A 57,671-nucleotide genomic window follows, 5' to 3' on the forward strand; every position below is an offset into this window, starting at 1 on the left:
TTCAACTTCGACGACGGCAAGGCCCAGTTCGTCCCGGCGGACGTCCAGCGCCCCGGGGAGGAGACCGACGAGGCGTTCCCCCTCACCCTCACGACCGGGCGGGTGCTGTACCACTGGCACACCGGCCAGCTCACGCGGCGCGTCGAGGGGCTGATGAGCCACGTCGGCGAGAGCTTCGTGGAGGTCCACCCCGACACGGCGAGAGAACTCGGTATCGCGGACGAGGAGTACGTCCGGGTCGAATCTCGGCGTGGGGCCATCGTCGTGAAGGTGCAGGTCACGGAGCGGGTCGGCCCCGGGACGCTGTTCATTCCGATGCACTTCGCCGCCGGTGCGGTGAACAAGCTCACGCAGGAGGCCTTCGACCCGCAGGCCGGTATCCCCGAGTACAAGGTCTCCAGCGTCCGCGTCGAACCGCTCGGCCCGGACACCGACGAGGAGGTCCTGCGGGTTCCGGACGCCGGGAGAGGGGCGGGCCGGGAAGCGACCGACGACTGAACGCGCTCTCAGTCGCTCCGAAGCCGGTACCGCGCCGCCAGCGTCTCGGCGAGTCTGTGTTCGACCGGCGTGAACCCGAGGCGCCAGAGGACGACCCCGTAGACGGCGAGTCCCAGCGCGGTTCCGAGGAGTGGCCCAGCCGGCCGCGGGAGCATCATACCCGCCCCGACCGTCACGGCCACGAAGGGGACCGCCGCGACCAGCGGTTTGGCGTGGAGCCGGGTGAACGGCTGGAGCCCTTCGAGCCGGTAGAGGACGGCCACCTCCAGCCCGTTGTTGATGGTCAGCATGAGGAAGTAGCTCGCGACGAGGCCCTCCAGCCCGTAGATGCTCGTGAGTGGAATCGCCGTCACGGTCAGGAGCGCCGTGATGAACACGTTCACCACGAGCAGGGCGCGCTGGTTGTCGGTCATCGCGAGCAGGATACCGACGCTCCCGGCCGCACAGGCCCCGTACTGGGCGAGCACGAACCACGGGAGCAAGGGGGCGTACTGGACGTAGGTCGGCCCGAACAGCGCGAGCACCGAGTCGCGGTAGACGATGACCGGGACCGACAGGCCCGTCACGGCGACGAGCACGAGGCGACTCGTGACGTGGTAGAGCCGCGAGAGCGACTCGCGGTGGCCCTCCTCGTTCAGTGCGGCGGCGACCGGCGGGATGAACTGGTTGATACCCATGAGTGGCAGCCGCACCAGCGACCCGAGGAGGACGCCGATGGCGAAGACGCCGCCGGCGACGTTCGAGAGGAAGACCACGATGAGCGGGTAGAACCCCAGGCGCTGGATGGTCGTCGCGATGCCGCCGACGAACAGGGGTAGCGTGTAATCGATGTACTTCCGCCAGAGCACCTCCTCGCCGGGACTGCGGAGCCGGAACCCGAGACCGCGCTCGCGCACCAGCCAGCCCATCGCGACGACGCCCGTGAGCGCCATCGAGGCGAGGACACCGGCCGCGACGAGCGCGAGGTCGTCGAAGACGACGACGCCGACCACCGCCACGAGCAACTGGGCCAGCGGGTAGCCGATTCGCAGCGTGAGGTTCAGGGGGACGACCTCCTCCAGCCCGCGGAGGGCCTCCCCGACCGTGAAGAGGAACACCGCCGCGGGCAGCCCGATGGCGAACAGGCGAAGCAGTCCCCTGAAATCTCCCCCTCTGCCCGTCATCTCCGCGATTACGGGTGCTGCGAGGTACAGGCCGACGCCGAAGACAGATGCGACCGCGAGCAGGAGGACCCCCGCGAACGTGACGAGGGTGTCCCGTTCCGCCTCCGAGTCGGCGTTCGGCAGGAACCGGCTCAGGCCGCTCCGGAACCCGAGGGCGACGTGGAGCAGGAACCGCTGGAGCCGCCGTGCGAGCGCGAACAGCCCGTAGGCGTTCGCGGAGAACCCGTTCGTCAGGACGGCCGTGAAGGCGACCGTGAGCCCGCGTTCGAGGAGGATACTCGGAATCGAGACGGTCGCGCCGTGGGCGACGCGTTCGAGCGCGTCGGCGAGCCGGGCGTCGACGGCGTCCTCGGAATCTGACACCATCCCGTCCGGGTCCGAGCCCGCCGGTGCCTCGGCTCCTGGTGCCTCCTCGCCGTCGGCGCTGGCGGCGGGACCATCAGACGCGGGTGCCACGGGCGACTCTCACCACCTCGGGGTCAGATGCGCCGCACGTTAAACGGCGTGGATTCGCCGTCGGTCGGCGGGGACCGCGCCATCGACTGCCCCGGAGACGGCAGACCGGTGCAGTTCCCGTCAGGTCGGTCCCCAGACACCGGAGCACTCGGCGGGCCGACCATGCTGAAGTGGGCGCTCGAATCGTGCAGCCGCCGGCTATCAACGATTAGGAATCGTGGTTCTCCTTATGTGACTAGGTAACCATTGTACAACTGGTATGACTATCGACGAACTCCAGGACTTCGGCATGGTCCCGATGACGGACGACGAGATCCGGGACTTCCTGAACAGCGAGGGGATGGGGATCCTCGGGCTTCCGGCCGCCGATGCGCCCTACCTCGTCCCGATGTCGTACGGGTACGACGGCGAGACGAACCTGTATTTCACGTACCTGCTCGGGGAGGGGAGCAAGAAGCGGGAGCTGACCGAGAAGACGACCGCGGCGCGGTTCCTCGTCTACCACACCAACTCGCCGTTCAACTGGGAGAGCGTGATGCTGACGGGGGAACTCAGCCAGGTGCCAGAGGCCGAGTGGACCGCGCTGGGCGACGTGATGAAGTCGGCCTGGCGGCCCGAGATGTTCCAGCGCGCCATCACCAGCGGGGACCTCGGGCTCGACATCTACCAGTTCGAGGTCGAGGACTGGTCGGGCCTCAAACACACCGGGCTGCCCCCGGAGTTCGAGCGCTGACCCCGACTCGAATCGCCTTCGAACGACCCATCATCTGCCGCCCTCGCGACGACGGAAACGGCGAGGGCGCTTCCCAACATCTAAACGTACTCGATACTTCCTACACCCATGGAATACGATTCTCTCCTCGACAGAGCGTTTTCGGATCTCCCGGACCGACCCCAGGAAGCGGGCGAGCGCCTCAAGATTCCCGAGGCACAGGGCGAGACGGACGGCGCGTTCACACGCCTGACCAACCTCAACGCCATCGCGAACGCGGTCTCCCGCGACCCCGAGCACATGCACCGCAGCATCCAGCGCGAGCTCGGGACCAACGGCCAGTTCGACGGCCAGCAGGCCCGCTACAACGGGTCGTTCACCATCGCGGACTTCAAGGCGGCCATCGACAGCTACGTGGCCGAGTACGTCACCTGCGGCGAGTGTGGCCTCCCCGACACCCGCCTCGTCCGCGAGGACGGCATCGACATGCTGCGCTGTGAGGCGTGTGGTGCCTTCCAGCCCGTCTCGAAGAACTCCAGCAAGGGCAAGAACCAGCGCCAGCCCGAACTCGAGGAGGGACGCACCTACCAGGTCAAGATCACCGGCACGGGCCGCAAGGGCGACGGCGTCGCCGAGCGCGGCAACTACACCATCTTCGTGCCAGGCGCGAAGGAGGGCCAGACCGTGACGGTCCTCATCGAGAACATCTCCGGCAACCTCGGCTTCGCCCGGCTCGCCTGAGCTAGCGGCTTACTCTTCCAGTACTTCGTCGACGTCGACCTGTCCCACGACCCGCCAGCGAAGGTGGTCGTCTCCCTCGGGGTGTGGCTCTCGCGTGACGAAGTAGAGGTACGCGTCTTCCGAGTCCGGGTGGTTGCGCTTGACGACCTCGGTGTAGCCGGGACGCTCGGTGATGCGGAGAATCTCCTCGTCGCCCTGCGGGACGATCTCCGAGGAATCCTCGTGCAGCCGGTTCAGCAGTTCCTGGGCGTAGATGACCGACTCCCGGACCACGTGCGGGTCGTCGGCGTGCGCCTGGAGCGCGTCGACCACGTCGTCCGGCAGGTCCCTCGGCGGCTCGGGAAGCGGGGCGTCAGAGTCCATGCCGTCCTCTACGCCCTGCCGACGGATGAAACCACGCGCAGCCGGGCCCGCGGCGCTCGTGCACGCCGCCACCACAGACGGTTCGCTTATTTACCCCGTCGCCACCGAGGTACGGACACATGAGCGACGCGACACACGGCGACCGCATCACCGTCTACTCGGACTACGTCTGCCCGTTCTGCTACCTCGGGCGCGAATCACTGCGACGCTACCAGGCGACGCGCGAGGACGACCTCGAGATCGACTGGCGACCCTTCGACCTCCAGTCGCACAAGCGCAACCCCGACGGGAGCCTCGACGAGACGGTCGAGGACGGCAAGGACGACGAGTACTTCGAGCAGGCGAAACAGGGCGTGCGCCGCCTCCAGGAGAGGTACGACGTGGAGATGGAACTCGACCTCGCGACCGAGGTCGACTCGCTCGACGCGCAGGTCGCCTCGTACTACGTCAAACAGCACTACCCCTACGAGCAGTGGCTCGACTTCGACGTGGCCATCTTCGACGCGCTCTGGCAGGAGAGCCGCGACATCGGCGACGAGGCGGTCCTGGTCGACCTCGCCGAGGACGCCGGCATCCCCGGCGACGAGATCCGCTCGGCGCTGGACGACGACGGCCTTCGCGCGGAACTCCGCGACCAGTTCGACGCCGCCCAGCGCGCCGGCATCACGGGCGTCCCGACGTTCACCTACGAGGATTACGCGGCCCGCGGGGCGGTCCCGCCGGAACAGCTCGAACGGCTGGTCGAGGGTGCAGGCGGCCAGTAGCGACCCCTCACGCGGCTTACGAATATTAACAACACCCCGAGTAAATTATCCCACAGAGTTAACTCGGCGGGGTGCGACACGGTACACGATGGCAATGGACACCGTACTGCTCGCCCTCGGGCACGAGGACGAGGAACGGCTGGAATCGATAACCGATACGGTCGTCGACCTCGCCGCTCCCGGCGAATCGACGGTCGTCCTCGGGCACGTCTTCACGTGGGAGGAGTACGACGACGTGAAGGAGAAACTCGACATCTCGAAGGACGCGGAGGTCACGCCCGACGACGTGGCCGCCAAGTACAACACCGTCAGGACGGTCGCGGGCCTGCTCGCCGAGGCCGGCGTCGACTACGAGATCCGCGGGGCGGTCGGCGAGTACGGCCACGAGATCGTCGACCTGGCCGAGGAAGAGACCGCGGACCTCGTCGTCGTCGGTGGGCGCAAGCGCTCCCCGACCGGGAAGGCCGTCTTCGGCAGCACCGCACAGGAGGTCATGCTGAACGCGCCATGTCCCGTGACGTTCGTACGGTCCGACTGACCTGGCGACGTTCGACTTCCTGATACAGCTCCGGGGAGCCGTGAAGCCGACCAGCCGTGGCTACGTCGTGCGAAGCGTCGCCGGAGTCACCTCGCGGGCCGCAGACCCACCAGTCCGTTCGGGCCGGCCACGAACACCCGGCCGTCCGCGACCACCGGCGAGCAGTACGACCCCGCGTGGACCGAGGAGTCACGCCAGCGGAGCCGGTCGGGGCCGAGGAATCCCCCGGCGTCCCTGTTGAACGCGCGGAGGTCACCGGTCGCGACGACGACCGCGTCGTCGGTCACGACCGGCGCAGCCGTCCCCTCGTCGGGGACGTGCGCCTGCCAGTTCGTCTGGCCGGATTCGGCATCGAGTTCGTGGAGGTCGCCCGGCACGAGGTAGACGTGCTCGCCGGCGACCGCGGCGGCCCCCCGGGTCCCGAGGTCCCGCCGCCAGCGTATTTCACCCGAGGGCTCGACCGCGACGCTCTCCTGCCAGCCCGTCTGGACCACCACGTCGTCGGTGGCGACGGTCGCGGCGTAGGCCGTATCGACGGGGACTCGCCAGCGCTCCTTCCCGGTATCGGGGTCGAGTTTCACGACCGCGTCGCGGTCGGGCACGTAGACCCCGTCGTCCGTGACGGCCGGAGCGACCTGTGTCGCAGTCGAGTCGCCGAGGTTGTACTCGTCGTATTCGAGGGGGTCGAGTGCGCGCCGCCAGCGTTCGGTTCCATCGGGACCGAGCCGGAGACAGGTCGTCGCGCTGCGGACGAACAGGTCCCCGTCGACGACGGTGACGCCGTACGTCACATCGTCGCCGACACGGTAGCTGTCCACGACGGACCCGTCGGCGGTCGAGAGGACCGTCACCGACGCCGGGTCGGAATCCGGCTCGGCGGTCGTACTGTCGGGACTCGTCGGGACGTAGAGCCGGTCCCTGCCGGGGTCGAGCGCCGCCGCGCCTGACACCTCGGGGGCCAGGTCCCGGGTCCAGAGTTCGGTTCCCTGTGCCGTGACTGCGACGGCCCCACGGTCCGCGGCGAAGTAGACGACGCCGTCGTGGACGACCGGCGGGCCGTACGCCCAGGTGCTCGTCGCGAGGGTCTCGTGGGAGTCCGGCTTCGGGGCGCCGCCGGCGACGCGGTTCGCGTTGGCCGGGCCGTTGCCGTAGTCGTACCAGTCGCCGGCGTGGAACGGAGCGGTGTCCCCGCCGGAGTCGAGGGCGTTGCAGCCGGCGAGTGCGGTCGCTGCTCCTGTCGCGACGGTTGCGAGGAGGGCGCGGCGCGAGACGGGACGGGCCCCGGAGTCGGTTTCCTGTGACCGCGGGGCAGGTCCGGCAGACTGTAGCGAGGGTGGGTCGGTGGAGGGCATCGTCCACGGGTTCGGTCCATCCCGGTAAGTTTCTTGTCCCACGGAGGACTGGTCCTCGTTCTTACAGCAGCCTGCCGAGCGAGAGAGTGGTTCGGGAGCCGTCTGATTCGGGCCTCCAGAAGACACTTAACAGCGTCCTGACCAGTGGTTCGTATGCAACGTCGACAGGTCCTCGCCGCCGCCGGGGCCGCCCTGTCTGCCGGCTGCCTGTCCGAGGCGTTCGGTGATGGCGAGACGCCGGCCCGCGACTGCCAGGTGATGAAGTCCTCCCTCTCCGCGGAGGCCGTCTCCCCGACCGCGGACCAGCGAGAACAGCTCGTCCCGGTCGTCCTCTCGGAACAGGATGCCGGCGTCCAGTCGGTCTTCCAGGCAGTCATCGAGGGACAGGAACTGACGACCTGCCCCAAAAAGACCGTCACGGCGGAGCCCGAGAAGTGGCTCGGCGATGCCCTCCAGGTAGTAGAGGACGCCCACCAGCGACAGCAGGAGAACTACGAGGGCGACGCGCCGGACTGGGTCGACCGCACCGCCTACCTCAGGCGCGAGGACGAGTACTACGCGCTCTCGGCTCGCCTCTCTGACCTCCAACTCTCGTACCCGACCGACCTCCCGTAGCGGTATGCAACGCCGCCACCTCCTCCAGTCCGCACTCGCCCTGAGCATTTTTTCGGCAGGCTGTCTCGGCGGCTCTGACTGCCGCGGGGTGGCTCTCGCGCTGGAGTTGCACGCGGCGGAGGACGTCGACACCGACAGCGCACTCGACCTCGACTCTCGCGACCTCTCGCAGGCAGAGCGCAGCGTCCTCACCCAGGCCACCGACGAACGCGTGCGAGGCTGCACGCGAGACGACATCGACGGCCTTCAGAACGTCGTCGACCGGGTCGCCGCACACGCCGGGAAGACCGCGGAACTCCGCAGCGACATGGAGGGTCGCTTCAGCACGACGGTCGTCTTCGACAGGAGTGCCTACGTCGCCGTGGTCGTCTTCGATTCTGCAGAAGCCGCAGGTGGGCCACTCGGCGTCTGAGTCTCCGGTCCGAGGGCCGGCCGCTAGTTCGGGAACGTGAACAGCCGCGTGTCGCACTCGGTACAGGCGAGCACCTCGTCCGGGTCGGTCGCGCCGGCGCTCCCCCCGCAGCACTCCACGGTCGTCGTCACCTCGACCGCGCCGCCGCAATCCGGGCAGACGTCGAGGAAGGTCCGCAGGGGTTCGGCGGCCGCGAGCCGGGTTCCCTCGTCGAGGCCAGTCCCGTCGAGCGCCTCGACCGCCGCGACCTCCGCGATGGCGACCGGCCGGGTCAGCCAGGCGTCCGAGAGGCTCGCGGTCCCCGACTGGGAGACGACGACGTAGGGGCCGCGCGCCCCGTCCTCTACCGAGACGCTGGCTCCGGGGACGAGGTCGCGGATCCTGCCGGCCAGTTCCTCGGCGGAGGCCTCGCGGTGGGCGTCCATCCGGGCGTGCCAGCGGTCGTAGAAGTCGTCCGCGAGCACGAGGTCCTCGCCCTCGGGAACGACGACGCCCGCCTCGACGAGCCGCGTCAGGACGGTCTCCCCGTCCATCTCCTCGTCCGCGAGGGTACCGTCCTCGTCTGGGACCTGCGCCCCGCCGTCGGCGTGGAAGGGGTCGCTCCCGATGGGCAGGGCGGCGACCAGTTGCGGCGCGAACCGGGGCGTGTAGGGGACGACGTACCCCCGGGCCCAGATGGCGCCGAGGCCGACGACGCCGACCACGCCCGCGACCACCGGGTAGTCGAGGACGATAGCGGCCGCGACCACCAGCCCGACGATGCCCACGTTGACGACGGTACAGGGCCAGCACCGGCGCTCGCCCGTGTAGGCGTCGTCGCGGAACCGCTCCAGAGTACTCATCGACAGTTGCTCACGTGCCCCACGACAAAGGTCTGTCGTCCGCGACAGTGGTCGTGGCACGGGGCGACCGCGACTGGCGGCGATGTCGCCGGGGAGAGAAGGTTTTTCCCCGTGTTCCCCTTCGGGCCAGATATGGACTCCGACGAGTTGCGGGAGGTCTTGCAGGAGGCGGGACTCTCCCCGTACCAGTCGAAGGCGTACGTGGCCCTGCTGGAGCTGGGGACCGCCTCCGCCCGGGAGCTGGTGGAGGCGAGCGACGTGCCGGACCCGCGAATCTACGACGTGGTCCGGTCGCTGGAGGACCGGGGGTACGTCGAGACCTACGAACAGGACACGATGCGAGCACGGGCGCACAGCCCCGCCGACGTGCTCGACGACCTCCAGAACCGTGCCTCCCGGTTCGAGCAGGCCGCCGACGAGATCGAGGACCGCTGGGAGCAGCCCGAACTCGACCGCCACGCCGCGAGCATCGTCAAGCGCTTCGAGACGGTCGTCGACCGCGCCCGCCTGTTCATCCAGGAGGCCGAGAACCAGATCCAGCTCTCGGCCAGCATCGAACAGTACGAACAGCTCCGGGGCGTCCTCGCCGACGCGCTCGACCGCGGGGTGTACATCCAGCTCTCCATCTACACGAACCCCGACGACGACGTCGAACTCCCGGCCGAGGAGCAACTCGCCGCGACGACGACGGAGGCGAGACACCGGCCGATCCCCTCGCCCTTCGTCGCGCTCATCGACCGCCAGAAGGCCTGCTTCGGCCCGCACGAGGACGCGCTGAACGAGTACGGCGTGCTCGTCGACGACCGGATGCACGAGTACATCTTCCACTGGTACTACTCCAGTTGCCTCTGGGAGATCTGCGACGAGATCTACAGCTCGCGGAACGACGAGCCGCCCATCGAGTACGTCGACGTCCGGGAGTTCATCAGGGACGTGGAACCGATGTTGCTCGACGACCTGAGTGTCGGCGTCCGGGTCGTCGGCAAGGACGTCTCGACCGGCGAGGAGCGCGAACTCGAGGGCGAGGTCGCCGACGTCTTCTACGAGGGCGACGACTACCGGGGGACCCGGGAGATTCCCCTCGCCCAGCTCGCCGGGCGCGCCTCGGTGACCGTCGCCACCGACGAGGGCGAGTTCACGGTCGGTGGCGAGGGAGCGATGCTCGAGGACGTCGAGGCGATGCGCCTGACCATCACGTCGGCCTCCGAGTGAGACTGTCGACGGCGTAGATATCGGATACCATAGCATTTCCGGGAACGAGAACCGCGCCACGCGTGTGCACGAACGATTCGAACATCACAGCGCAGATACACCAACGTTTCAATCGGTAGACTACAACGGGTGTTGTACCCACGTTATCTATAAACCTGAAGCCCAGAAACATGGGAATATGCCTGCGAATGGTTCGCAAGGGAGTCGGAGAAGCGCGCGGAAAGTTAGTCGCCGTTCGTTCGTGAAGGTCGCTGGCGCGTCCGGTGTGGGAGTGGGACTCGCCGGCTGTATCTCCAGCAACGACGGCGGCGGTGGCGGTGGTGGCGGTGGTGGCGGTGAGGACACCGAGACCGACACCCAGATCAACACCGAGGCACCCGAGGAGGACATCACGGTCCAGTTCGCCGGTGACTCGAACTTCAAGAAGGTCGAAGGCGAGATCAACAAGATCCTGCACGACAACGGCCTCCCGAGCAACATCACGCTCGAGGTCATCGCCGGCTCGTTCACCACCGGCGACCGGAAGGCGAAGTACAAGAACATCCTCTCGGCCGGCCAGAAGAAGCCGACCATCATGATGCTGGACAACGGCTGGATGCTGCCGTTCGTCGTCCGCGGCCAGCTCCAGAACCTCAGCAAGTCCATCCCCTCGGAGATCACCGACAAGGTGATGAACGACTACTTCGAGGCCAGCGTCTCGACGGCCACGATGGACGGGGACCTGTACGGTATCCCGCTGTTCACCGACGTCCCGACCATCCACTACCGCAAGGACCTGGTCGAGCAGGCCGGCTACGACCCGGACAACAACGGCTGGGCGACCGAGCCCATGAGCTGGTCGAAGTTCTCCGAGGTCATCCGCACCACGATGGACGAGACGGGGAAGGACGGCTTCACGTGGCAGGGCAAGGCCTACGAGGGCCTCTCCTGCTGTGCCTTCAACGAGTTCATGAGCACCCAGGGCGGCGCCTACTTCGGCAGCCTCGACAACCTCTTCGGCCCGGTCGGGGACCGCCCCATCACCGTGAACGAAGAGCCCGTCATCCGCTCGCTGAAGATGATGCGGACGTTCATCCACGGCAACGACGACCCGCAGGCCCTCGACTCGATCACGGGCAACATCTCGCCGCAGGCCGTCGTCCAGATGACCGAAGAGCCGTCGCGTGAACCCTTCACGAACGGCGAGGCCATCGCCAACCGCAACTGGCCGTACTCCATCGTCATCAACGGCGCGGAGGACGCCTTCGGCAAGGACCTCGGCGTGATGCCGATCCCGTACGGCGTCGAGGAAGGCCAGGCCAAGTACGACGGCGTCGGCGGGACCTGTTCCGCCCTCGGTGGCTGGCACCTCGGCATCAACCCGAACTCGACGGACACCCAGAAGCAGGCCGCCGTCCAGATCTTCAAGGCGATCACGAAGCAGGACGCACAGCTGCGCCTGTTCGAGCTCGGTGGCTGGATCCCGCCGGTGCCGTCCGTCTTCGAGAACAAGAAGGCCCAGGAGCTGGACATCATCGGTCGCTACCTCGACACCCTGAAGGTCGGTGGCCAGAACATGGTCCCGCGCCCGGTCACCCGCGTCTGGGGGCAGGAGTCCACCCAGATCTCGAAGGAGGTCAACGCGACCATCCAGCAGAACAAGACGCCGGCCAAGGCGATGGAGAGCCTGGCCGCGTCCCTGAAGCAGATCGAGAACAGCGTCTAACGGACCTGAGAGAGAACAATGGCAGCAGAATCCGAAACACACTCAGGGCCGCTGCGTGAGAGCCAGCGATCGGGCCCGTACGCGTCCGCGATCCGCTGGATGGAGAACCTCAGCGAGGCGCAGTTCGCGTACCTCCTGCTCACGCCAGCGTTGCTGTTGCTCGCCGTGATCGCGGTGTGGCCACTACTGAGTACGTTCCGAATGTCGCTGTTCGCGGACGACCTCGCCGCCGCTGGGCAGGTCGGTAGCTTCGTGGGTGTCGAGAACTACGTCGGACTGCTCACCGGCGAGAAGAACGCGCTGATGCCGTCGCCGTTCATCCCGACCGAGTTGTCGGTCGACGCGTTCTTCAACAGCGCACTCACGGTGACGCTCATCTTCACCGTGGCTGGCGTCTTCTTCGAGACCATCATCGGCTTCGGCCAGGCACTGGTCCTCGACCAGGACTTCGCCGGTCGCCGGTGGGTTCGCGTCGCCATCATCATCCCGTGGGCGGTGCCCATCGTCGTGCAGGGGATGATCTTCTTCCTGATGTTCCAGCCGGGCATCGGGTTCCTCATCGGCGGGGAGCAGAACCCGACGATACTCCAGACGTTGGGTCCGTTCTCGTTCTCGCCGTTCGCGAACACCATCGACTCGACGCTCATCGTCATCGTCGCCGACATCTGGAAGACCTCTGCGTTCATGGCCCTGCTCATCCTCGCGGGCCTGCAGAGCATCGACCGGAACCTGTACGAGGTCGCACGCGTCGCCGGCGCCTCGCCGTGGCAGCGCTTCAAGTACATCACGGCGCCGCTCATCCTGCCGACCATCCTCGTCGCCATGCTGTTCCGCACCATCCAGGCGATGCGGGTGTACGGTATCATCGAGACGGTGTCGGGCTGTTCGACGGTGCCGTCGCTGTCGTGTCTCGTCATCTCGACGTTCAACAACAACCTCATCGCGACCTCAGCCACGGTCGCGTTCGTGACGGCGGGCATCATCGGCCTGGTCGTCACGGTCTACATCATCGGGTACGCCCGGGAGGACATGGCATGAGTACCGACGACTCCACGCAGACGAATCCGTTCGGTGGCGAAGACGGGGACGCCGAGCTGAAGCGCGGCCCGTTCCAGCGCTGGGTGGACCGCTCCATCCAGGACCCGCAGCGGGTCTACCGCTCGATGTTCTACGTGGTGACGATATTCTTCCTCACCACGACGCTGTTCCCGTTCTACTGGCTGCTGATACTGGCACTGACGCCGACCGGTCCGAGCGGGACCCTGCCCGAGATCGGCCTCCTGCCGAACGGGTTCGCCATCGACACCTTCACGCTGGTGTTCGAGACGATACCGTTCTTACGCTACATGTTCAACAGCCTGTTCCTCGCGACCGCCACCACGGTCATCGTGCTGGTGCTCGCGAGCCTCGCAGGCTACGTGTTCGGGCGGCTGGAGTTCCCCGGACGGCGAGCACTCATGCTGCTCGTGCTCGCCATCTCGTACTTCCCGCCGGCGGCGTTCTTCCTGCCGCTGTGGGACCTGTTCAACGGGAACGTCAGCCTCTCGCTGCTCGGATACACCGTCTCGAGCCCGGTGCTGTACAATACGCCCGGCTCGATGATGCTCCCGTTCAGCGCGCTGTTCATGCCCCTGTCCATCTTCATCCTGACGACGTTCTACGGCCAGATTCCGGACGGCCTCGAGGACGCCGCCAGGATCGAGGGGACCACGCGGCTCGGGGCGCTGTTCCGCGTCATCGTCCCGCTGTCGGCACCCGGTGTGGCGACGGCAGGCGTGCTGACGTTCATCGCGGTGTACAACGAGTTCTTCTTCTCGTTCCTGATGACCTCGGGCGAGGCGGAGAACTGGGCACCGGTCGTGGCTGGTATCCTCCAGCTCCGCCGGGCCGGGCAGTTCCAGACCACGTACAACGCGATGGCTGCGGCAAGTATCGTCGCTGTGCTACCCGTCACCATCCTGGTCGTGGTGGCACAGGAGAAGATCGTCAGCGGGCTCACCTCAGGAGCACTCAAGGAGTAAGAGACAATGGCACGTGTCCAACTGAACGACGTCGTCAAGCAGTACAGCGACGTGACGGCGGTCGACAACATGAACCTCGACATCAACGACGGCGAGTTCGTTACGCTCGTCGGTCCGTCGGGGTGTGGGAAGTCGACCACGATGGAGACCATCGCCGGACTCACCAAGCCGACGTCCGGTCAGGTCCTCATCGGCGATACCGACGTCACGAACTATCCACCGAAAGACCGCGGGGTCGCGATGGTCTTCCAGAACATCGCGCTGTTCCCGCACATGGACGTCTACGACAACATCAGTTTCGGGCTGCGGTTGCGTGACTTCGACAAGGAGGAGATCGACCGTCGCGTCGAACACGCGGCGTCGGTCGTCCAGCTCGAAGGCATGCTGGACCGCCAGCCCGACGAGATGTCCGGCGGCCAGCGCCAACGCGTCGCCATCGCCCGCGCCATCGTCCGGAACCCCGCAGTGTTCCTGATGGACGAGCCGCTGGCGAACCTCGACGCGAAGCTTCGCGTCCACATGCGGACGGAGCTCCAGCGCCTGCACAAGGAGCTGGACACCACCATCATCTACGTCACGCACGACCAGGCGGAGGCGATGACGATGTCCGACCGCATCGCGGTCATCAACGACGGGAAGCTCCAGCAGATCGACCCGCCGCTGGTGTGTTACAACGAGCCGGAGAACCTGTTCGTCGCCGGCTTCATCGGGTCGCCGTCGATGAACTTCATCGAGGGCGAGGTGACGAGTGGTGGCTTCACGTCCGAGTACATCAACGTCTCGTTCGACCCGGCGGACTTCGGCGTCGAACCCGGCGACCAGGTCACCCTCGGCGTCCGGCCGGAGGACGTCTACCGCGAGGAGGACGAACGCAAGGTCACCGACCCGACCAGCCCGGTCCAGACGATGACTGACGTCCTCGAACCCATGGGGAACGAGATCTTCGTCTACCTCACGTACGGGAGCGAGGCGACCTCGGGCATGCAGGAGGAAGGCGACGACCGCCTGCTGATGAGCGTCGACCCGGACACGGAGATCGACGAGGACCAGGACCAGTCGGTCGTCCTCGACCGGTCGAGACTCCACCTGTTCGACACCGCATCGGGTGAGGCCATCGTCCACGGCCTCTCGCAGGCGGTCGAGAAGGAGGCACGCACGGGTGACTGACGATGGTGAGTGACGCCGCACTCCTGTACTTCGGGGCAGGAACGCTCCTGTTCTTCTTCTGGGTCTACGGCATCGCGTCGTTCGTCCTGGACCTGAAGAACAAGATCATCCCCGGTATCAGGCAGTACATGCGGGGTCGCCGCCGCCAGCGGGAAGCCGCACAGCGCGAGCAGGAACGCGAAGAGAAAGAGAAGCAGTTGCTGTAGCTCGACCGGAGGCCTTTCGGCCCTCGGCCGTCTCCATTCCGCGACAGATAGCTTCGACGACACTGAGAGACAACTGAACCATGAACGACGACACAGACGACGACACGATACGGATAGGCATCGTGGGCCTCGGTGGCATCGCCCGGCACCACGCCGACCACCTGAAGGCCCTGACGAACGACGACGACATCGCTGCTGACCTGGTCGGTGGCATGGACATCGTGGGTGACGCCCGCGACGCCTTCGAGGCGGACTACGGCGTCCCGACCTACGAGGACGCGGCGGACCTCTACGAGACGGCCGACGCGGTCATCGTGACCACGCCGAACCGGTTCCACGAGGAGTACGTGACGAGCGCGCTCGAGGCCGGCCTCGACGTGCTGGTCGAGAAGCCACTCGCCCACACCGTCGAGAGCGCCGAGCGCGTCGCCGCGGCCGCCCGCGACGCGGACGGGTTCTGTATGGTGGGCTTCCACCACCGGTTCGCGCCGACGGTCGAGGTGCTGAAAGAACAGCAGGCTCGCGGACGCTTCGGCGACGTGTACCACGTCGAGGCGAACTACATCCGACGCCGGGGCGTCCCCGGTCGCGGGTCGTGGTTCACCGACTCCTCGGTCGCGGGCGGTGGCTCGCTCATCGACATCGGCGCACACGCCATCGACCTCGCGATGCACATGCTCGACTACCCCGAGGTCGTCGAGGTCACGGGCGAGACGCGCTCGATATTCGGTGGCCGCGACGACTACACCTACCTCCACATGTGGGGCAAGGACAGCGACGGTGACTTCGACGTCGACGACTCGGCACAGGCGTTCGTCCGGTTCGAGGACGGCCAGACGCTCGCGCTGGAGACGGCCTGGGCGTCGAACCGCCCGCCGACGCAGACCTACGTGCTGCAGGGGACCGAGGCCGGCGCGACCGTCGACCGCGAGGCGGAGACGCTGACCGTCCACGAGGCACAGGACGTCGGCGGGCCGCACTTCTCGGACAGCGAGATAACGACCCGGGAGGAGCCCGCCCACCGCAAGGAGCAACGCGCCTTCATCGAGGCGGTCGCCCGCGGTGAGCCGCCCGAGCGCAACACCGTCGAGCAGGCGCTGACGGTCCAGCGCATCATGGGCGCCATCTACGAGTCCGCAGAGCGCGGCGAGGCGGTCTCGCTGCGCGACGACCGGGACCAGGAGCCCGCACTGACACCCTCGGACTGAACCGACAGCCAACCAGCGACCACCACCACTCAACACGACACATGGACATCGGCGTACTCACCGTCCCGCTCGGACAGGAACCGCTCGAAGACGCACTCGACTACCTCGCCGGCATCGGCGTCGACGCGGTCGAGATCGGCTGTGGGGGCTACCCCGGCACCGACCACCTCGACCGCGAGGCGTTGCTCGACGACGAGGCCGCCCAGGCCGACCTCCTCGACCTCGTCGACGAGTACGGCCTGCGCATCAGCGCGCTCGCGACGCACAACAACCCCCTCCACCCGGACGCCGAGGAGGCGGACCGGGCCGACCGCGAACTCCGCGAGGCCATCACGCTCGCCGGCCAGCTCGACGTGAACACGGTGACGTGCTTCTCGGGGCTGCCCGCGGGGAGTCCGTCGGGCGAGGTCCCGAACTGGATCACCGCGCCGTGGCCGCCGGAGCACGCCGAGGCACTGGACTACCAGTGGGACCTCGCCGTCGACTACTGGTCGGACGTCGCCGACCACGCCGAATCGGAGGGCGTCGACGTGGCCATCGAGATGCACCCGAACATGCTGGTGTACCAGCCCGACACGATGCTCCGCCTGCGCGAGGCGACGGGCGAGCGCATCGGCGCGAACTTCGACCCCTCGCACCTCTACTGGCAGGGCATCGACGCGACCGAGGCCATCCGCTACCTCGGTGACGAGGACGCCATCCACCACGTCCACGCAAAGGACACGCGGGTCTACGACCACCACGCCAGACGCAAGGGCGTGCTGGACAACACCTCCTACGCCGAGGGCCAGGACCGCTCGTGGATCTTCCGCTCCATCGGCTACGGCCACGGCGAGGAGCACTGGAAGGACATCGTGTCGACCCTGCGGATGGTCGGCTACGAGGGTGCCCTCAGCATCGAGCACGAGGACGCGCTGACCAGTTCCCGCGAGGGGCTGGAGAAGGGTGTCGACGTGCTCCGGCGCGCCGTCTTCGAGACGACCCCCGGCGACGCCTACTGGGCGGAGTGAACCATGAGCGAGGAACCTCTCTCCGTCGGCTTCCTGGGGTATCGGTTCATGGGCAAGGCCCACGCCAACGCGCTGGCCCGCCTGCCCATGTTCTTCCCGGACGCCCCCGCGGTCGAACGCGACGTGCTCGTCGGCACCGACGAGGCCGCCCTCGAAGACGCGACCGACCAGCTCGGCTTCTCGCGCTACGCGACCGACTGGGCGGACGTGGTCGACGAGGTGGACGTGTTCTACAACCTCGGCCCGAACTTCCTGCACGTCGAGCCGACCATCGCGGCGCTCGACGCCGGGACCCACGTCCTCTGCGAGAAGCCCCTCGCGCCGACGATGGAGGGCGCCGAGGCGGTCGCGGCGGCCGCCCGCGAGTCCGACGCCGTCGCCGGCTGCGCGTTCAACTACCGCTTCGTGCCGGCCATCCGGTACGCCCGCAACCTCATCCAGTCGGGCGACCTCGGCGAGATACACCAGGTCCGCGGCCGGTACATGCAGGACTGGCTCGTCGACCCCGAGGCGCCGTGGTCGTGGCGTAACGACGAGGAACTCGCGGGGAGCGGCGCGCTCGGCGACCTCGGCGCGCACACGGTCGACCTCGCGACCTTCCTCGTGGGCGAGCAGACCGGCCCGATGGAGCGTGTCAGCGGCCACCTGCAGACCTTCGTCGACGAGCGCCCGGTCGAGGGCAGTGACGAGACGAAACCGGTCACCGTCGACGACGCCTACAGCGCCCAGGTCGAGTTCGAGAACGGCGCGATGGGCACCTTCGAGGCCTCGCGCTTCGCCACGGGGCACAAGAACGACCACACCATCGCGGTCCACGGCTCGAAGGGGAGCCTGAAGTTCTCGCTGGAGCGCCTGAACGAGCTCGAGGTCCATCGCGAGGGCTCGCGAGGCTACGAGACGGTGCTGGTCACGGACGAGAGCGACCCCTACGTCGACCACTGGTGGCCGCCGGGCCACGTCATCGGCTGGGAGCACACGTTCGTCCACGAGAACTACGAGTATCTCTCGGCCGTCGCCGAGGGTGGCGAGTTCCACCCCAGCGTGCAGGACGCCCTGGGCGTCCAGCGCGTCCTCGACGCCATCGAGCGCAGTGACGAAAGTGGTGAGTGGGTCGACCTCTGACACGACACATGGACAGAGCAACCAAGCTCGACCGGCTCGACGCGTTCCTCGCAGAGCGCGAGCTGGCGGAGGTCTGGTTCGCGCGCCCGAACTCGTTCGCCTGGCTGACCGGCGGCGACAACGTCGTCGACCGCGCGGGCGACATCGGCGTCGCAGCGGCGGGCTACGACGGCGACTCGGTGCGCATCGTGACGAACGACATCGAGGCCGAGCGCCTGCGCGCCGAGGAGGTGTCGGACCCGGTCCACCCGTTCGTCTGGCACGAGTCCTCGCTCGAAGCGGTCGTCGCCGAGCAGAGCAAGTTGCCCGCGGCCGCCGACTTCGACGTGCCCGGGTTCGAGGCGGTCGACGCGAGCGCGCTCCGACAGCCACTCACCGAGGCCGACGTCGAGACCTACCGCGACCTCGGTGCCGACGTGGCCGACGCGCTCCAGGCGACCTGTCGGGAGGCGGTAGCCACCGACACCGAACTCGACGTGGCCGCCGACCTGCGCCAGCGCCTCATGCGCGAGGGCATCGACTCACCGGTCGCCCTCGTCGGCAGTGGCGAACGCGCGCCCAGGTACCGCCACTACACGCCACAGGACGTGGCGCTGGGCGACTACGCGCTCGTCTCCGTGACGGCCACCCGGGACGGCCTCTGTGCGAGTTGCACCCGGACCGTCGTCTTCGACGAACCGGACTGGCTGCGAGAGCGTCACGACGCCGCGGCCACGGTCGAGGCGACCGCCCTCGCCGCGACCCGAAAGGTCGGGCGCGAGGGTGGCACCGCGGGCGACGTGTTCGCGGCCATCCAGCGCGCCTACGAGTCGGTCGGCTACCCCGGCGAGTGGCGCAACCACCACCAGGGGGGAGCGGCGGGCTTCGCCGGCCGGGAGTGGATCGCCACGCCCGACAGCGAGGACCCGGTCTTGCTCCCCCAGGCCTACGCCTGGAACCCGACGGTACAGGGCGCGAAAAGCGAAGATACGGTCCTCGTCACCGAGGACGGCCTCGAGGTGCTGACCCGTCCCGATGACTGGCCGACCGCGTCGTACGAACCCGTCGGCCACGAGGGACTCCCGACGCGTGCCATTCCGCTACGACGCTGAGTTCCGGAACGCACCCACATCCGTTCCGGACGGCAGCGCGGCCATCGCACCGGCGGCGGTGGTCGCGACTGCCGCCACAGCGTTCGCGTAGGCGAGAACCGCCGTCAGCTCCGTTTCTCCATCGGCCGTCGCGGCGACCGACCCCGCGAGGAAGGCGTCGCCAGCCCCGGTCGCGTCCACCGGGTCGACCTCGTACCCCGGATGTTCTGCGCGTTCCGCGTCCCACGGTGCCTCCGGAGCCGCGATCGCGACCGACCCCTCGGAGCCGCGGGTCATGAGGACGGTGTGTGGCCCCTCGTCGAGGGCGGCCTCGGCGAGTGCCTCCGGCGAGTCACCCGACAGGCCGAGCAGGTCGAGTTCCTCCTCGGTCGCCTTGAGCACGTCCACGTCGGCCAGCGCGTCGCCCACGACCGCGGCGAAGTCGTCGTCCGGCCAGAGTTCGGGTCGGTAGTTGGGGTCGAACCAGACCGTGCAGTCGTGGTCCTGTGCGCGGGCGAGCAGGTCCAGCGTGGCGTCCCGGGAGCGACCGGCAGCGAGCGTGACACCGCCACAGACGACCGACTCCACCGATTCGAGCGTCTCGTCCGGCACGCGGCCCGGTTCCATGCGGGTGTCGGCGGTCCCGTCACGGTAGAACGAGAAGGAGCGGTCGGCGTCGGCGTCGTGGGTGACGAACGCCAGCGTGGTCTGGGCGTCGGGGTCGCGCTCGACGAATCTCGGCGGAAGGCCCTCCTCGTCGAGGGTCGCCGTGAGGAACTCGCCGAAGGGGTCGTCGCCGACCCGGGTCCAGAACCACGGCGTGTGGCCGAGGCGGGCCAGCGCGACCGCGACGTTCGCGGGCGCACCGCCGGACCGTCTGTCGAACGACTCGACCTCGGTCAGCGGGCCGACGCGCTCGGGCAGGAAGTCCACGAGCGTCTCGCCGGCGACGAGGATGCGTGGGGCAGTCATGCGGTCGGCTTCTCGGCCGGGACAGGTAAACCCATCTCACGTGGCGATACTGGCCTTCGGGCCGGGCGGGCGGCGGTCCCATCACGACGCGGTAAGCGAGGTACCCCGCGGTGATTTCCTGTCAACTACTATTCAACTATATGCGACTCGCGCACGTACCCCTCAGTGAACGAATAGATGTCGCGAGCATCGACCGTCCAGGCCGTGCTGCTGGTGGTGCTCGTGCTCGTCTCGGCGGCCGTCAGCCCCGTCGCCGCCGCGAGTACGGGCGAGCCGGCGGCATCCCGGTCGACTGCTGGCGGGACCCTCTCGGTCCCGAACCTCGACGGCGACGCCGGCGCGAACGCGACCTGGAACCGGTCGCAGGTCCTCGACGAACTCGACCGCTGGGCGAACGAGACAGGCGTCGCCAACGAATCGTGGTGGAACGCGACCCGGCTGCTGGACTCGCTGGAGGCCCTCCACGACGCCGGTAACTGGACCCACGAGGAGTTCGAGGCGTGGGCGAACGAGACCGTCCACGAACTGACGAACAGGACCATCGAGGAGTGGCACAACGAGACGCACCACTCGAACCGGACCCTGTTCGACCCGACAGTCATCGAGGACGCGCTCGACCGCCTCGAACGGGCCATCGACGACCTGTTCGACGAAGACGACGAGGACGACCGCGCCTTCGGGTTCCCGCACGTCACGCCGTACCTGCCGGACAACTACCTCCGGCCGGACGAGGAGGCGACCCTGCGCGTGCAGGTCGTCAACGACGGGGCGAGTCCGGTCATCATCGACGGCGACGACGAGGGCGGCCTGTTCACCCCGACGGTCACCACGAACGGTCTGGACCTCGAACGACTCGTCACCAGCGCGCGCAACGTCGAGGTGCAGGTGCTCGAGACGCCCGGCGTCCCCATCGAGGTCCGGACCGGCGTGGTCCCGCTGGGCTGGCTCGACCAGGGACAGGTCGGCGAGGCGCCGGTCCGCGTCTCCGTTGACGAGGACGCCGCCCCCGGGTTCTACGAACTCGACGTGGTCGTCGCGTACGAGGCCATCGACGCGGTGGACGAGGAGGGCCGTATCATGGCCGCCCGTGAGGAGGTCGTCACCTTCGCGCTCGTGGTCGAGATCACGGAGGACGCCCGGTTCCGCGTCCTCGACCCCGGCGCGGACCTCCAGATCGGCGCCTCGGGCGTGGTGTCGTTCGTCGTCGAGAACGTCGGCTTCGACGTGGCCCGCGACGCGACCGTGGTCGTCACCAGCGAGAGTTCGGACCTGACGTTCACCGGCGCGAACCGCGACGGCCGGTTCGTCGGGACGCTCGAACCGGGCCAGACCGAGCGCGTGACCTTCCGCGTCGACGCCGGCGAGCAGGCGATTCCGGACACCTACGCGTTCCGGGGCAGCGTCACCTACACGAACCGGGACGGCGACGTGGTCGAGTCGACCGCGTTCTCGGTCCCGGTCCGGCCCGACCCCGAGCAACGCTTCGCCGTCTCCGACCTGAACAGCACGCTCCGCGTCGACTACGAGGACGGCGTCGTCCGGGGCGTCGTCACGAACCTCGGGCCGCGCAACGTCAGCGACGCCGTCGTCCGCCTCACCGTGAACTCGGAGACCATCGTTCCCACCGAGACGACCTACGCTGTCGGGTCCCTCGCGGCCAGCCAGAACGCCACGTTCGAGTTCCCGGTCGAGGTCCGCGACACCGCCGAACCCGGCCCCCGACAGGTCGACTTCACGGTCGAGTACCGCGACACCGAGGACGACCGCCGCCAGAGCGACGACCTGCCCGCGACCGTGACCGTCGGGGACCGCCGCGAGGAGTTCACCGTCGAGAGCACCGCGGCGTCGGTCACCGTCGGCCGAACCGGGAACGTCGTGGTCGTCGTCACGAACAACCGGGACGACCCGGTCCGGAACGTCAACGCGCGACTGTTCGCGACCGACCCCCTGAGCGCCGAGGACGACTCCGCGTTCGTCGAGGCCATCGCGCCCGGCGAACGCGTCGAGTTGCTGTTCTCGGTGAGCGCCAGCGGGAGCTCGCAGCTGAAGCGGTACCCAGTGACGGTCGACCTGCTGTTCGAGGAACCCGACGGCGAGACGAAGCTCTCTGACACCTTCCAGGTGGGCGTGACGGTCACCGAGCGGTCCGAGCGCGGGTTCAGCCTGCCGCCGTGGGCGCTCTACCTGCTGGCCCTGCTGCTGGTCATCGGCATGGTGGTCCTCGTCTGGCGTGGCCTGCGCAGGCGCGCCGCGGCAGACCGCAAGCGCCGCGAGGAGACGCCCGCGCTCGGAGACGGCGGGCTGCCCGAGGGTGACGACGACGGCCCCGACCTGCCACGTGGCGGTCGCACACCGGGTGGCGACGATGACTGAGCCGTCCGGGATGGCGGTGTGGCAGGAGGCCCACCGATGAGCCAGGACAACCTCGTGCGTCGGGTCGCCGGGCTGGTCGTCGACCGCCCCGCCGCGGTCGTCGTCGCGTTCCTCGTCGTGACCGCCGGGTTCGCGACCGGGCTGCCCGCGGTCTCGACCGACGCGGGGACCGAGGGCTTCACCGAGGATCTGCCCTCGACGAACGCCCTGGAGAAGGTCGAGGGGCTGTTCGAGCCGCCGTTCGACCCGCCCGAGGGCACGACCCAGTTGATACAGTCGAGCCAGAACGTGCTCGCGAAGCCGTCGCTCCTGCGGATGCTCGCGACGCTCGAACGCATCGAGAGCGACCCTGGCTTCCGGGTGAAGTCCACCTCGAGCGCGGCGAGCCTCGTCGCCCAGCAGCTCGACCCCGACGCGACCACGCCGGAGGCACAGACCGAGGCGGTCGAGGGGGCGACGCCGGCCGAGATCGCCCGGGCGGTCGACCGGGCCGGCGAGAACCCCGCGTTCCGTGCGCTCCTGAGCGACGACTACAACGAGCGTGCCGGGTCGGCTGGAGCGACCATCGCCATCGTCACACACGCGCTGCCGGCCGAGCCGCCCTCCGCGGGGAGTGGTACCGACGACCCCCTGACCCCCCTGCAGGAGCGCATGCAACACGTCGTCTCGGCAGACATCGTCGTCTTCGGGAGTGGGATACTCGCGGCCGAGACAGGGACCGTCATCGCGGACTCGCTGCTCATCATCGTCCCGGCGGCGAGCCTGCTCATCCTCACGTTCCTGCTCTACGCCTACCGCGACCCGGCCGACCTCGCGCTCGGGGTCATCTCGCTGGCGATGACGATCGTCTGGACGTTCGGGTTCCTCGGGCTGGCGGGCATCGCGTTCACCCAGTTGCTCGTCGCGGTGCCGCCTCTCCTGCTCGCGGTCGGCATCGACTTCGGTATCCACGTGGTGAACCGCTACCGCGAGGAACGTGTGAAGGGCCGCTCGCCGACCGTATCGATGGACATCGCGGGCCGGCAACTGCTGGTGGCCTTCTTCATCGTCACCGGGACGACCGTCATCGGGTTCGCGGCGAACGCGACGAGCAGCCTCAAACCCATCGCCGACTTCGGCATCACCGCCGCCATCGGCATCACCTTCACCTTTCTCGTCTTCGGGGTGTTCCTGCCGGCGGCGAAGGTGCTGGTCGACACCCAGCGCGACCGACTCGGCATCCCCGCCTTCGGCCAGCGCCCGCTCGGACAGGAGGGCTCTCGACTCGGCGCGGTGCTGCCGGTCGGCGTGGTCATCGCCCGGCGTGCGCCCGGCATCTTCCTCGTCCTCGTGTTGCTGCTGGCCGGCGTCTCGGCGAACTACGGCGCCGGCATCGACACGACGTTCTCCGAGGACGACTTCCTCCCGCGGACCGACCAGCCGGTGTACATCACGAGCCTGCCCGAACCGTTCAAGCCGGGCGTCTACACCACACCAGAGACCATCGACTTCCTCGAGGAGAACTTCGAATCCGCCGAGGACGACGTGGTCATCGTGCTGGTCGAGGGGCCACTCACCGAGGACTACGCGCTCGAGTCCATCCAGCGCGCCGGGGAGAACCCGCCGACCACGCTCGTCGTGGACCGCCGCGACGCCAGAGCCGAGAGCATCGTCACGGTCATCCGGCAGTACGCGGCCCGGGACCCCGAGTTCGCCGCCCTCGTCGCCCGGAACGACCTCGACGGGAACGGCATCCCGGACGACGGCCTCGACCAGGTGTACGACGCGCTGCTCGACTCCCCGGTCCGCGACACCGCCCTGACCTACCTCACCGACGACTACCGGAGCGCCCGCATCGTCTACCGCGTCGAGTCCGACGCCGAGCAGGACGTGGTCGCCGGCGACGCCGTCACCGTCGCGGAGCGCCACCGACTGCAGGCGACCGCCACCGGGACCATCGTCGTCTTCCAGGCCGTCTCCGGGCTCATCTTCGAGACGGCCGTCGAGAGCCTCGTCATCGCGCTCGCGCTCACCGCGGTCTTCCTCGTGTTCATCTACCGCGTCACGCTCGGCATGGGGTCGCTCGGCATCGTCAACCTCGTCCCCATCGCCGTCAGCATCGCGTTCATCGCGGGGTCGATGCGGTTCCTCGGTATCCCGTTCAACGCGCTGACCGCGACGGTCTTCTCGGTGGCGCTGGGCCTCGGCATCGACTACTCCGCCCACGTCATCCACCGCGTCGCCGAGGAACTGGCGGAGACCGGCGACGTGTTCGCCGCGCTGGAGAACACCACCCGCGGGACCGGCGGCGCGCTGACGGGCAGCATGCTCACCACGGTCTCGGGCATCGGCGTGCTCGGCCTCGCCATCACACCCATCCTCGGCCAGTTCGGCCTCGTCGTCGCCCTGAGCGTCTTCTACTCGTACCTCGCCTCCATCGTGGTCACCCCGGCCGCGGTGGTCGTCTGGGCCCGCCTCCTCGAGGCGTGGCGGGCCGCGCGCTTCGGCCGGCCCGCCCGGGCCCGCGCGTGAACGGCGGTGATTATCCGCAGGCAGTACATATCGTGGTGTGGCTCTAACCCCTCTGGAATCGTACTATTATCGGGCACTCGAGATGACAGTATTCGAAGACCGGGCCAGAGTGGGAGAGGGGTTGTTCGACGCCGTCAGAGCCGGATTGGTCCTCTACGACGCTGTCGACGAGGTCGTCCTCGATGGGAACAGGGCGTTCCGGCAGCTATCGGGATTCGAGAGAGAGACGCTTCAGGGAACCGAGATGAAGACGCTCATCGCCGACGACGGTTCGAACGACGGCGAGACCGTCGCCGACTTCCTCCAGCAGGCGAACGAGAGCGGGGCCTCGGTCACGTTCGACACCGCCATCGAGACGCCGGACGGGACCGTCGTCCACGTCGTCGTCGATGCGGTCCCCGACCCCGGCGAGGCCGAGGACGTGCTCCTCCTGACCGTCAGGGACGACACCCGCCGACGGGCACTCAAGCAGCGCGCACGGGAGTACCGGGACCTCGTGGACGAGACGATGCGCGTCGGCGACCTCGGGTGGTGGGAGATGGACGTCGACTCCGGCGCGGTCAGGAGCCACCCGAACAAGGTCGAGATGCTCGACTTCGACCCCGGGGGCTTCGACCACTACACCGACTTCACCGAGCTGTTACACCCCGACGACTACGAGCCGACGATGGACGCGATGCGGGAACTGCTCGAAGGGGACGCCGACCTGTACGACATCGAGTACCGCATCGAGACCGCCGACGGCGAGTATCGCTGGTACCACGACGTGGGACACGTGACGGGGTGGACCGAAGAGGGTGACCCCGCCGTGGTGACAGGTATCGCCATCGACATCACGGAGCGCCGGGAGACTGAGCAGAAACTCCGCGACCAGCGCGAGGAACTCGCCCTGTTGAACCGGCTCATCCACCACGACATCCGGAACGACATGACCATCGTCAACCTCTGTCTGGAGATACTCCGGCGCGAGTTCGAGGAGCACCTGAACCGGGCGACGGCGGCCAGTCAGCACACCATCGACCTCACCGACTCGGTCCGCGAGGTGGTCGACGTGGTCACCGAGGACGGCGAGATGGAACGCGAGCCGGTCCACCTCGGCAGGGTGCTCGAACCGGAGGTAGAACGTGTCAGACGGACCTTCGAGGACGCCCGGGTGAGCCTCGTCGGCGACGAGACCGACGTACTCGTGGCGGCGAACCCGATGCTCTCGTCGGTGTTCGGGAACCTCCTCAACAACGCCGTCCACCACAACGACAAATCGACGCCCACCGTGCTGGTGGAGGTGGTCGACGAGGGCACCACCGTCGTCGTGCGTGTCGCGGACGACGGGCCCGGCATCCCGGACGACCTGAAAGAGCGCATCTTCGAGCGCGGGACGCTCAGTCTCACCAGCGAGGGCTCCGGACTCGGCCTCTACATCGTGCACAAGCTCGTCAGCGCATACGGCGGGGAGGTCTGGGTCACGGACAACGAGCCGGAGGGCGCGGTGGTCGGCGTCCGGTTGCAGAAGGCCGACGGCGAGTCCGACGAGGAGTGAGTTCCGGTATCGCCGTCCTGACCTGCCATCGCACACCCTGACCCCTCGTCCCCAGTTCCTGGGAACGGCCACACCGAATCACCCCCTTGCGGCCCGTCTCTCCGCCTGTAGACGCATGTTCGATAGGCTCCTCGTCCCGACTGACGGCAGCGACGTCGCGCAGAACGCCACCGAGTACGCCACCGGGCTCGCCAGACGCTTCGGTGCCGAGGTCCACCTGGTGTGGGTGCTCACGGAGTGGTCGCCGCCCCTCGGCGTCGCCCTCCCAGACGACACGGCCCTGGTCGAGGCCGCCGAGGACTTCCTCGACGAGGCGGCCGAATCCGTCCGTGCGGAGGGCGTCGACGTGACGACGCAGATACTCGAATCCGACGACGGCGTCGCCGACGAGATCGTCGACTACGCCGAATCGGCGGGCGTGGAGGCCATCGTGATGGGCACGGAGGGCCGGACCGGCATCGGGCGACTCACCCTCGGGAGCACCACGGAGTCCGTCCTCCGACAGTCCGAACTCCCGGTGTTCACGGTGCGCGAGGAGACCGACCGGATGCGCCCGACCTTCGACCGCATCCTCGCGCCGACCGACGGGAGCAAGCCGTCGCTGGCCGCGGTCGACCACGCCGCGAGCCTCGCGGTCGCCACGGGCGCGACGCTGGACATCCTGCACGTGATGGAGCCCGCCCCGGGCTGGGACGGCGTGAGCACGGGCGCACTGAACGACGCGCTCGAAGAGGCGGGTGAGAACACGCTCGACGCCGCCATCGACCGCGTGACCGACCTCGGCGTCTCCTCGGTCGAGCGGTCGCTGGTCTGGGGTGTGCCCCACTCGGCCATCCTCCGGCACGCCGAGGAGACGGCGGCCGACTGCATCGTGATGGGCACCCGCGGGCGCTCCGGGCTGACGAAGGAGCTGCTCGGGAGCGTCACCCAGCGCGTGGTCCGGCGGTCGCCGGTGCCGGTCGTAGGCCTGCATGGCCCGTCGGCGGAAGAGCAGCTAGAAGAATAGCGACGCGGGCGAACCCGTCCGTCTCAGGGTTCGCGCCGGAACAGCACCGCCTCGCTGTCGGCCAGCGTCGTCTCGCCGGCCGCAGCGACCGATTCCTCGTCGACGCCGGGGGCGGCCAGCGCCAGCTCCCAGCCCTCCTCGGGACAGTCGTCGGGCAGGTTGGTCGGCGTGACCGTCACGGGCGTCCCCTCCATGTTAGCGACGAACAGCAGTTCCTCGCTCGCGTCGGGGGCGCGGCGGTAGCCGAAGTAGCAGACCGTGCCCTCGGTCGGGTGGATGTAGTCGAACGTCTCGTCGCCATGGACGTCGATGTCGGTTCGGAGCCACGGACGGTCCTGGCGGAACTCGCGCACCCCGCGGTCGAAGGCGGTGCGCTCGTCGTCCTGTTTCGCGTGCCAGTTCGAGAGGTTCGCGTACGCCTGGACGTCCTTCATCCAGGAGTCGGCGAACTCGTGCAGGCCCTCGGGGCTCGTGTCCTCGAGGGGGACACCCATCTCGTCGAACAGGGTACCGATGAGTTCGAGGTCGTAGTCGGTCGCATCGACGAAGCGTTCGAGCGCGTCGACGAAGTCCTTGAGTTCGTCCTTCGTCTCGAAGCCGAGCGACTTCAGGCGCGGGAAGTAGTCGGACTCCTCGTACAGGCCGTCGGGGACTTGCCAGTCGAGGAAGTTCGCCTCCTCGGCGACGACCTTCACGTCCCACGTCTCGTCGGTGTCGCGGATGAAGCCCCAGGGGCCGCGCATGTTGGCGTTGAGGAAGTCCATCGGGACGCCCGGCAGGAAGGCGTGGAACAGCATCCCCGACGCCGGGTTGTCGTAGGCGCGGTCGATGACCTCCGGCAGGGAGTCGCCGAGGTAAGGGTTCTCCGCGTCGGAGTCCCACGAGTCGTCGACCCGGCGCTGGGTGCCCCGGCGGACCGTGTCGTGGTTGGCGACGCCGGTGATCCACTGCGAGCCGAAGTCCGCGACCTCGAAGACGCGCCACCACTTCGTCGCCCAGAAGGTGAGCAGGGCGGGCGTGTTGTGCGCGAAGGTGACGGGACTCCACTGGAACGAGTGCGGGTGCTGCTCGATTAAGCTCCGGTAGGTGGAGGCGAGTTCCCAGTCCGGGCGCGGCCACGGCCGGCCGTCCTCGTATATCATCCACGGCCGGTACTCCTGGCCGGCGACCTCGTAGGTCAGCCGGTCCATCTCGGCGAGGAACTCGTCGTCGTGGTACTCCTCCTCGGCCTCGGGGTCCCAGACCGTGAAGTCCTGTGCGCCGTCGACGCGGATGGCGTCGGCGCCGAACGCCATCTTGCGGCGCTGCATCTCCAGCAGGAGCGCCCTGACGACCGGCTGGGTGTAGTCGAGGTGCTGGCCGTACATTCCGGGGCCGGCGAAGAAGAGGTCGTTGAGCAGGTCGAGACCGCCGTTGTCGGCGTGGCCCAGCGCGAGGTCGAACGTGACCGTCATCGGCTCCGGGAGATTGTGCAGCGTGGCGATGAAGTCCACGAGTTCGTCGGGCCGGCGGGACTCGAGGATGGCCGGGTTGATGGCCGAGAACGCGCTGATGACGATGTCGTAGCCCCAGTTTATCATGTCGGGGCGCCGGAGGGTCGCGTCGACCGCACCCTCGGCGTCCCCGGCCGGGTCGACGCCCAGCTCGAAGTGCGGGTCGCGCTCGTCGTGTTCCGTGATGGGCTCGATGGGCATGACCTGCACCGCGTCGTAGCCGACGAAGTTGCGTTCGGCCGGAGTCAGGTCCTCGCCCTGGCGCTGTTTCTCGCCGATCTCGGCGTACTTGCGGGCGAGCCCGCCGAGGCTACCGTCTTCCGTGGCGGTGCCCGGGTGTATCTCCAGCATGCTCGTGGAGGGCTCGAACCGGGGCACGTCGTCGTTCCACTCGTCCTCGGTCGTGGCGTAGTCCTTCTCGGCGAGGTCCTCGAAGTACTCGCGGTCGGCGCGCTCCTCGTCCAGCCGGTCCATGTCGTAGAACTCGGCCGGGCCGTAGGCGCCGAAGGGAACCGAGTACGCGACCGGGTCGGTGATGGTCTCGCGACCCTCGCCCGTCTCGAAGGAGAGCCGGTAGAGCGACCCGAGGTCGTCGCGCGTGCCGGCGCGCATGCCCTCGACGACCGCCCAGGTGTACTCGCCCTCGCGGCGCGTCTCGACCAGGGTGCGCTGGAACGAGGCGTCGGTCTCCTCGGCGGTGAGGTCGACCGGTTCGGTCGGGGTCAGCACCTCCAGATGCACTGCAGCCTCGGGAACCTCCCGGTCGAGCAGTTCGGGCGTCCAGAAGCCGACCTCTGCCCGGCCGTCGACCAGGTGCGCGCCGAGTCGTTCCGCGATGCGCTGGGCGGCGCGGAACTCGTCGTCGGCCTCGGCCCGCACCTCGCGGGTCCACCCGCAGAGTTCCTCGGTCGCCTCCTCGTGGAGGACGGGGCGGTCAGTCATGGCCACCCTCCGCGGCCGGGAACACCGCGACCGATTCGACCTCGACCTCGGTCGTTGGGTGTCCGCCCGCCTCGTCGTAGACGATGTCGCCGGGGACGACGTCCTCGTCGAGGTGGACCGTCGCCGGCAGGTCGCCGAAGTTCAGCACGACGACGTAGCGCTCCTCGGCCTCGCGGGCGTAGGCGACGACGGCGTTCGAGTCGCTCTCGTAGCCGACGCGCTCGAAGTCGCCCTCGGGGCCGAGTGCCGGCGTCTCCTCGCGGGTCTCGAGCAGCGTCTTGTAGTGGTTGTACAGCGCCTCGTCCACGTCGTCCCAGTGGACCTCCTCGCGGCGCCACGTCTCGCCGATCTCCTGCCCGGCGTAGAGCATCGGGATGCCCGGCAGGGTGTAGAGCGCGCCGGCGGCCGCGAACGTCGCGGCGCGGCCGCACTCCTCGACGTAGCGCGTCTCGTCGTGGTTCTCGACGTAGAGCATGAAGTTCGCGTGGTCCGGGAAGCCGGTCTCCGCGCGGCCCTCGATGGCCTCCACGACGTTGACGCCCCACGCCTGGCGGTTGCCGACTTGGCGGAGGTTGTGGTACAGCGTCGTGTCGAAGTGCACGTCGAACGCGAGTTCGTGCAGTTCCGGGAGGTACGGGATTGTCTCGTCGAGGAGCAGGAAGTCGCTGTCCTTCGATTTCACGCGGTCGCGGATCTCCTGCCAGAACGGGCGGGGGACCGCCCACGCCATGTCACAGCGGAAGCCGTCGACGACCTCGGCCCACTGGTCGACCACGTCGAGCAGGTGCCGGCGCACCTCGAGGTTCGTGTAGTCGAAGTTCGCGATGTACTCCCACTCGAAGTAGGTGCCGGGGTTGCCCTCTTCGTCCCACTCGTACCAGTCGTGGTACGGGTCCGCGGGGTCCTGGGCCTGCTGGAAGTACGGGTGCTCGCGCGCGGAGTGGTTGAGCACGAGGTCGAAGAGGACGTTGACGCCGTGCTCGTGGCAGGTGTCGACGAAGGACTCGAAGTCCTCGCGGGTGCCGAGGTCCTCGGCGATGCTCGTGAAGTCCGTGATGTTGTAGCCGTGGGCCCAGCCGTCGTGCTGGAGGACGGGCGTGAGCCAGATGGTGTCGAGGCCGAACTCGGCGATCTCGGGCACGCGCTCCTCGAGGCGCTGGAAGACCTGCCCGTCGCCCTGGCGGAACGCCACGTCGGGTTCGTCTTCGAACTGGCTGGAACTGGAGTCGTAGGTCGGCCCCTCGGCCACCTCGGGCGGGGCGTCGGCGTCGCCCTGCGTGTCCTCGCCGCCGAAGGCGCGGACGTACATCTCGTAGAGGGTCATCTCCTTGCCCCACTGCGGGACGTCGTTCGGCCGGGCGATGGCGAGGTCGCCGGAGTCGTCGCGGGTCACGTCGACCACGTCGGCGACGCTGTGGGTCGCGCCGATGGCGACCGCGTGGACGCGCAGGCGGTCGTCGACGGCCGACGCCGGGACGGATGCCTCGCGGCCCGAGACGGTCAGGTCACCGTCGAGGGCGTCACGGTCGCGGTCGTCCACGAAGAACTCGACGTCGAGCGAGTCCGCGTCGGCGTCGCTCTGGGGGTTCGCCTTCGGCGTCGCCGAGAAGACGAGGTCGTCGCCGTCGACCGCGCCGTCGAGTCGGACGCGCGGGCGCCCCTCGCGCCCCTCGGGGCTGGTGGTCGCGTGCTCGCCGGAACCGAACACGCCGGAACCGCTGGCGTGTGCCGGCTCGTCCTCTCGCTCGACGACGTGTGTTCGCTCGACGCTGCTCTGGTGGTAGACCCGGACGGTCAACTGGTGCGTGCCGTCGGGCGCGTCGAGTTCGAACGTGTAGGTGCCTTCGACGTCGGGGGTGACGTGCTCGACCGCGTCGTCACCCACGTCGATGGTTGCAGCTGCCGGTGCGTCTGCGACGCGCCACGTGTAGGAACCGGACGGGTCCGGGTCACGCGGCGCCAGCTCGACCGAATCGCCGACCTCGGCGAACCGGGGTGGCCCAGGATGGTGCATACAGTTTACTATCACACGAGTTGTATTGTTTTTTCGATTGCCGCAGTGACGGCCGGCGTCAGGGCCTGAGACGCCAGTATAGCGCCCGAGACGGCCGGTATTGGCGGATACCAACTATTTTTCAACCTCCGGGAGAGAGGTGTACCAACCATGCGCATTCAGCAGGGGCGCCGCATCGACGGCGAGCGTCCCACGACGGACGGGTTGTTCTCCGGCGGCGACGGCCGACTCGTCTTCGTCGAGCGAGACGGGTCGATCCGCGACTACTCCTATCCACTCTCTGGACTGTACGGACTCGACGACTCCCGGTTCGGCGTCTGGTCGGCCGACGAGGTCGCCTGGCTCGACGAGGTCGAGACGGTCCGCCAGGAGTACTACCGCGACACGACCCTCGTCGTGACCGAACACGAGGCCGACGACTGGACCGCACGACAGTACGACCTCACGCTCTCGGGGGCGCACGTGACCCACGTCGAGTTGCGCGGCTCGGTCCCCGACGACGCCCACCTCGTCTCGTCGCTGTCGTTCGTCCCGGACGGGAGCGTCCAGCCCGGCGGCAAACTGGCCCACGAGAACGCGGTCGAGGTGTACCACGACCGCGAACACGACTACGTGACCGCCTCGACCGGCCTCGACAACGGGACCGGCGAGAGCGACCTCGGCAAGTTCGCGGTCGGCGGCTGGGACCCCCTCGGCGACACGGTCCGGGTCGCGGCCCCCTTCGACTCCGAGGGCGAACTCGCGCACACGACGCTGGTGACGCTGCTCACCGACCGCACCGAGACCGACCGACAGGACGCGCTCGCGCACCTCAGAGCGGTCGCGGACCACCACCCGACCGACAAGTCGCTCCGGGCGGTCGCCGAGTCCCAGCGCCACGGCCTCTCGGGGATGCCCCACCGTGACGCCATCGCGACGGACCTCCGGACGCTCGGCCTGCTGCGCGCCCCCAGTGGCGCGCTGATGAAGGCGCCGGAGTACGACCCCTTCACCGAGTCCTCGGGTGGCTACGGCTACACCTGGTTCCGCGACCACGCGGTCGTCGGCGACGCCCTCCTCGGCGTCGACAGCTCGTTCGACCTCGGCGAGGCCGCGCCGGACCACGCCGCCGCGGTTCGCTTCCTCTGTGAGACCCAGCTCGAGGATGGGACGTGGCCCCAGCGCGTCTGGCCGAAGGACGGCGCGCTCGCCCCCGGCTGGGCGAACGGGAACCTCGAGTCCGACGGCGAGGCCTACCAGCCCGACCAGGGCGCTCGCGCCATCACCTACCTCGCACGGTACCTCCGGGCCCACGACCCGAGCGCGGCCGACCGCGGCATGGCCGAGGAGGCCATCGCCCGCGGCCTCGACGGCCTCGACGCGACCTTCCGCGGCGAGGAACTCGGCCGCTACCAGAGCGTCTGGGAGAACGAGGGCGGCCGGTTCGTCCACGGCGTCGCGACCGCGCTGGAGGCGTACGCGACCGCGGCGCTCGCCCCGGTCTCTGACGACCTCACCGAGCGCGCCCACGAGGGCGCACACGACCTCGTCGAGCTGCTCGACGGGTTCTGGGACGAGGAGGCCGGCGTCTTCGCCCGGCGACTCGACGCCGACGGCGAGCCGGTCCACGACCGCTTCGACGTGGCGACGCTCGCGGTCGCCTCGGCCTACCGGTCCTACGCGCGACTGGACCACGGCTCCGAGGCCGAACTCTCCAGCGCGCAGGTCGCCCGGCTCGACTCGCACGTCCAGTCGACGCTCGACGCCCTCGAACAGTCCGTCGGTGACGCGGTCGGGCTGGCCCGCTACGAGCGCGACAACTGGCGGGGCGAGGGCGACGGTGACCCGAAGGTCTGGTCCGTCGCGACCGCCTGGGGCGTCGTCGGCGCCGCCGAACTCGCCGCCCTGCTGGACGAGTACGACCCCGACCCGGACGCCGGCGAGGTCGGCCAACTCGTCGAACGGGCGAAGGGCCTCCTCGAACCGTTGCTGCCCGGCGGCGAACTGGTGAGCGAGCACGGCTACCTCGCCGAACAGTCCTTCGCCGACGGCTCGCAGGACAGCGCCACGCCGCTGGCGTGGGCCCACGGCCTCCGGCTCGCGGGCATCGTCGAACTCGACCAGCTCGGCGCACTCGGCGCGGAGACCGCGGCCCCGACCGGCCCGGACGAACAGCCGACGTGGACGACCGGCGAGAAGTACGGCATCGGGACGGTCCCCGACCACGAGGACCCGGAGTCCCACGTCTGGTTCACGCTGACCGAGGGGGCCCTCACGGAGCCGCGGTTCCCCCGCGTCGACCTGATGAACGTGAAGACGCTCGACTTCCTCGTCGTCGATTCCGAGGGTGGCTACGCGGCCCGCACCCACAACGAGCACCGTACCGACGACGACGCCGAGACCCTCTCGCGACACACCGAGATGGTCGGCACCGACGCGCTGGTCTACCGCCAGACCATCACGGAGGACGATGACGACCACGAGTGGGAGCTGTCGGTCGAGTACGTCACCGACCCCGAAGGCGACGCCATCGTCGGCGACGTGTCCTTCTCCGCCCGCGACGACAACCAGTACGACGTCTACGCCGTCGCCGACAGCGCCTGCTCGAACAGCGGCGCCCACGACCGGGCCGCGGTCGTCGGCGACGAGAGCGAGTACGCCCTCACGTCGGTCGACGACACGCCGGAGTACCTCGACAACGCCATCGTCGACCCCGACGGCGAGGAGTACGAGGTCGCGGTCGCCCTCGCCTCCAGCCGGTCGTTCGACGTTGCCACCGTCGGCACCCCCGACGCTGCCCACGTCGCCGACCTGTTCCGGGGCGACGCGACCGCCATCGACCACGCCGCCGACGCGGCCCACGGGAACGTGGTCCTGCTCGGCCGGCTCGGCTCCGGCGTCAGCTCCGTCGCCGACACGCTCGCGCTCGGCTTCGCCACCGAGGGCGACGAGGATGCGGCCCTGACGGCCGCCGGCGACGCCCTCGACGGCGGCTTCGTCTCGGTGCGCGACGGCTACGTCAACGCGTGGCAGGAGTTCGTCGCGGACGTCTCGCTCCCGAACTCGGTGCAGGGCTCCTCGCACCTCGCGAACCTGTACCGCGCCTCCGTCATGGTGTTGAAGGCGGTCGAGGACAAGACCTTCCGCGGCGCCGGCATCGCCAGCCCGTCGGTCCCGTGGGGCGACGCCGTCCCCGCCGACGAACCCACCGACTTCGGCTACAACTTCTCGTGGGCCCGCGACCTCTACCAGGTGTTCACCGCGCTGGAGACCGTCGGCAAGGTCGAGGAGGCCGCCGACTCGCTCGCGTACATCTACAACTACCAGCAACGCGAGAACGGCTTCCTGCCCCAGAACACCTACCTCGACGGCCGGACCCGCTGGGGCGGCGAGCAACTCGACAACATCGCCTTCCCGTCCGTGATGGCCTACCAGCTCTGGGAGCGCCACGGTATCACCTTCGAGGAGGCCGACTACGACTACGAGCAGGTCCGCGCCTCCGCCGCCTACGTCGTCCGGTCCGGCCCCCACAGCGGGCAGGAGCGCTGGGAGGAGGAGGCCGGCTACTCCCCGAGCACCATCGCGGCCGAGATCGCCGGCCTCGCGTGTGCCGCCTGGCTGGCCGACGCCGAGGGCGAGACCGCCGACGCCATCGACTTCCTCGCCCACGCCGACGCCTACCGCCGCGGCGTCGAACGCTGGTGTGCCACCACGACCGGCACGAACCGCATCGACAACACCCCGTACTACGTCCGGGTCACCCGCAACGGCGAACCCGACAGCGGCACCCGCCGCGAACTCGCCAACCACGGCCCGACGCTGGACGAGCGCGCCATCGTCGACGCCGGCTTCCTCGACCTCGTCCGGCTGGGCATCCTGCCGTGGGACGACCCGGTCGTCGAGAACTCCGTCGAGGTCGTCGACGAGACCATCCGCGTCGACACCCCGCACGGCCCCGCCTGGTACCGCTACAACGGCGACGGCTACGGCGAGGTCGGCGAGCGCGAACCCGACGAGGGTGCGCCGTGGGGACTCGACCGCCTCGGACAGGGCCGCCTCTGGCCCATCTTCACGGGCGAGCGCGGCGAGTACGAGCTCCGCAGGGGGACGGCCTCCGGCGACCTCGCCCCGCAGAACCTGCTGGAGACGATGGCCGGCTTCGCCAACTCCGGCCGGATGATCCCCGAGCAGGTCTGGGACCGCGAGTACGAGACCGAGTACGGCTGGGAGTTCGGCGAGGGCACCGGCGCCGCCACGCCCCTCGCCTGGAGCATGGCGCAGTACATCCGACTCGCCGACAGCATCGACGCAGGCGAACCCATCGAGACGCCGCGGTTCATCGCCGAGCGCTACATCGGCTCCAACGCCGCGCCGGTCCCACCGGCGCTCTCGGTCGAGGAGGTCGCCGTCGACGAGGCGACCGAGACCGTCGCGGTCTCGGGCAAGACCAACGCTGCATCCGTCCTCGTCAAGACCGGCGCGGACCGGACGCTGGTCCCGGTCGACGACGGCGAGTACGCGGTCGAACTCGACTGCGTGCCCCACCAGGGCGACGTGACGGTCATCGGCGCCACGGGCGAGGAGAACCTCGCCAGCGTCGGCACCGTGATGCTCACGCGGAACCTGCAGACGGAGACGCGGACGGTCCACGGCGACGACTGAGGTAACCCGGCTTTCATCGGTTCTTCTTTCGGTTGGCTATCCGGGGGCCGTGTTCCTGAATCGTTTAGAGCGAGAACCGGAACACGAGTGGTTTGCGTGGTCGAACTGCTCCGCTGTGGACTCCGATCCAACGAATCGGAAGACAGGAAGTTCGAGTGAGTTACGAGAGATGCAACGAATCACTGGTATGTTCTGTACGTTCTGCTGAATACAGGGCGCGAATCGGGTATCGACCAGTGGCCTACTGAGGATTGGCTGCTTCGGTTGATACAGAGGGCTCTGTCAACCGGTTCTGTAGCTACAGATTTCGGTCACTGGAAGCCATGGAACTCGAGTACCAAGGAGTCAATTCCCGCTATTTTGCCAGAGATTCCCAGTTCGAATGGCCCTTTGGACCACCCTCGTTTGTAAGTCCAACCTTCAATATACGGTTTCTTGTGCGTTGGAAATCCAGTTAATGTCCACTGAAACAGTCTTTCAGGGCCTAAATCAACGATAATTAGTTCTCCTTCCTCGAGTCGATACGTCTCGTCTGGCTCCTCGTTGTCTGTATGTTCCCACTTCTTCCAGACTCGAAGCTCGACCTGTTCCACCATGTTACCACATCGGTATTATCGATGATGAATCACTCGCACTCAAGGTCTGTCGGCATATTCAGCTCACAGACGCCGAAACAAACGAAGGTCGGGTGCTGACTACATCCTCTCTATCTTGCGCGCCACTCCAGACAGTTCGCGAGGAAAGAGACCGACAGTTGCTGTCTAACCAGCCCGGGTCGAGCAGACCAGCGCGAGTCGACCTGCCGCCACGAAGCCGAGACCAGCCAGCAGGACGAACCGAGACCACAACACCAATCACACTCCCCAATTCAGCCCAGGTATGAGCGTCGCGACGCAACTCGCCTACATGCTCGCCCTGCTCGCCGTCGGGGCCGGGCTCCGGGCGGTCGGTATCCTGACCGAGCGTCGTCGCGACCGACTCACCGCGGTCGCCTTCTACGTCGCGCTCCCCGCACTCGTCTTCTCCTCGACGGTGAACCGGTCGCTCTCGGACGTCCTCGTCTGGCGGCTCTTCGTCGGCGTCACGGTCGTCCTCGTGGCGGTCGCCGGCATCGGCTGGCTGGTCCACCGGGACCACGCCGACCCGTCCCGTCGTGGGGTCGCCGTCGTCCAGTCCTACCACTGCAACCTGGGCTTCCTCGGCGTGCCATTCGTCGCGGCGACCTTCGGCGGCGTCACGGCCGGGAAGGCGAGCGTCATCCTCGGCATCGGCTCGCTCGTGCAGGTGACGCTCACCGTGTTGCTGTTGACCAGCATCACCAGCGCCGAGGCGGACGTCACGCAGGAGCTGCGAAGCGTCGCCCGCAACCCCGTGCTCGTCGCGCTGGTGCTCGGACTCGTCGGCGGCGCGGTCGGGGTCGACCTCCCCAACCTGGCGCAGGAGTCGCTCGGGCTGCTCGGGAGCCTCGCGCTCCCCATCGCGCTGCCGGCCGTTGGTGCGTCGCTTTCGTCCGAGGGCGGGCTCGTCGACCCACCGACCGTGGGGGCCGTCGCCGCGGTGAAACTGCTGGTCATGCCACTGCTGGCACTGCTCGTGTTCGTGGGCCTCGACGCCGCACCGACCACCCTGCGTGCCGGGGTCCTCATGCTCGCGATGCCGACCGCGGTTTCGACGTACATCTACTCGAGCGAGCTCGGCGGTGACGGCGACCTCGCGTCGGCGACGGTCCTCACGACGACGGTGGTCGCCGTGGCGACGCTGTTCGGGGTCGTGGCGCTGCTCGGGCTGGTGACACCCTGAGTCGTGCGCGATATCGAGCCGACTGTGCTGGGGCCCCGGCCGTCTATCGTCCCGGTTCCCGTTCGGTCCTGTCGAGGAGGCCGCCGAACCCGACCGTGCGGAGGGCGGCGATACGTCCGAGTGGGCCGGATCGGCTCTGGGGTGGGTAGTGCTGCTCGTGGGGCGGGGCGGCCCTGGTCGACCCTCTGAGCCGTGCCAACCGTCGTTCACGACATGTCTCGTAGCGGTCGAGTGCCGCGTCCATCGGCTCGACCGTGGTGACGGTCTCTGCGAGAACGAGTGCGTCCTCAAGCCCGAGCGCGGGGGTCAACCCGGAGAGGTACCCGACTGGTGTTGCAGCCTCCCCGCAGAAGGCGACGCGCCCGGCCCGGAACACGGGGTCGACGCTCGGGTCCGGGAGCCACCGGAACACGGCGTCCGGTGGCAGGTGTTGCTCGAGGAGACGACCGACCCGGCCGTCGAAAGACATCAGGGCCTGTTCGGCACGCTCGCGGGGGTCTGAAGACCGGCCAGCAGGGACGTGGACACCGAGACAGACGCCGAGTTCGTCGCCCATCGGTACCACGGTCGCCAGCGCGTGCCGGGTCCAGCCCTCGACCAGCCCGGCCGACCACCAGGCGGGCCGGTCGACCCGGAACGTCCATTCGTGGAGCCCCGCGGGGGAACTGGTCGCCGTACCCGTCATCGTGCGGACGAACGAGTTCGGTCCGTCGGCCCCGACGACGAGGTCAACCCACCGTGGCTCGTCGTGCTGGTCGGTCACGCGAACGCCGTCGCCCTCGTCCGAGAGGTGGTCTATCTCCTGTCCCTGGCGGACCGGACTGTCGAGATTCTGCCTGAGCACGTCGAGCAACCGACCACGGTCGACGGTGGACGGGGTCGAACGCGACCCCGCACTGGTCAGCGTCACCGCCTCAGTCCCTCCGTCGTCAGTACAGACCGTGGCCTCGGTGATGCTGGTCGCTGCCGGTTCGATTCGGTCCGTCCGGTCGATGGTCGTGAGCATCGACAGTGCGGCCGGTGTGAGCGTCACGGCGCCGGTCGTCGAGGGGGACCCGCCGTGGCGGGTCAGGACCGTGATCGAGGCACCAGCACGTTCGAAGACGATGGCGGCAGCCAGTGCCGCCACGGTGTCACCGACGACGAGGACGTGTGGCGCGGGCTCCCCCTCGAAACCGACCCGGTCGGTGAGGGCCGGGGCTGGGGGGCAGCGACGGGAGTCGAAGCGGGGTGGCATCAGGTCGTATCCGAAACGGGCCGTCGGGTTAAGACGGGGCGCGCTGTTTCTCGGTCTGCAACGCGCCGGGGTGCAGCCGCCACCGGAACCCCGGCCCCCGGGGGTTTTACTGTCAGAGAACGTGAGAAAGCAGGTATGGAAGAACTCGAACGCGCCACCCCAGTACTGGTGCTCAGCCAGGGGGAGGGGGTGGCCACCGCGATCCGGGGAATCGCGGCGTCGGCAGCGACCGACATCGCTGTCACCACGGGGAGTCCCGACGAGGTACAGGGGGGACAGGTCGACCCGGGCGAGTACAGTCTCGCCGTGGTCGTCCAGTCGTCGTCTCAGGCGCACCTGGATACGATAGCGCGACTCGACGCACGAGCAGACGACGTTCCGGTCGTCGGGGTCATCGACACCGGTGACGGGCAAGCCCACGTCGACGCACTGGCGGCGGGCGCAGCGAAGGTGCTGCCGCGGACGGCGTTCGAGCGGTCACCGGAGACGGTCGCCGACCTGCTGGTCGACGCGGCGGCCGAGCCGAGGGACCAGTATGCGGCCGTCGAGCAGGTGATGGCCGAGACCGCGGCACCGGCCAGTTTCCACGACCCATCGACCGGCGAACTCGTCGAGGTCAGTCGGGGGTTGGCAGAGGCGCTCGGCTACCCGGACCGGCCGAGCCTCCTCGACGACGGTGTCGAAGCGGTGCTGCCTGCCGGCGAGAGCGAGGGAGAATCGCTCCGCGAGAAGCTCGGGGACATCCCCGACGACCTCTCGATCACGTCGACCGAGGTCGAGCGGAGTCTCCCGGACGGGCGCACCCGGTTGTTCCACGTCGTCACAATGCCGGCCAGCATCGGTGACGACCCGCTCGTCCTCTGCCTGTGGCGGGACGTGACCGAGCGACGCGAACTCCGACGGACCTACCGGGACGTGTTCGAAGGGGTCAGCGACGGGCTGGTCGTTCACGACCCCGAAACCGGCGAGATCGAGGACGTCAACCAGCGATTCTGCGAACAGGTCGGGTACGGCAGCGAGGAGCTCGTCGGTGAGACGGTCGACGTGGTCACCGCACCCGGTGACGAGTACTCGTACGAGCGAGCCCGCGAACGGATACGGCAGGCCGACACCGACGGCCCACAGCTGTTCGAGTGGCGGAACCAGCACGCAGACGGCCAGACGTTCCCGGTCGAGGTCCACCTCTCGGTGGTGGAACTCCAGGGTGCCGAGTTCGTCCTCGCGTCGGTGCGGGACATCTCCGAGCGCAAGCGTCGAGAACGCGAGTACGAACAGGTCTTCGACGGCGTCACCGACGCGATAACCGTCCACGACCCCTGGGAAGAGGAACTGGTCGACGCGAACGAGTCGCTTTGTTCCCTCCTCGGGTACGACCGGGCGGCGGTCCTCGACATGGGCATCGACGAGTTCAGCTACGGCGACGAGGGGTTCACCGCCGACCGAGCGTACGAGATACAGCGCGAGGTGGCGGAATCGGGCGAGCCGGAGACGGTCGAGTGGAAGGTCGAGACCGCGGCTGGGTCGGTACGGACGCTCGAGACGAAGCTCACGCCGGCGACCATCGGCGGGGAGAAGCGGGTCCTGGTCATCTCGCGCGACGTCACCGAGCGCCGGCGCCGCGAACGCGAGTACGAGCAGATGTTCAACAAGGTCAACGACGCCATCAGCGTCCACGACCCCGAGACGGGTGAGATACTGCAGGTCAACGAGACCTACACCCGCGAGTTCGGGTACGACCAGGAGACTAGCCGCGACCTCGGTGTCGAGGGGCTGAGCGTCCCCGAGGAGGGCTACACCGGAGAGCGCTCGCGGACGATAATCCAGGAGGTCGCCGAGACCGGCGAGTCGATCACGGTCGAGTGGCTGGTCGAGAACGCCGACGGCGAACGCCGCTGGTACGAGGTGAACACGACCCCGGCGAGGATCGGCGGCGAACTCCGGGTGCTCGGCATCTCCCGCGACGTCACCGAGCGCAAGCGTCGCGAACGCGAGTACGAGCAGATATTCGACGGGGTGACGGACGCCATCACGGTCCACGACCCCGAAACGGGGACCATCGTCGACGTCAACCAGGCGATGTGCGAGCTGGTCGGCTACGACAGGGAGACCATCCTGGAGCAGGGCATCGCGGGCGTCAGCGTCACCGAGGAGGGATACACGAAGGAGCAGGCGCGCGAGGTCATCCACCGGGTGATGGACTCCGGCGAGTCAGAGACGCTGGAGTGGAAGGTCGAGACGGCGTCGAGCGAACACCGGTGGCTGGAGGTCAAGGCGACCCCGGCGGTGATCGGCGGGGAGGACCGCTACATCGGGATGACGCGTGACGTCACCGAGCGTCGGCGCCGCGAACGCGAGTACGAACAGATATTCGATGGCGTCACCGACGCCATCGCGGTCCACGACCCCGACACCGGCGAGATACTGCAGGTCAACGAGACCTACTCGGACCTCCTCGGGTACGACCGCGAGACCATCGTCGACCTGGGCATCGACGGTATCAGCGACACCGAGACGGGGTACACACGTGAACGCGGTGAGGCACTGATAGACCGTGTCGTGGCCGGCGAGTCGGTCGACCCGTTCGAGTGGGCCGTCCAGCGGGCCGACGGGGAACGTCGCTGGTTCGAGGTCGTCCTGACGACGGCGCGGATCGGCGGCGAGACGCGCGTCCTCGGCATCGCCCGTGACGTGACCGAACGCCGCGAGCGCGAGCAGCAGATCGCCGAGGAACGCGAGAAGTACTCGACCCTCGTCGAGCAGAGCACGGACGGGGTGGCGGTCGTCCAGGACGAATCCTACACCTTCGTCAACCAGCAGTTCACCGAGATAACGGGATACGACCGGACGGAACTGCTGTCGATGTCGTTCGAGGAGGTCTTCGCACCGTCACATCGAGACCTCGTCGTGGAGCGGTTCCGGAAACGTGTCGACGGGGAGTCGCCGCCGCGGCAGTACGACGTGGAGGTCGAGACGGCCGCGGGGAACCGACGGACGCTCGAGCTGGCCGTCTCGCGCATCACCCACGAGGGCGACCCGGCGACGCTGGCGAACTTCCGTGACGTGACCGAACGCCGGGCCAGGGAGGAGGAACTCCGCCGGAGCGAACAGCAGTTCCGCCAGATCGCCGAGGCCGTCGACGAGGTCATCCACCTCGCCGACCCGGACTTCGCAGAGACGCACTACATCAGCCCGGCGTACGAGGACATCTGGGGGCGGCCGGTCGAGGAGCTGTACGAGGACCCGCTCTCGTTCGAGGAGACGATCCACCCGGCCGACCGCGAGGAGTTCATGGCGTTCCTCGACGGCCTCGACGACTGGCCCGACCCCGGGGAGACCGAGACGGCCGACTACAGTTACGAGTACCGCGTCGAGCGCGCCGACGGGTCGGTCCGCTGGATAGACGGTCGCGTCTACCCCATCCGCGACGAGTCGGGCGACGTGAGCCGGGTCGTCTCCGTCAGTCGGGACGTGACGGAACGACAGCGACGCCGCCAGACCCTGGAGTCGTTCCAGGAGGCGACGGCGGAGCTGACCACCGCGGAGTCCGCCGTCGCCGCCTGCGAGACCGCCGTCTCCGCCGCAGCCGAGGTCTTCGGACTCGATAGCGTCGCCGTCCACCTGTTCGACGAGGGGACCGGGACGCTCTCGCCGGTCGCTGCCACCGCCGACCTCGGACCGACAGACGCGCTGCCGGCGTGGAGTGCCGAGAACCGGGTCCCCTGGGAGGTCTTCGTCGACGAGTTGCCGGATCGCGTCGCCGTCGGAGACGCCCCTGCCCTCGCGGTCGCCGGGGTCGACGAGGAAGGGTCGGCACTCGTCATGCCACTCTCCGGGCACGGCGTGCTGACCGTCTGGATGGCCGACGACGGGGTCGACGTCGAGACGGCACACCTCATCGCGGCCGTCCTCGAGGGCGGGCTGAACCACCTCGTCGGCCAGCGCCGACTGGAGTCACAGCGCGAGGAACTGGCCGTCCAGACCGAACGAGCCGAACAGCTCGAACGCATCGCCGAACTCACCCGACAGGTGGAGGTCGCCATCACCGAGCAGTCGACCCGGGTCGGCGTCGAGCGCGCCGTCTGCGAGGGGCTGGTCGGCATCGGGCCGTTCGCGGCCGCCTGGACCGCCGAAACCGAGCCGGGGTCGGACCGGTTGACGCCCCGCACCACGGCGGGAATCACGGAGGAGGACGCAGAGCGAACCGTCACGGCTGCCGGCTCGCGCGACGGGTACCCGCATCCCGCGCTCGAGGCGTGGGAGACCGACGAGGTGGTCGTCGAGACCGACCTCGTCGGAACGACGGGGGAGAACTGGCGACGGGACCTGCTCCGGCGCGGTATCCAGGCCGTGTGTGCGATTCCACTCTCGTACGAGGGTATCACCCACGGCGTGCTCGTCATCCACGCGACGGACCCGACGGCGTTCGAGGGACCGGGCCGCGAGTCCATCGACCAGCTCGGCACCTCCATCGGCTACGCGATAACGGCCATCGAACGGCGACGGGCGCTCGAGTCCGACGAGACCCTCGAACTCGAGTTCCGCGACGACGACGATTGTTCGGTCCCGTTCGCTCGCCTCGCCACCGAGACGGGCTGCCAGGTCCGGCACGACCGGACGGTCCGTCGACGAGACGGCTCCCTCTCGGTCGTCTACACCGTCATCGGTGACGTCCCGGATGACGTCGAGACGGTGGCCGACCGGGTGTTGCCGGGCGAGACCGAGGTCCTGAACGACTCGGTCGACCAGGCCGTCGTCGAACGTCGAGGGACCAGCTGGTTCGGGTCCATCATCTCCGACTACGGTGGGGTCCTCCGCCGCGGCCACGCGACGCCGGAGCTGGCGACCTTCGTCGTGGAACTCCCGACCGAGGCGAACACGCGGCGGTTCGTGGACCGTCTCTCGGAGACGATCCCCGGCATCGAGATGGTCGCCCAGCGCCAGCACCAGCCGACCGACTCGACCCCCGGCGAGGTCGGTGCCCGACTCGAACAGCGTCTCTCAGACCGCCAGCAGCAGGCGCTCGAGGCGGCCTACGAGATGGGCTACTTCGACTGGCCGCGTGAGCACAGCGGGCAGGAGGTCGCCGACGAGATGGGCATCAGCCAGCCGACGCTCAACAAGCACATCAGGCTGGCCGAACGCAAGGTGTTCGACCTGCTCCTCGACTCGGACGACTCCGGAAGTGGCGCGGTCTGACTGGCCCGAGAGAGCGGGGTGTGGCCAGCGCTGGCGGCCTTCCTGTCGTATCCGAGGCCACGCCGTTTCGACGGCGGCCTCCGACCGGGGCTATCAGTATAGCTGTGACACCCTCTCGCAGACTACGCACGTTGCGGACACCTTCCAGTTGCTATGGCCCAGAGTACGAGATGCGATGGTCCCGCCACTCACGAACGAATGCCCCCATGGTGTCGAAGCCACCCGTGACGGACTGGCCGACGTCGACACCTCGACGACCGGCTCCGTGCGCCGCCCTGTACGAAGCCATCCCGACCGCAGAGGTGCTCCCCATGTCGAGTAGTACGCAGCTCCATCGCGACGCTGGCACGTCGAACCAGACGCAGGAACACGAGGCCACCGCAGTCGCCGACACGACCGGTGCTCCCACCGACTCCCACCGCGAACTGGTCGTGACGGCCGACGGTGACCAGGCCAGCCCGATGGACCTGCTCGACCTGCTCGACGACGACTACGCCAGTCGCATCCTCCAGGCCCTGTCGGTCGAGTCCCGACCCGCCCGTGACCTCGTCGAGGCCTGTGAGGCATCACGGTCCACCATCTACCGACGGCTGAACCGTCTGGAGTCCTACGGCCTCGTCGCCACCGACGTGGAACTCCACGAAGACGGCCACCATCGAAAGGTGTTCGAATCGACCTTCGAGCGAGCGACGTTCGAGTTCGAGGACGGCACACCCCAGGTCAGGCTGGTCGTCACCGAACCAGAGCAGGTGAGTGCTACGCCATCGACCCCTACCCGTCCGTCAGACTGAATCCGACGCTGGCTGTTCGTGCATCGAAGCAGTCCCCTCCGCTCCCGTCCATGGTGGTATTCCCCACCGCCACCGCCCACCCGCTGACGTCAGCCCTCCCCGTCGTCAGCAGCCTTCTGTCTCTCTCACTGTCACCCCAAGTCCAGACGGAATCGCGCGGTCCACCACGACCATGGAGACAGGCACCCGCCCCGGACTGGCCAACAGACAACCAGAAAATTTCAATTCTTGACATAGTCTCGAGTCCTGCCCAGCGACCGGAGCGCGGTGTCTCACGGTTGCCTGGCGGCGCGGTGGGCACAGATATAAATTGAACGTTCGGCCACTATTTCTCCGGATTATCGCGCATTTCGGGCGCCTATTTATAGATATAGAGCACTGACCGGTACCGTATGGGATTGGTACCAGTGACCACGACCGGACTGCTGCTCCAGACGACCCAGGCCGACGTCCTGTCCGAGATACGGAACGACGCGTTGCTGAGTTCGTCGTTGTGGGTCAACATCGCGCTGGCGGGTCTGTCGATACTACTGTTCGTCTACATGGGCCGCAACGTGTCGACCCCACGTGCCCGGTTCATCTGGGCAGCCACGCTGCTGATACCGCTGGTGTCGATATCGAGTTACCTCGGCCTGGCCTCCGGCCTGACCGCGGGGTACATCCAGATGCCGGCCGGCCACCCGCTGGCCGGCGAGGAGGTGCTCAGCCAGTGGGGTCGCTATCTCACCTGGACCCTCTCGACGCCGATGATACTGCTCGCCCTCGGCCTCCTCGCGGACGTCGACCGCGGGAGCCTCTTCACCGTCATCGCCGCCGACATCGCGATGTGTGTGACCGGACTCGCGGCGGCGCTGGTCACGTCCTCGCTGCTGTTCCGGTGGCTGTTCTACGTGGTGAGCTGTGCGTTCTTCCTCGTCGTCCTCTACGGGCTGGTCGTCGAGTGGCCGAAGTCGGCCGCCAGGGCAGGCACCAGTGACATCTTCGGCACGCTCAGAGCCCTGACCATCGTGCTGTGGCTCGGCTACCCGATCGTCTGGGCCGTGGGCGTCGAGGGCCTCGCGCTCGTCCAGTCGGTGGGCCTCACCTCGTGGGGGTACTCCGGCCTCGACATCGTCGCGAAGTACGTCTTCGCGTTCCTGCTCCTGCGGTGGGTCGCCGCCAACGAGGAGACCGTCGCCACGGCCGGGAGCGGGACGGCCACCGCGGCAGCACCGTCCGACGATTGACCGGGAGGCCACCGAGAGGCGGCCACCGACTCGGTCGGGACTTCCTGGCCGTGTCCGGGATGGCTCGCATTCGGTCCCACCTGAAGGGATTATCCCGCTCGACCACCGAGAGACGGATATGCAGTGCTGTGGCCGGTTTCCGATGATCTCAGAGAGCGAGAGTGAGAGCACCCGCGACCGAAGCCGGTCAGAGGTGGCACCGTGACCGAGGAGGTCCTCCCGGCAGAGCCCCTCTCGCCACTCGCCGGTCTCGTCGACAAGGTACTCGCCGCCGTCGGCTACGACGTGGCGGCCGCCATCGACGCCATCGACGACGCCGTCCCCGGCTTCGGTGGGCTGTTCGACCCCGGGACCAGCCCGACCGAACTCCGTCGCGCACTCGAGAACCTGCAGACGTCGGAACTCGCCCGGCCGCCGGTCCAGGAAGCGACGGGCGACGACTTCATCCTCTACGTCGACGGCAGTTCACGCGGCAACCCCGGGCCCGCCGGCGCGGGCGCCGTCATCATGGACGCCGACGAGAACGAACTCGCCCGTCTCGGCCGACCCGTGGGCTCCAACTCGGGAAACAACACCGCCGAGTACGTCGCCCTCCAGCTCGGCCTCGCCGAACTTCTAACCCGCTACGAACCACGCAAACTTGAGGTGCGCATCGACTCGATGACGGTCATCCGGGACGTCTGGGGCGGCGATACCCCGACTGAACCGGGGGTCGATTCCTACAGCGGGGCCATCGCTACCGCGCTGTCACGTATCCCGGAGCACCACTACACGCATCTCGCCGACAGCGACCCGAACCCGGCCGACGCGCTCGCGACGGTCGGTGCGGATATCGCGGCGCTCGGGCCATGACGGTCGGGCGACCCTGGTTGAGGTCCGGTCTGATCGTGAGGGTACTGCTCTCGAGGTGCGATTAGTCGTCCCACCGAGGGGGTAGTCGCAGGTCAGTAGTGGACGTCGGCGGGGACGACCCAGAGGTCGTCGGTGTCGAGAACGGCGTCGAGTTTACGGCGGTGACGGATGCCGCAGGCGTGTTGATCGTACAGTGCGATGGTCGGGCCCTGGTAGCGGCCGACGTTGTAGAAGGCGTGCCTGACGAGGTCGGTGTCTTCCATGATTTCGTCGGTGGAGTAGTTGGCAAGCGCGTCGTGGGCGATGTCGAGGTTGCGTTCGAATTCGTTGCGGGTGGCACGCCAGCCACGCTCGATGAGTTCGGCGCCGGCGGGTGCGTGGGCTGAGACTGCGACGGGGAGGTCGCCCCAGCGGGCGGGCCCGGCGAGGGACGCTTCGTGGTCGTCGAAGGTGACGTAGTAGTCGAACACGGGGCACGTGTCTGGGTGAGCGCCGACCAGGTGGTCGAAGACGGAGCGGGCGTTCGCGAGGGCGTGTTCGGTGGACGATGCCTGAACGAGTGCGTAGATGAGTTTGTGCATTGTATTGAGTAGGGTTCAGCTAAGTCGGTGATAGCGGGCAGCGTGAGCGGTCAGTCGTCGAAGTTGCGTTTGCCGTCGCGGTAGCACGGCCAGCATGGACTGTCGTCGGGAAGGGTGTCGCAGTCGCAGTCGGGGTCAGGTGCAGACCTGGTCTCTGAGTTGGGTTCGACTGGTCGAGCACCGCCGTCGGCGACGAGCTGGTTCTCAGTTGCAGAGTCGAGAACGGGCCGTCGAATCGCGACCGCGATGCGGTGCTTGCAGGCTCCTTCGTAGTTCGCGTCGGCAGGACAGGTGCACGCGGTCGGGACCCCGTCGTTGACGGTGACGAGGTACTCGTGCTTGCCCGGATTCGCGTGGCTGCAGTTGCGGACGCGAACGCCTGTCGAGGTCAGTTCGAATTCGAAGGCTTCGTACTGTGCTCGCTTTCCGACGCGGGTCAGGTATTGGAGTTTCGAGAGTGGATTTTCCGACATTGGAATCGACGAGAGGCTATCGTGCCCCCGCACCCCTCAGGGGGCGATAAAATTCCTCCACTTAGGAACCCGATTTCGCCAGCATGAAGGAGAATATTCGAGGACTGAATCGTCTCCCAGACCCTGCTTTATATACGATTCTCGGGGCGAAATTCGTGATTAGTCATACTTTTTGAATATCGGCTGAAGTCCCCCTTCCCTCGCGCGCGCGAACTTGCGCGAGCGCGCTCACGAGCGCGTGAACCGCGCCCGCAATAGAAGGGCAGAATAACAAAAATAATATATTTGAAAATTGTTCTTTGGGGCGAATTTGCGCTTCAGGCCTTCTATGTGGTGTTTAATTGGTTTTAACCCCTCTCTGGACAAGGTATGAGTGTAGACATGACTTGCCCACCGAACGAAGGAAAGTCGAACCGAACCGTACTCAATACGATTCCAGTTGCCGTCTCGGGTGACTGGTGGACCGGACTCGTCCGCGACCGTGACGACAAGACCGAAGAGGAGCGGCTCCGGATGGAGCGCTGGGTCGCGAACAAGCATGGGTACTCAAACCCACACACGTGGCGTGTGCGTCCGGACTATTGGTCTGCTGAGCTAAACGCCGTGACCCAGCTCGAGCGACGAAAGGGTCAGTCACCGCCGGGGAACCTTCCTCTCGATTCTCGTCTGACTCCGCTTGAGTACGTACTCGTCCGCAGAGACGAAACTCGCTGGGTTGCGGTAGTCCGTCTGGACCGTCCGTACAAGGGTGAATGTCTCAGACTCTATCACTGGAATCCTGCTGACGGTTCTGTCCGTCAAAAGTGGACCGTCGGCCGGGACTGGTCGCAGTTGACGGACCTGGCTACGCGTCATCTCAAGAATCGGGTGTAGAAGTCAACCTGGCGTCAGCGTGTCGCAACGCGCTCTACAACAGAGGAGAATCATGGTATACAGAATCACATTCACGGCTGACGGCGCCGCTACGATGGAATCACTTGGACAGGTTGAGAAAGAGTATGTCCACAAGAAGCTCCACAGGATCGCCCACAACCAGTTTCGCAGCCCGCGGGACTGGGATTATCGAGAAATGGCCGGTCATCCTGATGGTCGGCTGCGAATCGGGGACAGCCTTCGGGCCTTCGTGGATATCGATGACGCCGCAGAAGTGATCCGGATACATCGGGTTGGGCGTCGGGAGAACCTGTATTCATAGGTGCCCCTCGACGTCTCATAAACGGAAATCTCTCTTTTTCTTGCTGTAGCCTGGTCTTTTCGTTCGAAAATTTCTGAAGAAGTCCCTGGTTCAGGCCTAGTAAATAGATGTTCAGAAACGCTCTATCAGCAGTGTTCTCGAACCTCTTCGCGGCGATTCCGAATCGTGGGCGGGGATACACCGGCTTCGGTCGCCAGTTCTTTCTGCAGGATGCGTTCCCCGGTTTGCTGGCCAGCTTCGTAGAGACATGCAGCGGCGACGCCGGCGGGATGTCTCCCGATTACGTCGCCTGCATCTTCCAGCCGTCGTGCGAGAACGAACGCCTCACGACGGGTGGTATCAGAGATATCGAATTCGCTTGCAAGCCGTGGGAGGAACGCACTGGGTGATGGGGCGGTCACTTCAAGGCCGAGCTCGACGTTCATGACGCGGTAGGCGTTCCGGAGGGCGGAGCGGTCACACCGAGCGACGCTCTCAACCTCCTGCAGTGTCCGTGGCAAGTCGAAGCACCGACATGCGGCGTACACACTCCCGGCGGTGAAGGAATGGACTGAGCGGCCTGGCAGGAGCCCTCGGGACTGCGACTCTCGAAACAGGGACGCTGCCCGGTCACGGACGCTCGTTGGAAGCCCGAGCGCGCTCGTGACACGCCGCACGTCGATGAGCCCTCTGACAGTGTTTCGTGACCGCCTCGTCGGCTGGCGGGCCTGGCTGTGGTGTCGCCTGAGCCTGCTGAAGCGTCGCCTCGTCCGCCCGGAAAGTCGGTTGCCCATCCCGTCTCGTTGTTCCCCGATTTCTGAGGAGAGTCCCTTGTCGTGTCTGGCGGGCGTCAGAGGTGAGCCGACGTGCTTGTTCGACTCCTGGTTCTGGTAGTCGAACCAGTCTGGCCCGTGGTCGATCTCGTACTCCCGAATAACTAGCCCGCACTCGGTACAGTAGGTCTGTCGTTGGTCGCGTTCGAGGCTGCCACTGCACTCGGGACACGGGAGGTCGATTGGAAGTCGTTCAGATTCGTCGAAGCCAGTTGCGTAGATGTGTTTGGTCGCCATTATCGAAATCACTGCTCTGCAGGGCGCTCACGAGCACTGCCCCGCACCCTTCAGGGGGCGAAAAAATGCCGTTGAGGAGCAGAATACCTGATCCCCTTCGAGTTAACCAACAACCGGACTTTCCTCCCGATCTTGTTGGTTAAGTCGCGGTCTCCGTTTACTCCGATAAATCCTCAACGCTCACAGCAGCACACTCTGGTATGTGGCTCGGATAGTCTGTGATCGAGACACCACACCACTTGCAGTTCTCCTGTTCTGCGACGATTGTCTCCTTCGTGAAGGCTTGTCGACAGTGGATACAGTGGTCCTTCTCGCGCGGCGTTCGCTGATGGCACCGGGGGCACTCAATCGGGGCTGTTGGCTCGGGTTCGTCTTCGTCATCGACCTCGAGTCCGTGGATGCGAGCAACTTCTCGGGCTGAGTCGTCAGCGAAGACGGACACGTATCTGGAGGCGACGTCGCTGCCACGCGTCCAGCCGTGATGGTCTTCGATGTGCGCCTGGTTCATGCCACGTGAGGCGAGATGCGAGGCGCTGCTCTTTCGGAAGTTGGTGAACGTCACCGGCTTCGTAATGCCGGCGCGTTCAGCGGCATTCTTCAAGATATTCGCCAGAGCGTTGTAACTCGGCTTCTCGGGTGTGTTCAGTTTGCTCCAGAGTGGGTCATCGGGGTGGCCACCAGGATGTGCTTCGAGCCAGCGCTGGAGGAATGGAACGCTTGGGATGAGGCCGATTGAGCGTTGGCCCATCTTCCCCTGGACCGTGATCTGGTAGCCGTGAGTGTAGTCGGTGACGTCACCGAGTCTCAAACTCCGGAGTTCTCCTGAGCGAGCACCTGCATCCCAGGCGACAGCGATGAGAGCGGCGTCGCGAGGATTGAGCGTTGCCTCGATCATCGGTAGGACGTCTGCCTTCCACTTCAGCATGTTACTCGGCTCAGGAGCTGGATCGTACGTGCTCGACGTGTTCGATGGGATCCACTCCATCGATTTGGGTGGCCTGTTGCCGTTCTCGTCCGTGACCCGCCGTCCGAACTGCTTCAACGCGACCCGGTAGTCCCGGTTCGTCTCTTCGTTGTCGTAGTTCCGATGAATCCATCGGACGATATCCTTGGCCGCCTCTTCATCCTCCAGCGCGTTGACGAGGGAACCAGCATGCTCAGCCATTCTGACGTTGTGCCTGAGGAGTTTGAGGTGGCGAAGGTGACCCACCTGGCTGGGGATGAGGAACAGCTCGTCACTGAATCTCAGGAGGGCCTCGCAGTCAGCATCATTCACATCGCGTTCTCGATTCTCGAGTTTCTGTCGTAAGACGTCGATCTGGTGTTCAGGGTCTGAAGTCATACCCAGATTACCAATTCCAGCTGATTTTTGTTCAGTTCCCAATTCTTCGTCAATGCCACAACGGTCGCTGTGTAAATATGGTCGGTCGACATTATCGCAATCACTGTTCTGCAGGGTATTTTCGAGAGGTTCCCTGCACCCTTCGGGGGACGAAATAATGCTGTGCGTCGTGGATGCAGGACCGAAGTCGATTAACCAACAGACCACCATCGTGACCAACAGGCGTTGGTTAACCTCTGTCCGAGTTCACTGCTGCCCGTGAACTCGAAGATGCAGGTCGAAACCCTAACAGCGGAAGTAGTGGGGTCCTTGGTCAGGAAACAGAAACTAACGGAGGGAATAAGCGACGCTGCTGCCTGAGGTCACGTATGCGAAAGACGCGGTCCTGGGGGACAGTCCTCGTCGTCTGCCTGGTCGTGCTGGCAGGCTGCGCAGGCGGACCAGGGACCACTGACGGGACAACCACCGGACCAGGTGAAGTACCGGAGACTGACGGCACAGCGACGCAAACACAAGCGACCGCGAACGGAACGCTGAGTGTCCACTACATTAACGTCGGGCAGTCCACGAGTATCCTGCTCGTTGGACCGAGCAATGAGACGATGCTCATCGACACTGGGGACTGGCGGAACCATGGGGAGTACGTCATCAACTATCTGGAGGCGAAGGGAATCACTCGAATCGACCATCTGGTCACGTCCCACGCTGATGCGGACCACATCGGCGGGCACGCAGCTGTCATCGAGACGTTCGAGACGAAGTACGATGGCGTCGGGGCTATCTACGACCCCGGTATCGCCTCGTCGTCGAACACGTACGGCCGATACCTCGATGCTGTCGAGAAGTACGACGTCCCGCTCTACCGGGCAGGTGCTGGTGATCGAATCCCATTCGAGGGCGTCGATGTCTCCGTCATCGCTCCACCTGAGGGGTATATCGCGAACGAGGCTCGCAACGAGAACAGTCTCTCGCTCCGGGTCCAGCATGGCGGTGTCTCGTTCCTGTTCACCGGCGATGGCGAAGAGGCACTTGAGGAGTACCTGCTCGCAAACCAGCGTGATCAGCTCGACGTGACCGTCCTGAAGACGGGCCACCACGGAAGTCGGTCGAGTAACAGTGCGGCGCTGCTCGACGCGGCCTCACCGCGGGTCGCAATCATCTCCAGTGCATACGACTCCCAGTACGGCCACCCACACGAGGAGGTCCTTCAGCGACTCGCTGACCGGTCCGTGCCGACGTACTGGACGGCGACCCACGGGTCGATAGAGATAGTCACCGACGGCCAAACCCTGTCCATCGCGACGCAACAACAGGCACCGACTGTGGCAACCAGTGTTCGGGATGGGTCGGCAACCGCCCCTGAGACTACGGGGTCGCTCACCGTCCGGGACACGATTGCAGCTGACGGTTCGTCGGGGCAATCTAGTGGGGCTACCAGGACACCTGAACAGTACACGGCAACGCCGGTCGCGACTGACGGTGGCATCACGGTCGATAACGTCCACGCCGATGCGGAGGGGACCGAATCGGAGAACCTCAACGACGAGTACGTGGTCTTCAGCAACGACGGCGATGCAGCGGTCGACATGTCGGGGTGGACGGTCACCGACGCCGCTGGGAACAGCTACACGGTCCCTGATGGGTTCACACTGGAGGCTGGCGCATCCGTGACGCTGCATACTGGGAGTGGCGAGGACACTGATACCGACCTCTACTGGGGCAGCGGGTCTCCCATCTGGAACAACGACGGGGACACGGTCATCGTGCAAACAGATAACGGCGAGACAGTCCTAGAGGAAGCATACTGATGACCGAGAAGACGTACACTGCGGTACTCGACCGTTTCGAGGAGGAGGAGGCAGTCTTGCTCTGTGAGGAAGGGGGCGAGGTCGTCGAGGAGCTCGTCATTCCAAAAGCGTTCCTCCCGGTGGAGGGCCGACACCAGGACGCGATCTTCACGCTTCGAGTTGGTGAGGATGACCAGACCGTCCTTGCCTACCAGCCAGTCGAGACAGAAGAACGGAAGAAGAAGGCGCAAAGTCGATTCGATAGTTTGTCGCAGTCGCTTTCGGATCGTAATCCAGACGACGGGAAGTGAATGAATCAGGGGGCTCGTTTTGACGCGTAGAACATGTGTGAGGGGCAAATTTTGAGTAGAACACTTCTGAGGTAGATGTAGAACGTTCGAGAGGTGACTGACGTTAGTCTATCTATCGTTTCTCATCAACAGTATTATTGACACCATCAACGCTATTTGTGCAACCATCGCCATGGCACCAAGCAATCCTACCTTGGTTTGTGCTGACCCAGTGAGAGCGGGCAGGCTTACGAACCGGGTGACTACCCAGATGGCAGTGAGCAGAAGGTTGAACGAAATGCCTAGGCGTAGTGTCCATCTCCCGGGCCTGAACAGTAGACGTACAGCAAGTACCCCCTGGAAAATCCCTACGAAGAGGAAGAACAAGCCGGGTAAGAGTGTAACAACGAATGCTTCGGGGAGTATCCACAGGTGAATCGCTTGTGAAATGAAAGCAAGTACTGCCCCGAAGTAGCGAAGGGCTACATCGCCAGAAGATCCTAGCTCGTTTGACTCCCTCTCCAGAACGCTCATTCAGACCACCTCGAAGTTGGCCATCATCATCATGTCCTCGTGTTCGAGATTGTGGCAGTGGAAGACGTACTTACCCCGGTAAGGAGTGAACTTAGCAACCACCCGCACGGTCCCACCGTCGAGGAACACAGTGTCTTTCCAGCCCGCATCATACGGTCCGGGGGGACCACCGTTACGCGAAATCACCTTGAAGTGAACGAGGTGCATGTGTATCGGATGCGCTGGATCGGCATCGAATTCCCATATCTCAGTAGCGCCGAGGCGAGGTTTCGCATCGATACGCTCGGGGTCGTACCCTTTGTTGTTTATCGTCGACATTCCACCGAGCATCCCCGCGATGAAAAAGAAGCGTCGCGTCGTCTCCGCTTCACCAGGACTCGGGAAGTCGAGTTGTGGAGCGAGTTGCGCTGGAATTTCACTCTCGTCCTCCTCTTCTCGGACGACCTCGAACCGCATCACATCCGACACACGTCCTTCTCCGCGACGGTTTACGAGTGTGATCTCGGAGCCGACTGGGTACTGCGAGAAGTCGATAACCACGTCGAAGCGCTCGGCAGGAGATACGCGAAGCTCGTCATGACGAATCGGTTCCGAAAGGAGGCCGCCATCGCTGCCGATCTGGACGAATGAGTTCCCTTCCGATGGCGACGGCTCGAGTGCGAGTTCGTAGGCCCGTGCATTGGAGGCGTTCAAAACCCGAAAACGGTACTTCGTGTTCGAGACCTCCATACGCGGCCACGGTGCCCCGTTGACAAGAATCGTGTCTCCAAAGACACCGGTATGCGGCCCGAAACTCGTTGAGGCAAGCACTCCGTGGTCACCCAACAGCGATGGGTCGACCGATGGATAGTACATCTCACCGTCATCGGTGAACGTTCGATCTGCGATCATGAGAGGTACTTCCTTCTCTCCATCTGGAAGCGGTAGCTCGTCCTCGATGTCATCGCGGATGAGATAGAACCCTGCCAGTCCCTTGTACACCTGTGGACCGGTGAAATCCATCCTGTGGTCGTGATACCAGAGGGTTGCTGCTCGTTGCTCGTTTGGATACCTGTACGTTTTCGAGCCGTGTGAAACACCGGCGACGGTTCCAGAGATATGCCCTGGTAAATCGTCTACCGACAAATCAGGTGGCAGGATGAGGTCCGTTGGAAACCCATCGCTCTCAGGGGGTGTCACCCCACCGTGGAGATGCGTTGAGACCGGCACAGGGAGTTCGTTCCGCTGTTCGATGACTACCTCTCGTCCCCTTTTAGCTTCGATAGTAGGCCCTGGAAAGATTCCATTGTATCCCCAGATTGTAGTATCGTATCCTGGGAGGATTTCGACTGTTCCCTTCTGCTGTGTAATCTCATAATAGTCGGTCGTTTCGTCTGAGCTTGTTGGTTCTAGAACTGGAGGGACAGGTAGTGGAACTTCGAACTTCTCGACACGGGGACTCGTTATGTTCATCGATTCTACCAGGCGCTCTACTGGCCCAGCGACCCTCCCGAGAGGGGCACCAAGTCCTACACCAGTCAGCAAGCCGAGTTTTACAGACTCCCTTCGAGTGAACTTCATCTCTCGCATCGAGGTGGGCGCTCTCCAGCGGTCAATATTCAGGTAAACATGTTGGCTTCAGCGCCTCCCTGTCTCGGAGTCTGTAGACAGCAGAGTGGTGGAGTGAAACACTACGACAATTGAGGCGGTGAACATGTAGACCTCAATCCTGATTCCTTGTTCCGGTCTTCACCCAGTCGATGACGACAGTCTCGGACTTACAGTGGAAACAAATCGTCGTTGGTGGTATCGTCCCGCACGTCATTTCGACCGGGCTTCTAATCGCGTGGCTTGTAGCCTACACCTTCCTCCTTGCATTCCAAACGGGGGGAGAGCCAGACGGTGGTGCCTTACAGCAGTTCAGTACCATCTCTGGCACCTTGATATTCCCATTGCTAACGATTCTGTTGACTGTAGTCGCAGCGGGATGGGTCGCGCAGCGAGTTGACTCTGATACAGTAACTATCCACGGTGTTGCAGTGGGTGTTCTTGCTGGCCTAGTCGGGTTCGCGTTCGGAGCTCTGGACGTGATGATGTTGATTCGGTTTGGTCTCACTGTTGGGGCAGGAGTGCTTGGCGCAAAACTTGCACCGGCCCTCTTGCGAGGCTAGCGGTACGATGAGCGAGTTCTCTGAGGCGACCGATTGTGATATCGGATTCGTACTGGTCCATGGCGCTGGATTCGATGTATGGATTTGGGAAGAGTTGGTCTCGCTCGTTGACGCTCCGATGTTACCAGTCAGGTTTCCGGCCCGAGCAGCCGAGCAGCCGGTACGAGACAACCTCCAGTTGGTGGACTACGTGGAAGCCATCGTGAAACAGATTGAGGAGTGGGATGTTTCCACTGTCATTCTCGTTGGTCATTCAATAGGGGGTTCAATTTGCGTGGAAGTCGCAGACCGTCTTTCTGACTGCACCGCAGGGTTTGTCGGTCTGTGTGCAGCCATCCCAGAGTGCGGTCAGTCGTTCATGTCTTGTCTCCCATTCCACGAACAGGTAGTCCAGAGGTTCATAATGCGACTTGTGGGAACGAAGCCACCGGAGCGAATCATCAAGCGGTCTCTCTGTGCAGAGCTGACTGACGAGCAGGCAGACGATGTGATTTCTCGGTTC

At 66.4% G+C, this 57,671-nt stretch carries 47 protein-coding genes (2 of these 47 only partly in view); 31 read left to right on the forward strand and 16 right to left on the reverse strand.

Annotated elements, in window-relative coordinates; all coding sequences use genetic code 11:
- Positions 1–498, forward strand: partial view of a formate dehydrogenase subunit alpha gene (gene fdhF, locus NOV86_RS19270; RefSeq protein ID WP_267643442.1) — the final stretch only. Its footprint begins 2,868 nt before the window's first position; the window shows 498 of its 3,366 coding nt (coding positions 2,869–3,366); its start codon lies off the left edge, out of view; it ends in the stop codon at positions 496–498.
- Positions 499–506: 8 nt separating this feature from the next.
- On the opposite strand, the gene NOV86_RS19275 is transcribed toward fdhF, so the two are convergent.
- Positions 507–2,117 carry a lipopolysaccharide biosynthesis protein gene (locus tag NOV86_RS19275; RefSeq protein WP_267643443.1) on the reverse strand — a complete coding sequence of 537 codons (1,611 nt, stop codon included), beginning with the start codon at positions 2,115–2,117 and terminating at the stop codon, positions 507–509.
- Positions 2,118–2,376: 259 nt separating this feature from the next.
- Between NOV86_RS19275 and NOV86_RS19280 the strand changes: the two genes are divergently transcribed.
- Both NOV86_RS19280 and NOV86_RS19285 read left to right on the forward strand, forming a co-directional pair.
- Positions 2,377–2,850, forward strand: a complete 474-nt coding sequence (locus NOV86_RS19280) for a pyridoxamine 5'-phosphate oxidase family protein (protein ID WP_267643444.1) — start codon at positions 2,377–2,379, stop codon at positions 2,848–2,850.
- Between the two features lie 108 nt (positions 2,851–2,958).
- Positions 2,959–3,570, forward strand: a complete 612-nt coding sequence (locus tag NOV86_RS19285; protein ID WP_267643445.1) for a translation initiation factor IF-2 subunit beta — start codon at positions 2,959–2,961, stop codon at positions 3,568–3,570.
- Between the two features lie 9 nt (positions 3,571–3,579).
- Here the strand turns inward: NOV86_RS19285 and NOV86_RS19290 are convergent, their stop codons facing one another.
- The gene (locus NOV86_RS19290; protein WP_267643446.1) at positions 3,580–3,933 is read right to left on the reverse strand and encodes a hypothetical protein; all 354 of its coding nucleotides are present in this window, start codon (positions 3,931–3,933) and stop codon (positions 3,580–3,582) included.
- A gap of 119 nt (positions 3,934–4,052) precedes the next feature.
- Between NOV86_RS19290 and NOV86_RS19295 the strand changes: the two genes are divergently transcribed.
- Positions 4,053–4,697 carry a DsbA family oxidoreductase gene (locus tag NOV86_RS19295; RefSeq protein WP_267643447.1) on the forward strand — a complete coding sequence of 215 codons (645 nt, stop codon included), beginning with the start codon at positions 4,053–4,055 and terminating at the stop codon, positions 4,695–4,697.
- 88 nt (positions 4,698–4,785) lie between these two features.
- Positions 4,786–5,235 (forward strand): universal stress protein, encoded by a 450-nt coding sequence (locus NOV86_RS19300; RefSeq protein ID WP_267643448.1) that lies wholly within the window; start codon positions 4,786–4,788, stop codon positions 5,233–5,235.
- Positions 5,236–5,321: 86 nt separating this feature from the next.
- On the opposite strand, the gene NOV86_RS19305 is transcribed toward NOV86_RS19300, so the two are convergent.
- Positions 5,322–6,587, reverse strand: a complete 1,266-nt coding sequence (locus NOV86_RS19305) for an outer membrane protein assembly factor BamB family protein (RefSeq protein ID WP_267643449.1) — start codon at positions 6,585–6,587, stop codon at positions 5,322–5,324.
- Positions 6,588–6,740: 153 nt separating this feature from the next.
- On the opposite strand from NOV86_RS19305, the gene NOV86_RS19310 reads away from it, so the two are divergent.
- Both NOV86_RS19310 and NOV86_RS19315 read left to right on the forward strand, forming a co-directional pair.
- Positions 6,741–7,202 (forward strand): hypothetical protein, encoded by a 462-nt coding sequence (locus NOV86_RS19310; RefSeq protein ID WP_267643450.1) that lies wholly within the window; start codon positions 6,741–6,743, stop codon positions 7,200–7,202.
- 4 nt (positions 7,203–7,206) lie between these two features.
- Positions 7,207–7,614, forward strand: coding sequence for a hypothetical protein (locus tag NOV86_RS19315; RefSeq protein ID WP_267643451.1), 408 nt, complete (start codon positions 7,207–7,209; stop codon positions 7,612–7,614).
- A gap of 23 nt (positions 7,615–7,637) precedes the next feature.
- Here NOV86_RS19315 and NOV86_RS19320 read toward each other — a convergent pair whose 3' ends face one another.
- A complete protein-coding gene (locus tag NOV86_RS19320; RefSeq protein ID WP_267643452.1) occupies positions 7,638–8,456 on the reverse strand; it encodes a DUF8054 domain-containing protein in 819 nt (272 codons plus the stop codon).
- A gap of 132 nt (positions 8,457–8,588) precedes the next feature.
- On the opposite strand from NOV86_RS19320, the gene NOV86_RS19325 reads away from it, so the two are divergent.
- The 10 genes from NOV86_RS19325 (at position 8,589) to NOV86_RS19370 (ending at position 19,198) form a co-directional block, all read left to right on the forward strand.
- Positions 8,589–9,668 carry a TrmB family transcriptional regulator gene (locus tag NOV86_RS19325; protein ID WP_267643454.1) on the forward strand — a complete coding sequence of 360 codons (1,080 nt, stop codon included), beginning with the start codon at positions 8,589–8,591 and terminating at the stop codon, positions 9,666–9,668.
- 241 nt (positions 9,669–9,909) lie between these two features.
- A complete protein-coding gene (locus NOV86_RS19330; protein WP_368408794.1) occupies positions 9,910–11,373 on the forward strand; it encodes an extracellular solute-binding protein in 1,464 nt (487 codons plus the stop codon).
- An 18-nt stretch (positions 11,374–11,391) separates the two neighbouring features.
- Positions 11,392–12,411 carry a carbohydrate ABC transporter permease gene (locus NOV86_RS19335; RefSeq protein ID WP_267643457.1) on the forward strand — a complete coding sequence of 340 codons (1,020 nt, stop codon included), beginning with the start codon at positions 11,392–11,394 and terminating at the stop codon, positions 12,409–12,411.
- Complete coding sequence (locus tag NOV86_RS19340) at positions 12,408–13,394, forward strand: carbohydrate ABC transporter permease (RefSeq protein ID WP_267643458.1); 987 nt, start codon at positions 12,408–12,410, stop codon at positions 13,392–13,394. Before NOV86_RS19335 ends, NOV86_RS19340 begins: the two co-directional genes overlap by 4 nt.
- A gap of 6 nt (positions 13,395–13,400) precedes the next feature.
- Positions 13,401–14,561 carry an ABC transporter ATP-binding protein gene (locus tag NOV86_RS19345; protein ID WP_267643459.1) on the forward strand — a complete coding sequence of 387 codons (1,161 nt, stop codon included), beginning with the start codon at positions 13,401–13,403 and terminating at the stop codon, positions 14,559–14,561.
- A gap of 2 nt (positions 14,562–14,563) precedes the next feature.
- Positions 14,564–14,767, forward strand: a complete 204-nt coding sequence (locus tag NOV86_RS19350) for a DUF8005 family protein (protein ID WP_267643460.1) — start codon at positions 14,564–14,566, stop codon at positions 14,765–14,767.
- Positions 14,768–14,847: 80 nt separating this feature from the next.
- Entirely contained in the window at positions 14,848–15,975 is a 1,128-nt protein-coding gene (locus NOV86_RS19355) for a Gfo/Idh/MocA family protein (RefSeq protein ID WP_267643461.1), read from the forward strand.
- Positions 15,976–16,016: 41 nt separating this feature from the next.
- Positions 16,017–16,985 (forward strand): sugar phosphate isomerase/epimerase family protein, encoded by a 969-nt coding sequence (locus tag NOV86_RS19360; RefSeq protein ID WP_267643462.1) that lies wholly within the window; start codon positions 16,017–16,019, stop codon positions 16,983–16,985.
- 3 nt (positions 16,986–16,988) lie between these two features.
- Complete coding sequence (locus tag NOV86_RS19365) at positions 16,989–18,107, forward strand: Gfo/Idh/MocA family protein (RefSeq protein WP_267643463.1); 1,119 nt, start codon at positions 16,989–16,991, stop codon at positions 18,105–18,107.
- A gap of 8 nt (positions 18,108–18,115) precedes the next feature.
- Positions 18,116–19,198, forward strand: a complete 1,083-nt coding sequence (locus tag NOV86_RS19370) for a M24 family metallopeptidase (protein ID WP_267643464.1) — start codon at positions 18,116–18,118, stop codon at positions 19,196–19,198.
- Here NOV86_RS19370 and NOV86_RS19375 read toward each other — a convergent pair.
- A complete protein-coding gene (locus NOV86_RS19375; RefSeq protein ID WP_267643465.1) occupies positions 19,187–20,149 on the reverse strand; it encodes a carbohydrate kinase family protein in 963 nt (320 codons plus the stop codon). The genes NOV86_RS19370 and NOV86_RS19375 overlap by 12 nt on opposite strands.
- A 177-nt stretch (positions 20,150–20,326) precedes the next feature.
- On the opposite strand from NOV86_RS19375, the gene NOV86_RS19380 reads away from it, so the two are divergent.
- The 4 genes from NOV86_RS19380 to NOV86_RS19395 all read left to right on the forward strand — a co-directional run bounded on the left by NOV86_RS19380 (position 20,327) and on the right by NOV86_RS19395 (position 27,576).
- A complete protein-coding gene (locus NOV86_RS19380; protein ID WP_267643466.1) occupies positions 20,327–22,522 on the forward strand; it encodes a COG1361 S-layer family protein in 2,196 nt (731 codons plus the stop codon).
- Positions 22,523–22,558: 36 nt separating this feature from the next.
- On the forward strand, positions 22,559–25,033 hold the full coding sequence (locus NOV86_RS19385; protein ID WP_267643467.1) for an efflux RND transporter permease subunit: 2,475 nt from the start codon (positions 22,559–22,561) through the stop codon (positions 25,031–25,033).
- 82 nt (positions 25,034–25,115) lie between these two features.
- Entirely contained in the window at positions 25,116–26,570 is a 1,455-nt protein-coding gene (locus NOV86_RS19390) for a sensor histidine kinase (protein WP_267643469.1), read from the forward strand.
- Between the two features lie 115 nt (positions 26,571–26,685).
- A complete protein-coding gene (locus NOV86_RS19395; protein ID WP_267643470.1) occupies positions 26,686–27,576 on the forward strand; it encodes a universal stress protein in 891 nt (296 codons plus the stop codon).
- A 23-nt stretch (positions 27,577–27,599) separates the two neighbouring features.
- Here NOV86_RS19395 and gghA read toward each other — a convergent pair whose 3' ends face one another.
- Both gghA and malA read right to left on the reverse strand, forming a co-directional pair.
- Positions 27,600–30,011, reverse strand: coding sequence for a glucosylglycerol hydrolase (gene gghA / locus NOV86_RS19400; protein ID WP_267643471.1), 2,412 nt, complete (start codon positions 30,009–30,011; stop codon positions 27,600–27,602).
- A complete protein-coding gene (malA, locus tag NOV86_RS19405) occupies positions 30,004–32,025 on the reverse strand; it encodes an alpha-amylase MalA (protein ID WP_267643473.1) in 2,022 nt (673 codons plus the stop codon). Before malA ends, gghA begins: the two co-directional genes overlap by 8 nt.
- A gap of 150 nt (positions 32,026–32,175) precedes the next feature.
- Here malA and NOV86_RS19410 point away from each other — a divergent pair, with 150 nt between their 5' ends.
- On the forward strand, positions 32,176–36,666 hold the full coding sequence (locus tag NOV86_RS19410; protein WP_267643474.1) for a DUF7997 domain-containing protein: 4,491 nt from the start codon (positions 32,176–32,178) through the stop codon (positions 36,664–36,666).
- Between the two features lie 311 nt (positions 36,667–36,977).
- Here the strand turns inward: NOV86_RS19410 and NOV86_RS19415 are convergent, their stop codons facing one another.
- Positions 36,978–37,262 carry a hypothetical protein gene (locus NOV86_RS19415; RefSeq protein WP_267643475.1) on the reverse strand — a complete coding sequence of 95 codons (285 nt, stop codon included), beginning with the start codon at positions 37,260–37,262 and terminating at the stop codon, positions 36,978–36,980.
- A gap of 283 nt (positions 37,263–37,545) precedes the next feature.
- Here NOV86_RS19415 and NOV86_RS19420 point away from each other — a divergent pair, with 283 nt between their 5' ends.
- Positions 37,546–38,466, forward strand: coding sequence for an AEC family transporter (locus NOV86_RS19420; protein WP_267643476.1), 921 nt, complete (start codon positions 37,546–37,548; stop codon positions 38,464–38,466).
- Positions 38,467–38,509: 43 nt separating this feature from the next.
- On the opposite strand, the gene NOV86_RS19425 is transcribed toward NOV86_RS19420, so the two are convergent.
- Positions 38,510–39,703 carry an FAD-dependent oxidoreductase gene (locus tag NOV86_RS19425; protein ID WP_267643477.1) on the reverse strand — a complete coding sequence of 398 codons (1,194 nt, stop codon included), beginning with the start codon at positions 39,701–39,703 and terminating at the stop codon, positions 38,510–38,512.
- Positions 39,704–39,838: 135 nt separating this feature from the next.
- Between NOV86_RS19425 and NOV86_RS19430 the strand changes: the two genes are divergently transcribed.
- The 4 genes from NOV86_RS19430 to NOV86_RS19445 all read left to right on the forward strand — a co-directional run bounded on the left by NOV86_RS19430 (position 39,839) and on the right by NOV86_RS19445 (position 47,768).
- Positions 39,839–44,899, forward strand: a complete 5,061-nt coding sequence (locus NOV86_RS19430; protein WP_267643478.1) for a PAS domain S-box protein — start codon at positions 39,839–39,841, stop codon at positions 44,897–44,899.
- 311 nt (positions 44,900–45,210) lie between these two features.
- A complete protein-coding gene (locus tag NOV86_RS19435; protein WP_267643479.1) occupies positions 45,211–45,690 on the forward strand; it encodes an ArsR/SmtB family transcription factor in 480 nt (159 codons plus the stop codon).
- Between the two features lie 392 nt (positions 45,691–46,082).
- The gene (locus NOV86_RS19440) at positions 46,083–46,916 is read left to right on the forward strand and encodes a bacteriorhodopsin (RefSeq protein WP_267643480.1); all 834 of its coding nucleotides are present in this window, start codon (positions 46,083–46,085) and stop codon (positions 46,914–46,916) included.
- Between the two features lie 201 nt (positions 46,917–47,117).
- Positions 47,118–47,768, forward strand: coding sequence for a ribonuclease HI family protein (locus NOV86_RS19445; RefSeq protein ID WP_267643481.1), 651 nt, complete (start codon positions 47,118–47,120; stop codon positions 47,766–47,768).
- Positions 47,769–47,860: 92 nt separating this feature from the next.
- Here NOV86_RS19445 and NOV86_RS19450 read toward each other — a convergent pair whose 3' ends face one another.
- The 5 genes from NOV86_RS19450 to NOV86_RS19470 form a co-directional block, all read right to left on the reverse strand.
- Positions 47,861–48,349 carry a DUF7995 family protein gene (locus tag NOV86_RS19450; RefSeq protein WP_267643482.1) on the reverse strand — a complete coding sequence of 163 codons (489 nt, stop codon included), beginning with the start codon at positions 48,347–48,349 and terminating at the stop codon, positions 47,861–47,863.
- Positions 48,350–48,399: 50 nt separating this feature from the next.
- Complete coding sequence (locus NOV86_RS19455) at positions 48,400–48,822, reverse strand: SWIM zinc finger family protein (RefSeq protein WP_267643484.1); 423 nt, start codon at positions 48,820–48,822, stop codon at positions 48,400–48,402.
- A gap of 973 nt (positions 48,823–49,795) precedes the next feature.
- Entirely contained in the window at positions 49,796–49,984 is a 189-nt protein-coding gene (locus tag NOV86_RS19460; protein WP_267643485.1) for a hypothetical protein, read from the reverse strand.
- 158 nt (positions 49,985–50,142) lie between these two features.
- Positions 50,143–51,066 carry a transcription initiation factor IIB gene (locus NOV86_RS19465; RefSeq protein WP_267643486.1) on the reverse strand — a complete coding sequence of 308 codons (924 nt, stop codon included), beginning with the start codon at positions 51,064–51,066 and terminating at the stop codon, positions 50,143–50,145.
- 157 nt (positions 51,067–51,223) lie between these two features.
- Positions 51,224–52,408 carry a tyrosine-type recombinase/integrase gene (locus tag NOV86_RS19470; RefSeq protein ID WP_267643487.1) on the reverse strand — a complete coding sequence of 395 codons (1,185 nt, stop codon included), beginning with the start codon at positions 52,406–52,408 and terminating at the stop codon, positions 51,224–51,226.
- Positions 52,409–52,776: 368 nt separating this feature from the next.
- Between NOV86_RS19470 and NOV86_RS19475 the strand changes: the two genes are divergently transcribed.
- On the forward strand, positions 52,777–54,216 hold the full coding sequence (locus NOV86_RS19475) for a lamin tail domain-containing protein (protein WP_267643489.1): 1,440 nt from the start codon (positions 52,777–52,779) through the stop codon (positions 54,214–54,216).
- Positions 54,216–54,506, forward strand: a complete 291-nt coding sequence (locus tag NOV86_RS19480) for a DUF3006 domain-containing protein (RefSeq protein ID WP_267643491.1) — start codon at positions 54,216–54,218, stop codon at positions 54,504–54,506. The genes NOV86_RS19475 and NOV86_RS19480 overlap by 1 nt, the downstream gene beginning before the upstream one ends.
- A 108-nt stretch (positions 54,507–54,614) precedes the next feature.
- Here the strand turns inward: NOV86_RS19480 and NOV86_RS19485 are convergent, their stop codons facing one another.
- A complete protein-coding gene (locus NOV86_RS19485; protein ID WP_267643492.1) occupies positions 54,615–55,019 on the reverse strand; it encodes a hypothetical protein in 405 nt (134 codons plus the stop codon).
- The gene (locus NOV86_RS19490; protein WP_267643493.1) at positions 55,020–56,588 is read right to left on the reverse strand and encodes a multicopper oxidase family protein; all 1,569 of its coding nucleotides are present in this window, start codon (positions 56,586–56,588) and stop codon (positions 55,020–55,022) included.
- Positions 56,589–56,758: 170 nt separating this feature from the next.
- Here NOV86_RS19490 and NOV86_RS19495 point away from each other — a divergent pair, with 170 nt between their 5' ends.
- Entirely contained in the window at positions 56,759–57,169 is a 411-nt protein-coding gene (locus NOV86_RS19495; protein WP_267643494.1) for a hypothetical protein, read from the forward strand.
- Positions 57,170–57,176: 7 nt separating this feature from the next.
- A protein-coding gene (locus NOV86_RS19500) for an alpha/beta fold hydrolase (protein WP_267643495.1) crosses the window boundary here: on the forward strand, positions 57,177–57,671 show its 5' portion. Its footprint extends 243 nt past the window's final position; only the first 495 of its 738 coding nucleotides appear in the window; it begins with the start codon at positions 57,177–57,179; the stop codon falls past the right edge of the window.

It is taken from the genome of Haloarchaeobius amylolyticus, from assembly GCF_026616195.1.
Classification (GTDB): Archaea; Halobacteriota; Halobacteria; order Halobacteriales; family Natrialbaceae; genus Haloarchaeobius; species Haloarchaeobius amylolyticus.

Coding starts and splice junctions, on each gene's coding strand:
- NOV86_RS19280 (WP_267643444.1), top strand. CDS start 2,377: ATGACTATCGACGAACTCCAGGACTTCGGCATGGTCCCGATGACGGAC.
- NOV86_RS19285 (WP_267643445.1), top strand. CDS start 2,959: ATGGAATACGATTCTCTCCTCGACAGAGCGTTTTCGGATCTCCCGGAC.
- NOV86_RS19290 (WP_267643446.1), bottom strand. CDS start 3,933: ATGGACTCTGACGCCCCGCTTCCCGAGCCGCCGAGGGACCTGCCGGAC.
- NOV86_RS19295 (WP_267643447.1), top strand. CDS start 4,053: ATGAGCGACGCGACACACGGCGACCGCATCACCGTCTACTCGGACTAC.
- NOV86_RS19300 (WP_267643448.1), top strand. CDS start 4,786: ATGGCAATGGACACCGTACTGCTCGCCCTCGGGCACGAGGACGAGGAA.
- NOV86_RS19305 (WP_267643449.1), bottom strand. CDS start 6,587: ATGCCCTCCACCGACCCACCCTCGCTACAGTCTGCCGGACCTGCCCCG.
- NOV86_RS19310 (WP_267643450.1), top strand. CDS start 6,741: ATGCAACGTCGACAGGTCCTCGCCGCCGCCGGGGCCGCCCTGTCTGCC.
- NOV86_RS19315 (WP_267643451.1), top strand. CDS start 7,207: ATGCAACGCCGCCACCTCCTCCAGTCCGCACTCGCCCTGAGCATTTTT.
- NOV86_RS19320 (WP_267643452.1), bottom strand. CDS start 8,456: ATGAGTACTCTGGAGCGGTTCCGCGACGACGCCTACACGGGCGAGCGC.
- NOV86_RS19325 (WP_267643454.1), top strand. CDS start 8,589: ATGGACTCCGACGAGTTGCGGGAGGTCTTGCAGGAGGCGGGACTCTCC.
- NOV86_RS19335 (WP_267643457.1), top strand. CDS start 11,392: ATGGCAGCAGAATCCGAAACACACTCAGGGCCGCTGCGTGAGAGCCAG.
- NOV86_RS19340 (WP_267643458.1), top strand. CDS start 12,408: ATGAGTACCGACGACTCCACGCAGACGAATCCGTTCGGTGGCGAAGAC.
- NOV86_RS19345 (WP_267643459.1), top strand. CDS start 13,401: ATGGCACGTGTCCAACTGAACGACGTCGTCAAGCAGTACAGCGACGTG.
- NOV86_RS19350 (WP_267643460.1), top strand. CDS start 14,564: ATGGTGAGTGACGCCGCACTCCTGTACTTCGGGGCAGGAACGCTCCTG.
- NOV86_RS19355 (WP_267643461.1), top strand. CDS start 14,848: ATGAACGACGACACAGACGACGACACGATACGGATAGGCATCGTGGGC.
- NOV86_RS19360 (WP_267643462.1), top strand. CDS start 16,017: ATGGACATCGGCGTACTCACCGTCCCGCTCGGACAGGAACCGCTCGAA.
- NOV86_RS19365 (WP_267643463.1), top strand. CDS start 16,989: ATGAGCGAGGAACCTCTCTCCGTCGGCTTCCTGGGGTATCGGTTCATG.
- NOV86_RS19370 (WP_267643464.1), top strand. CDS start 18,116: ATGGACAGAGCAACCAAGCTCGACCGGCTCGACGCGTTCCTCGCAGAG.
- NOV86_RS19375 (WP_267643465.1), bottom strand. CDS start 20,149: ATGACTGCCCCACGCATCCTCGTCGCCGGCGAGACGCTCGTGGACTTC.
- NOV86_RS19380 (WP_267643466.1), top strand. CDS start 20,327: ATGTCGCGAGCATCGACCGTCCAGGCCGTGCTGCTGGTGGTGCTCGTG.
- NOV86_RS19385 (WP_267643467.1), top strand. CDS start 22,559: ATGAGCCAGGACAACCTCGTGCGTCGGGTCGCCGGGCTGGTCGTCGAC.
- NOV86_RS19390 (WP_267643469.1), top strand. CDS start 25,116: ATGACAGTATTCGAAGACCGGGCCAGAGTGGGAGAGGGGTTGTTCGAC.
- NOV86_RS19395 (WP_267643470.1), top strand. CDS start 26,686: ATGTTCGATAGGCTCCTCGTCCCGACTGACGGCAGCGACGTCGCGCAG.
- gghA (WP_267643471.1), bottom strand. CDS start 30,011: ATGACTGACCGCCCCGTCCTCCACGAGGAGGCGACCGAGGAACTCTGC.
- malA (WP_267643473.1), bottom strand. CDS start 32,025: ATGCACCATCCTGGGCCACCCCGGTTCGCCGAGGTCGGCGATTCGGTC.
- NOV86_RS19410 (WP_267643474.1), top strand. CDS start 32,176: ATGCGCATTCAGCAGGGGCGCCGCATCGACGGCGAGCGTCCCACGACG.
- NOV86_RS19415 (WP_267643475.1), bottom strand. CDS start 37,262: ATGGTGGAACAGGTCGAGCTTCGAGTCTGGAAGAAGTGGGAACATACA.
- NOV86_RS19420 (WP_267643476.1), top strand. CDS start 37,546: ATGAGCGTCGCGACGCAACTCGCCTACATGCTCGCCCTGCTCGCCGTC.
- NOV86_RS19425 (WP_267643477.1), bottom strand. CDS start 39,703: ATGCCACCCCGCTTCGACTCCCGTCGCTGCCCCCCAGCCCCGGCCCTC.
- NOV86_RS19430 (WP_267643478.1), top strand. CDS start 39,839: ATGGAAGAACTCGAACGCGCCACCCCAGTACTGGTGCTCAGCCAGGGG.
- NOV86_RS19435 (WP_267643479.1), top strand. CDS start 45,211: ATGTCGAGTAGTACGCAGCTCCATCGCGACGCTGGCACGTCGAACCAG.
- NOV86_RS19440 (WP_267643480.1), top strand. CDS start 46,083: ATGGGATTGGTACCAGTGACCACGACCGGACTGCTGCTCCAGACGACC.
- NOV86_RS19450 (WP_267643482.1), bottom strand. CDS start 48,349: ATGCACAAACTCATCTACGCACTCGTTCAGGCATCGTCCACCGAACAC.
- NOV86_RS19455 (WP_267643484.1), bottom strand. CDS start 48,822: ATGTCGGAAAATCCACTCTCGAAACTCCAATACCTGACCCGCGTCGGA.
- NOV86_RS19460 (WP_267643485.1), bottom strand. CDS start 49,984: ATGTATCCGGATCACTTCTGCGGCGTCATCGATATCCACGAAGGCCCG.
- NOV86_RS19465 (WP_267643486.1), bottom strand. CDS start 51,066: ATGGCGACCAAACACATCTACGCAACTGGCTTCGACGAATCTGAACGA.
- NOV86_RS19470 (WP_267643487.1), bottom strand. CDS start 52,408: ATGACTTCAGACCCTGAACACCAGATCGACGTCTTACGACAGAAACTC.
- NOV86_RS19475 (WP_267643489.1), top strand. CDS start 52,777: ATGCGAAAGACGCGGTCCTGGGGGACAGTCCTCGTCGTCTGCCTGGTC.
- NOV86_RS19480 (WP_267643491.1), top strand. CDS start 54,216: ATGACCGAGAAGACGTACACTGCGGTACTCGACCGTTTCGAGGAGGAG.
- NOV86_RS19485 (WP_267643492.1), bottom strand. CDS start 55,019: ATGAGCGTTCTGGAGAGGGAGTCAAACGAGCTAGGATCTTCTGGCGAT.
- NOV86_RS19490 (WP_267643493.1), bottom strand. CDS start 56,588: ATGCGAGAGATGAAGTTCACTCGAAGGGAGTCTGTAAAACTCGGCTTG.
- NOV86_RS19495 (WP_267643494.1), top strand. CDS start 56,759: ATGACGACAGTCTCGGACTTACAGTGGAAACAAATCGTCGTTGGTGGT.